This window comes from Streptomyces sp. NPDC046859 (assembly GCF_040645135.1).
GTDB lineage: Bacteria > Actinomycetota > Actinomycetes > Streptomycetales > Streptomycetaceae > Streptomyces.
Map to the genome: position 1 here is coordinate 1 of NZ_JBEYXR010000014.1, position 54,522 is coordinate 54,522.

General features: G+C 68.2%; 64 protein-coding genes, 3 tRNA genes and 2 pseudogenes (1 of these 69 only partly in view). 10 read left to right on the forward strand and 59 right to left on the reverse strand.

The window, feature by feature from the left end; all coding sequences use genetic code 11:
• From ABZ899_RS21145 to ABZ899_RS21295, 31 genes and pseudogenes are all read right to left on the reverse strand, one after another.
• Positions 1–224 (reverse strand): annotated as a pseudogene (locus ABZ899_RS21145) (DNA-directed RNA polymerase subunit alpha); the annotation flags it as partial.
• Between the two features lie 146 nt (positions 225–370).
• Positions 371–775 (reverse strand): 30S ribosomal protein S11, encoded by a 405-nt coding sequence (rpsK, locus tag ABZ899_RS21150; protein ID WP_003956432.1) that lies wholly within the window; start codon positions 773–775, stop codon positions 371–373.
• Positions 776–840: 65 nt separating this feature from the next.
• Positions 841–1,221, reverse strand: a complete 381-nt coding sequence (rpsM, locus tag ABZ899_RS21155) for a 30S ribosomal protein S13 (RefSeq protein WP_361157573.1) — start codon at positions 1,219–1,221, stop codon at positions 841–843.
• A gap of 193 nt (positions 1,222–1,414) precedes the next feature.
• The gene (rpmJ, locus tag ABZ899_RS21160; RefSeq protein ID WP_003974245.1) at positions 1,415–1,528 is read right to left on the reverse strand and encodes a 50S ribosomal protein L36; all 114 of its coding nucleotides are present in this window, start codon (positions 1,526–1,528) and stop codon (positions 1,415–1,417) included.
• Between the two features lie 59 nt (positions 1,529–1,587).
• Complete coding sequence (gene infA / locus ABZ899_RS21165) at positions 1,588–1,809, reverse strand: translation initiation factor IF-1 (protein WP_003948620.1); 222 nt, start codon at positions 1,807–1,809, stop codon at positions 1,588–1,590.
• 222 nt (positions 1,810–2,031) lie between these two features.
• Positions 2,032–2,868 carry a type I methionyl aminopeptidase gene (gene map, locus ABZ899_RS21170; RefSeq protein WP_361348254.1) on the reverse strand — a complete coding sequence of 279 codons (837 nt, stop codon included), beginning with the start codon at positions 2,866–2,868 and terminating at the stop codon, positions 2,032–2,034.
• Positions 2,869–3,000: 132 nt separating this feature from the next.
• The gene (locus tag ABZ899_RS21175; RefSeq protein WP_361348257.1) at positions 3,001–3,663 is read right to left on the reverse strand and encodes an adenylate kinase; all 663 of its coding nucleotides are present in this window, start codon (positions 3,661–3,663) and stop codon (positions 3,001–3,003) included.
• Entirely contained in the window at positions 3,663–4,976 is a 1,314-nt protein-coding gene (gene secY / locus ABZ899_RS21180; protein ID WP_361348260.1) for a preprotein translocase subunit SecY, read from the reverse strand. Before secY ends, ABZ899_RS21175 begins: the two co-directional genes overlap by 1 nt.
• 244 nt (positions 4,977–5,220) lie before the next feature.
• A complete protein-coding gene (rplO, locus tag ABZ899_RS21185; RefSeq protein ID WP_062664033.1) occupies positions 5,221–5,676 on the reverse strand; it encodes a 50S ribosomal protein L15 in 456 nt (151 codons plus the stop codon).
• A 2-nt stretch (positions 5,677–5,678) separates the two neighbouring features.
• Complete coding sequence (rpmD, locus tag ABZ899_RS21190; protein ID WP_005481207.1) at positions 5,679–5,861, reverse strand: 50S ribosomal protein L30; 183 nt, start codon at positions 5,859–5,861, stop codon at positions 5,679–5,681.
• The gene (gene rpsE / locus ABZ899_RS21195) at positions 5,861–6,469 is read right to left on the reverse strand and encodes a 30S ribosomal protein S5 (RefSeq protein ID WP_030671799.1); all 609 of its coding nucleotides are present in this window, start codon (positions 6,467–6,469) and stop codon (positions 5,861–5,863) included. Before rpsE ends, rpmD begins: the two co-directional genes overlap by 1 nt.
• 39 nt (positions 6,470–6,508) lie before the next feature.
• Positions 6,509–6,892 carry a 50S ribosomal protein L18 gene (gene rplR, locus ABZ899_RS21200; protein WP_007494754.1) on the reverse strand — a complete coding sequence of 128 codons (384 nt, stop codon included), beginning with the start codon at positions 6,890–6,892 and terminating at the stop codon, positions 6,509–6,511.
• A gap of 3 nt (positions 6,893–6,895) precedes the next feature.
• Positions 6,896–7,435 carry a 50S ribosomal protein L6 gene (gene rplF / locus ABZ899_RS21205; RefSeq protein WP_062664035.1) on the reverse strand — a complete coding sequence of 180 codons (540 nt, stop codon included), beginning with the start codon at positions 7,433–7,435 and terminating at the stop codon, positions 6,896–6,898.
• Between the two features lie 24 nt (positions 7,436–7,459).
• Positions 7,460–7,858, reverse strand: a complete 399-nt coding sequence (rpsH, locus tag ABZ899_RS21210; protein ID WP_053759511.1) for a 30S ribosomal protein S8 — start codon at positions 7,856–7,858, stop codon at positions 7,460–7,462.
• A 213-nt stretch (positions 7,859–8,071) separates the two neighbouring features.
• Positions 8,072–8,257, reverse strand: coding sequence for a type Z 30S ribosomal protein S14 (locus tag ABZ899_RS21215; protein ID WP_003948630.1), 186 nt, complete (start codon positions 8,255–8,257; stop codon positions 8,072–8,074).
• A gap of 5 nt (positions 8,258–8,262) precedes the next feature.
• Positions 8,263–8,820 carry a 50S ribosomal protein L5 gene (rplE, locus tag ABZ899_RS21220; RefSeq protein ID WP_007494758.1) on the reverse strand — a complete coding sequence of 186 codons (558 nt, stop codon included), beginning with the start codon at positions 8,818–8,820 and terminating at the stop codon, positions 8,263–8,265.
• Positions 8,820–9,143 carry a 50S ribosomal protein L24 gene (rplX, locus tag ABZ899_RS21225; protein ID WP_003992365.1) on the reverse strand — a complete coding sequence of 108 codons (324 nt, stop codon included), beginning with the start codon at positions 9,141–9,143 and terminating at the stop codon, positions 8,820–8,822. Before rplX ends, rplE begins: the two co-directional genes overlap by 1 nt.
• 2 nt (positions 9,144–9,145) lie before the next feature.
• On the reverse strand, positions 9,146–9,514 hold the full coding sequence (gene rplN / locus ABZ899_RS21230) for a 50S ribosomal protein L14 (protein ID WP_003998823.1): 369 nt from the start codon (positions 9,512–9,514) through the stop codon (positions 9,146–9,148).
• 97 nt (positions 9,515–9,611) lie between these two features.
• Positions 9,612–9,896 (reverse strand): 30S ribosomal protein S17, encoded by a 285-nt coding sequence (gene rpsQ / locus ABZ899_RS21235; protein ID WP_361348267.1) that lies wholly within the window; start codon positions 9,894–9,896, stop codon positions 9,612–9,614.
• On the reverse strand, positions 9,893–10,117 hold the full coding sequence (rpmC, locus tag ABZ899_RS21240) for a 50S ribosomal protein L29 (protein WP_007494763.1): 225 nt from the start codon (positions 10,115–10,117) through the stop codon (positions 9,893–9,895). The genes rpsQ and rpmC overlap by 4 nt, the downstream gene beginning before the upstream one ends.
• On the reverse strand, positions 10,117–10,536 hold the full coding sequence (gene rplP / locus ABZ899_RS21245; protein WP_030745246.1) for a 50S ribosomal protein L16: 420 nt from the start codon (positions 10,534–10,536) through the stop codon (positions 10,117–10,119). The genes rpmC and rplP overlap by 1 nt, the downstream gene beginning before the upstream one ends.
• A gap of 5 nt (positions 10,537–10,541) precedes the next feature.
• On the reverse strand, positions 10,542–11,369 hold the full coding sequence (gene rpsC, locus ABZ899_RS21250; RefSeq protein ID WP_030839666.1) for a 30S ribosomal protein S3: 828 nt from the start codon (positions 11,367–11,369) through the stop codon (positions 10,542–10,544).
• Positions 11,369–11,716 carry a 50S ribosomal protein L22 gene (gene rplV, locus ABZ899_RS21255; RefSeq protein WP_003998827.1) on the reverse strand — a complete coding sequence of 116 codons (348 nt, stop codon included), beginning with the start codon at positions 11,714–11,716 and terminating at the stop codon, positions 11,369–11,371. Before rplV ends, rpsC begins: the two co-directional genes overlap by 1 nt.
• A 43-nt stretch (positions 11,717–11,759) precedes the next feature.
• A complete protein-coding gene (gene rpsS, locus ABZ899_RS21260; RefSeq protein ID WP_361348271.1) occupies positions 11,760–12,041 on the reverse strand; it encodes a 30S ribosomal protein S19 in 282 nt (93 codons plus the stop codon).
• Between the two features lie 12 nt (positions 12,042–12,053).
• Positions 12,054–12,890, reverse strand: coding sequence for a 50S ribosomal protein L2 (gene rplB, locus ABZ899_RS21265; RefSeq protein WP_059192905.1), 837 nt, complete (start codon positions 12,888–12,890; stop codon positions 12,054–12,056).
• A 38-nt stretch (positions 12,891–12,928) separates the two neighbouring features.
• Positions 12,929–13,348: a 50S ribosomal protein L23 gene (gene rplW, locus ABZ899_RS21270; protein ID WP_361348274.1), complete on the reverse strand. Its 420-nt coding sequence runs from the start codon at positions 13,346–13,348 to the stop codon at positions 12,929–12,931.
• Positions 13,348–14,004 carry a 50S ribosomal protein L4 gene (gene rplD / locus ABZ899_RS21275; protein ID WP_361348276.1) on the reverse strand — a complete coding sequence of 219 codons (657 nt, stop codon included), beginning with the start codon at positions 14,002–14,004 and terminating at the stop codon, positions 13,348–13,350. The genes rplW and rplD overlap by 1 nt, the downstream gene beginning before the upstream one ends.
• Positions 14,005–14,012: 8 nt before the next feature.
• Positions 14,013–14,657: a 50S ribosomal protein L3 gene (gene rplC / locus ABZ899_RS21280; protein ID WP_361348279.1), complete on the reverse strand. Its 645-nt coding sequence runs from the start codon at positions 14,655–14,657 to the stop codon at positions 14,013–14,015.
• 17 nt (positions 14,658–14,674) lie between these two features.
• Complete coding sequence (gene rpsJ, locus ABZ899_RS21285; protein WP_003948644.1) at positions 14,675–14,983, reverse strand: 30S ribosomal protein S10; 309 nt, start codon at positions 14,981–14,983, stop codon at positions 14,675–14,677.
• Positions 14,984–15,426: 443 nt separating this feature from the next.
• The gene (gdhA, locus tag ABZ899_RS21290; RefSeq protein WP_361348282.1) at positions 15,427–16,785 is read right to left on the reverse strand and encodes an NADP-specific glutamate dehydrogenase; all 1,359 of its coding nucleotides are present in this window, start codon (positions 16,783–16,785) and stop codon (positions 15,427–15,429) included.
• Positions 16,786–17,254: 469 nt separating this feature from the next.
• Entirely contained in the window at positions 17,255–18,274 is a 1,020-nt protein-coding gene (locus tag ABZ899_RS21295) for an aldo/keto reductase (protein ID WP_361348285.1), read from the reverse strand.
• Positions 18,275–18,425: 151 nt separating this feature from the next.
• Between ABZ899_RS21295 and ABZ899_RS21300 the strand changes: the two genes are divergently transcribed.
• Complete coding sequence (locus ABZ899_RS21300) at positions 18,426–19,016, forward strand: TetR/AcrR family transcriptional regulator (protein WP_361348287.1); 591 nt, start codon at positions 18,426–18,428, stop codon at positions 19,014–19,016.
• Between the two features lie 109 nt (positions 19,017–19,125).
• Here the strand turns inward: ABZ899_RS21300 and tuf are convergent, their stop codons facing one another.
• The 14 genes from tuf to ABZ899_RS21370 all read right to left on the reverse strand — a co-directional run bounded on the left by tuf (position 19,126) and on the right by ABZ899_RS21370 (position 38,139).
• Positions 19,126–20,319, reverse strand: a complete 1,194-nt coding sequence (tuf, locus tag ABZ899_RS21305) for an elongation factor Tu (protein ID WP_361348290.1) — start codon at positions 20,317–20,319, stop codon at positions 19,126–19,128.
• A 155-nt stretch (positions 20,320–20,474) separates the two neighbouring features.
• Positions 20,475–22,601, reverse strand: coding sequence for an elongation factor G (gene fusA / locus ABZ899_RS21310; protein WP_361348293.1), 2,127 nt, complete (start codon positions 22,599–22,601; stop codon positions 20,475–20,477).
• A gap of 39 nt (positions 22,602–22,640) precedes the next feature.
• A complete protein-coding gene (gene rpsG / locus ABZ899_RS21315; RefSeq protein WP_003992340.1) occupies positions 22,641–23,111 on the reverse strand; it encodes a 30S ribosomal protein S7 in 471 nt (156 codons plus the stop codon).
• Positions 23,112–23,113: 2 nt separating this feature from the next.
• A complete protein-coding gene (gene rpsL, locus ABZ899_RS21320; RefSeq protein WP_003948652.1) occupies positions 23,114–23,485 on the reverse strand; it encodes a 30S ribosomal protein S12 in 372 nt (123 codons plus the stop codon).
• Between the two features lie 341 nt (positions 23,486–23,826).
• Positions 23,827–24,405 carry a DUF1707 and DUF4190 domain-containing protein gene (locus tag ABZ899_RS21325; RefSeq protein ID WP_361348296.1) on the reverse strand — a complete coding sequence of 193 codons (579 nt, stop codon included), beginning with the start codon at positions 24,403–24,405 and terminating at the stop codon, positions 23,827–23,829.
• A gap of 156 nt (positions 24,406–24,561) precedes the next feature.
• Complete coding sequence (locus ABZ899_RS21330; protein WP_361348299.1) at positions 24,562–28,461, reverse strand: DNA-directed RNA polymerase subunit beta'; 3,900 nt, start codon at positions 28,459–28,461, stop codon at positions 24,562–24,564.
• Positions 28,462–28,555: 94 nt separating this feature from the next.
• A complete protein-coding gene (gene rpoB / locus ABZ899_RS21335) occupies positions 28,556–32,041 on the reverse strand; it encodes a DNA-directed RNA polymerase subunit beta (RefSeq protein WP_361348302.1) in 3,486 nt (1,161 codons plus the stop codon).
• Between the two features lie 552 nt (positions 32,042–32,593).
• Positions 32,594–32,977, reverse strand: coding sequence for a 50S ribosomal protein L7/L12 (gene rplL, locus ABZ899_RS21340; protein WP_361348730.1), 384 nt, complete (start codon positions 32,975–32,977; stop codon positions 32,594–32,596).
• Between the two features lie 110 nt (positions 32,978–33,087).
• Positions 33,088–33,618 (reverse strand): 50S ribosomal protein L10, encoded by a 531-nt coding sequence (gene rplJ / locus ABZ899_RS21345; RefSeq protein WP_055622549.1) that lies wholly within the window; start codon positions 33,616–33,618, stop codon positions 33,088–33,090.
• A 288-nt stretch (positions 33,619–33,906) separates the two neighbouring features.
• Positions 33,907–34,713 (reverse strand): hypothetical protein, encoded by an 807-nt coding sequence (locus tag ABZ899_RS21350; RefSeq protein WP_361348305.1) that lies wholly within the window; start codon positions 34,711–34,713, stop codon positions 33,907–33,909.
• A gap of 130 nt (positions 34,714–34,843) precedes the next feature.
• Entirely contained in the window at positions 34,844–35,569 is a 726-nt protein-coding gene (gene rplA / locus ABZ899_RS21355) for a 50S ribosomal protein L1 (protein ID WP_361348308.1), read from the reverse strand.
• 83 nt (positions 35,570–35,652) lie between these two features.
• Entirely contained in the window at positions 35,653–36,087 is a 435-nt protein-coding gene (gene rplK, locus ABZ899_RS21360) for a 50S ribosomal protein L11 (RefSeq protein ID WP_055622551.1), read from the reverse strand.
• Between the two features lie 360 nt (positions 36,088–36,447).
• Positions 36,448–36,912 (reverse strand): hypothetical protein, encoded by a 465-nt coding sequence (locus tag ABZ899_RS21365; protein ID WP_361348311.1) that lies wholly within the window; start codon positions 36,910–36,912, stop codon positions 36,448–36,450.
• A 492-nt stretch (positions 36,913–37,404) separates the two neighbouring features.
• The gene (locus ABZ899_RS21370) at positions 37,405–38,139 is read right to left on the reverse strand and encodes a GntR family transcriptional regulator (RefSeq protein WP_361348314.1); all 735 of its coding nucleotides are present in this window, start codon (positions 38,137–38,139) and stop codon (positions 37,405–37,407) included.
• A 338-nt stretch (positions 38,140–38,477) separates the two neighbouring features.
• On the opposite strand from ABZ899_RS21370, the gene ABZ899_RS21375 reads away from it, so the two are divergent.
• The 5 genes from ABZ899_RS21375 to ABZ899_RS21395 are packed head-to-tail and all read left to right on the forward strand — an operon-like array spanning position 38,478 to position 42,235.
• The gene (locus ABZ899_RS21375; RefSeq protein ID WP_361348317.1) at positions 38,478–38,651 is read left to right on the forward strand and encodes a hypothetical protein; all 174 of its coding nucleotides are present in this window, start codon (positions 38,478–38,480) and stop codon (positions 38,649–38,651) included.
• Positions 38,648–39,382, forward strand: a complete 735-nt coding sequence (locus ABZ899_RS21380) for a helix-turn-helix transcriptional regulator (protein ID WP_361348319.1) — start codon at positions 38,648–38,650, stop codon at positions 39,380–39,382. Before ABZ899_RS21375 ends, ABZ899_RS21380 begins: the two co-directional genes overlap by 4 nt.
• Entirely contained in the window at positions 39,379–40,797 is a 1,419-nt protein-coding gene (repSA, locus tag ABZ899_RS21385; RefSeq protein ID WP_361348322.1) for a replication initiator protein RepSA, read from the forward strand. The genes ABZ899_RS21380 and repSA overlap by 4 nt, the downstream gene beginning before the upstream one ends.
• Entirely contained in the window at positions 40,794–40,988 is a 195-nt protein-coding gene (locus ABZ899_RS21390; RefSeq protein ID WP_070390434.1) for a helix-turn-helix domain-containing protein, read from the forward strand. The genes repSA and ABZ899_RS21390 overlap by 4 nt, the downstream gene beginning before the upstream one ends.
• Positions 40,988–42,235: a site-specific integrase gene (locus tag ABZ899_RS21395; protein ID WP_361348325.1), complete on the forward strand. Its 1,248-nt coding sequence runs from the start codon at positions 40,988–40,990 to the stop codon at positions 42,233–42,235. Before ABZ899_RS21390 ends, ABZ899_RS21395 begins: the two co-directional genes overlap by 1 nt.
• 76 nt (positions 42,236–42,311) lie before the next feature.
• On the opposite strand, the gene nusG is transcribed toward ABZ899_RS21395, so the two are convergent.
• The 3 genes from nusG to ABZ899_RS21410 all read right to left on the reverse strand — a co-directional run bounded on the left by nusG (position 42,312) and on the right by ABZ899_RS21410 (position 43,716).
• The gene (gene nusG, locus ABZ899_RS21400) at positions 42,312–43,172 is read right to left on the reverse strand and encodes a transcription termination/antitermination protein NusG (RefSeq protein ID WP_361348328.1); all 861 of its coding nucleotides are present in this window, start codon (positions 43,170–43,172) and stop codon (positions 42,312–42,314) included.
• A gap of 81 nt (positions 43,173–43,253) precedes the next feature.
• Positions 43,254–43,535, reverse strand: coding sequence for a preprotein translocase subunit SecE (secE, locus tag ABZ899_RS21405; RefSeq protein ID WP_361348331.1), 282 nt, complete (start codon positions 43,533–43,535; stop codon positions 43,254–43,256).
• Positions 43,536–43,643: 108 nt separating this feature from the next.
• Positions 43,644–43,716: transfer RNA gene (locus ABZ899_RS21410), tRNA-Trp, on the reverse strand.
• Positions 43,717–43,997: 281 nt separating this feature from the next.
• Here ABZ899_RS21410 and ABZ899_RS21415 point away from each other — a divergent pair.
• Positions 43,998–45,224, forward strand: coding sequence for a pyridoxal phosphate-dependent aminotransferase (locus tag ABZ899_RS21415; protein ID WP_361348334.1), 1,227 nt, complete (start codon positions 43,998–44,000; stop codon positions 45,222–45,224).
• A 122-nt stretch (positions 45,225–45,346) separates the two neighbouring features.
• Positions 45,347–46,414: an adenosine deaminase gene (locus ABZ899_RS21420; RefSeq protein ID WP_361348337.1), complete on the forward strand. Its 1,068-nt coding sequence runs from the start codon at positions 45,347–45,349 to the stop codon at positions 46,412–46,414.
• Here ABZ899_RS21420 and ABZ899_RS21425 read toward each other — a convergent pair.
• Together ABZ899_RS21425 and ABZ899_RS21430 are read right to left on the reverse strand one after the other, a co-directional pair.
• Positions 46,374–47,024 (reverse strand): annotated as a pseudogene (locus ABZ899_RS21425) (hypothetical protein); the annotation flags it as partial. The gene ABZ899_RS21420 and the pseudogene ABZ899_RS21425 sit on opposite strands and share 41 nt — an antisense overlap.
• Positions 47,025–47,048: 24 nt before the next feature.
• Complete coding sequence (locus tag ABZ899_RS21430) at positions 47,049–47,672, reverse strand: helix-turn-helix domain-containing protein (protein WP_361348340.1); 624 nt, start codon at positions 47,670–47,672, stop codon at positions 47,049–47,051.
• A 105-nt stretch (positions 47,673–47,777) separates the two neighbouring features.
• On the opposite strand from ABZ899_RS21430, the gene ABZ899_RS21435 reads away from it, so the two are divergent.
• On the forward strand, positions 47,778–48,410 hold the full coding sequence (locus tag ABZ899_RS21435; RefSeq protein WP_361348343.1) for an NAD(P)H-binding protein: 633 nt from the start codon (positions 47,778–47,780) through the stop codon (positions 48,408–48,410).
• 106 nt (positions 48,411–48,516) lie between these two features.
• Here ABZ899_RS21435 and ABZ899_RS21440 read toward each other — a convergent pair whose 3' ends face one another.
• The 9 genes from ABZ899_RS21440 to ABZ899_RS21480 form a co-directional block, all read right to left on the reverse strand.
• Complete coding sequence (locus tag ABZ899_RS21440; RefSeq protein WP_361348346.1) at positions 48,517–49,572, reverse strand: UDP-N-acetylmuramate dehydrogenase; 1,056 nt, start codon at positions 49,570–49,572, stop codon at positions 48,517–48,519.
• Positions 49,573–49,657: 85 nt separating this feature from the next.
• Positions 49,658–50,038, reverse strand: coding sequence for a DUF3291 domain-containing protein (locus ABZ899_RS21445; protein ID WP_361348348.1), 381 nt, complete (start codon positions 50,036–50,038; stop codon positions 49,658–49,660).
• Between the two features lie 43 nt (positions 50,039–50,081).
• Positions 50,082–51,545, reverse strand: a complete 1,464-nt coding sequence (locus tag ABZ899_RS21450; RefSeq protein WP_361348351.1) for an MFS transporter — start codon at positions 51,543–51,545, stop codon at positions 50,082–50,084.
• A gap of 92 nt (positions 51,546–51,637) precedes the next feature.
• Positions 51,638–52,207 (reverse strand): helix-turn-helix domain-containing protein, encoded by a 570-nt coding sequence (locus tag ABZ899_RS21455; RefSeq protein ID WP_361348354.1) that lies wholly within the window; start codon positions 52,205–52,207, stop codon positions 51,638–51,640.
• 194 nt (positions 52,208–52,401) lie between these two features.
• Positions 52,402–52,830, reverse strand: coding sequence for a MaoC family dehydratase (locus ABZ899_RS21460; protein ID WP_361348357.1), 429 nt, complete (start codon positions 52,828–52,830; stop codon positions 52,402–52,404).
• A 5-nt stretch (positions 52,831–52,835) separates the two neighbouring features.
• Complete coding sequence (locus ABZ899_RS21465; protein WP_361348360.1) at positions 52,836–53,294, reverse strand: MaoC family dehydratase N-terminal domain-containing protein; 459 nt, start codon at positions 53,292–53,294, stop codon at positions 52,836–52,838.
• Positions 53,295–53,448: 154 nt separating this feature from the next.
• Positions 53,449–53,613: a 50S ribosomal protein L33 gene (gene rpmG, locus ABZ899_RS21470; RefSeq protein ID WP_003948671.1), complete on the reverse strand. Its 165-nt coding sequence runs from the start codon at positions 53,611–53,613 to the stop codon at positions 53,449–53,451.
• A gap of 90 nt (positions 53,614–53,703) precedes the next feature.
• Positions 53,704–53,776: transfer RNA gene (locus ABZ899_RS21475), tRNA-Met, on the reverse strand.
• Between the two features lie 46 nt (positions 53,777–53,822).
• Positions 53,823–53,895, reverse strand: a tRNA-Thr gene (locus tag ABZ899_RS21480).
• Between the two features lie 283 nt (positions 53,896–54,178).
• On the opposite strand from ABZ899_RS21480, the gene ABZ899_RS21485 reads away from it, so the two are divergent.
• On the forward strand, positions 54,179–54,522 hold the beginning of the coding sequence (locus ABZ899_RS21485; RefSeq protein WP_361348362.1) for an amidohydrolase family protein. Its footprint extends 916 nt past the window's final position; only the first 344 of its 1,260 coding nucleotides appear in the window; it begins with the start codon at positions 54,179–54,181; its stop codon lies beyond the right edge, outside the window.

The window sequence follows — 54,522 nt, forward strand, 5'->3', positions numbered from 1 at the left end:
TCGGTGACGTCCTCCTTGACGCCCGGCACGGTGGTGAACTCGTGCAGGACACCGTCGATGCGGATGCTGGTGACAGCAGCGCCGGGGATCGACGAGAGGAGGGTGCGGCGCAGGGAGTTGCCGAGGGTGTAGCCGAAGCCCGGCTCCAGCGGCTCGATCACGAACCGGGAGCGGAACTCGTCGACGACCTCTTCGGTCAACGAGGGACGCTGAGCGATCAGCATGTGTGGATCAGATCCTTCATTCGTGGACGCCCGCTATTTGACGCCCGACGGAAACCGCCCCCGGCAAGAGGGACGGGTACTGCAAGGGTACGGGCGATACGGCCCCGAGGAGCCGTACCGCCCGAAAAGCCCGGTGAAGCGCGCGATCAGACGCGACGGCGCTTCGGCGGACGGCAGCCGTTGTGCGGGGTCGGGGTGACGTCCTGGATGGAGCCGACCTCGAGGCCCGTGGCCTGCAGGGAGCGGATCGCGGTCTCACGACCGGAACCCGGGCCCTTGACGAACACGTCGACCTTGCGCATGCCGTGCTCCTGGGCGCGGCGGGCAGCCGACTCGGCGGCCATCTGCGCGGCGAACGGCGTGGACTTCCGGGAGCCCTTGAAGCCGACGTGGCCGGCGGAGGCCCAGGAGATCACGTTGCCGGACGGGTCCGTGATGGAGACGATCGTGTTGTTGAACGTGCTCTTGATGTGCGCGTGGCCGTGAGCGACGTTCTTCTTTTCCTTGCGGCGTACCTTCTTGGCAGCGCCCTGACGACCCTTGGGGGGCATCTGTACTCCTACGGGAGGTGGTCGGTCCTACAGCGAAGACCGCTGGACGGTAAGTCCGCTGTGGACTACTTCTTGCCCGGCTTCTTCTTACCGGCGATGGCGCGACGCGGGCCCTTGCGGGTACGCGCGTTGGTGCTGGTGCGCTGACCGCGGACGGGCAGACCGCGACGGTGACGCAGACCCTGGTAGGTACCGATCTCGACCTTGCGGCGGATGTCGGCCTGGATCTCGCGACGGAGGTCACCCTCGGTCTTGATGTTGTTGTCGACGTACTCGCGGATCGCGACGAGCTGCTCCTCGGAGAGGTCGCGGACGCGGGTGTTCGGGTCGACGCCGACAGCGGCCAGCGTCTGCTGCGAAAGAGTCCGGCCGATACCGAACACGTAGGTGAGGGCGATCTCCACGCGCTTTTCGCGCGGGATGTCAACACCGGAAACGCGTGCCATTCAATGGCTCCTGGTGGTTGTCGGAGGTCTTCCGCAGAACCGGTTCCCAGCCGCCGTACCAGGTACGAACTGGGTCCCCGGCCTCCGAACCGGGGGTGTCAGGCGATCGCTCGCCCGGGCTCTGCGTATGAACAAATTCAGCTCGCGTCGCGCGAATCTCTGCGATAGCGGTGCAGAGGGGTGGGGTCGTGCGTCAGCCCTGGCGCTGCTTGTGGCGCGGGTTGTCGCAGATCACCATGACCCGGCCGTGACGGCGGATCACCCTGCACTTGTCGCAGATCTTCTTGACGCTCGGCTTGACCTTCATGGGGTGAGGTTCTCCGGGTCAGTGCCAACGCCCCGGCGGAACCGGGGCCCGGGCAAGATCTACTTGTAGCGGTAGACGATCCGGCCACGCGTGAGGTCGTACGGAGACAGCTCCACCACGACCCGGTCGTCAGGGAGGATGCGGATGTAGTGCATACGCATCTTGCCGCTGATGTGTGCCAGGACCTGGTGGCCGTTCTGGAGCTCGACCTTGAACATGGCGTTCGGAAGAGACTCGACGACAGTGCCCTCGATCTCGATGGCACCTTGCTTCTTGGCCACGCTTCGCCCTTCGAATCGACTACCTTGATCGACTCTCAGCGAGCGCATGCAGACATGCGGGTACACAAGAGCCGACGAGTCAGTCTACGTCAGGGCACCCGGAAACACGAATCGGGGAAGTCTGCCCCACAGAGGAGATCCTTACGCAGGCGGATCCGGATCCGCCTTGAGGCCCGGGGCGCCTCAAGGCTTCGTGCGGCTGCGCCGGCCTCCGGCCGTCGGTCATCCCAGCGGATCGGGCGCCGCCGTCACCCCGAGCTCCGCCAGCTTCGCCTTGCCGCCGTCCGGTGCCGTCAGGACCAGCGGGCCCTGCTCCGTCAGCGCCACGGAGTGCTCCCAGTGGGAGGACCAGGTGCCGTCGGTCGTGATCACGGTCCAGTCGTCCTCGAGCACCTCGGTCTTCGGGGTGCCGAGGGAGACCATGGGCTCGATGGCCAGGCAGAAGCCGGGGACGAGCTTGGGGCCCTTGCCGCGCCGGCGTTCCACGTAGTTCAGCAGGTGCGGGTCCATGTGCATCTCGGTGCCGATGCCGTGGCCGCCGTAGTCCTCGATGATTCCGTAGCGGCCGCCGCCCGGCTTGGGCTGGCGACGGATGTACGTCTCGATGGCGCGGGAGATGTCCACGAGGCGGTTGCCCTGCTTCATGGCCGCGATGCCGGCCCACATCGACTCCTCGGTCACCCGGGAGAGCTCCACCAGCTCGGGGGCGTGCCCGGAACCGACGAAGGCCGTGTAGGCGGCGTCCCCGTGCCAGCCGTCGACGATGGCGCCGCAGTCGATGGAGATGATGTCGCCGTCCTTGAGGACGACGTCCTCCGAGGGGATGCCGTGGACGACGACGTCGTTCACGGACGTGCAGATCGTCGCCGGAAAGCCGCCGTAGCCCAGGAAGTTCGACTTGGCCCCGTGCTCGGCGAGCACCTTGCGCGCGACCTCGTCCAGGTCCTTGGTGCTGGCCCCGGGCACCGCGGCCTCCCGGGTGGCCGTGTGGATGGCGGCGACGACCAGCCCCGCCTCGCGCATCTTGGCGATCTGCTCGGGGTTCTTGATCTGCACCATGGCGGCGGGGCCTTTCTCGGACCGGACTGCGGGACTTTTCTCAACCATAAGGGCGGCGGCACACCCCGCCCCATGCAGCAGCCGCGGCCCCCTGACCGGGAACCGCGGCTGCGCCGTACGAGCTGGTGACTCCTACGTGGCGTCCTCGTCACGCTTCAGCGCCTGCATGGCGCGAGCCGTGACCTCCTCGACCTTGCCGAGGGCGGAGATGGTCACGACCAGCCCCTGCGCCTTGTAGTAGTCGATGATCGGCTCGGTCTGCGTGTGGTAGACCTCGAGCCGCTTGCGGACGGTCTCCTCCGAGTCGTCGTCCCGCTGGTACAGCTCGCCGCCGCAGACGTCGCAGACGCCTTCCTGCTTCGGCCGGCTGTACGTCACGTGGAAGACGTGGCTGGAGTCCTTGCGGCAGATCCGCCGCCCGGCGATCCGCTTGACGACCTCGTCCTCGGGGACCTCGAGATCCAGCACCGCGTCGAGCTTCATGCTCTCGGAGCGGAGCATCTCGTCGAGCGCCTCGGCCTGCGACACGTTGCGCGGAAAGCCGTCGAGCAGGAAGCCGTTCTCGGCGTCCGGCTGCTCCATGCGGTCCTTGGCCATCCCGATGGTGACCTCGTCCGGCACCAGGTTGCCCGCGTCCATGTAGGACTTCGCGAGCTTGCCGAGGTCCGTCTGCTGGCTGATGTTGGCGCGGAACAGGTCGCCCGTGGAGATGTGCGGGATCGACAGGTTCTTGGCCAGGAACGCGGCCTGCGTTCCCTTCCCGGCACCCGGCGGCCCGACGAGGACGATTCGCATCAGCGGAGGAACCCTTCGTAATTGCGCTGCTGGAGCTGGCTCTCGATCTGCTTCACCGTCTCAAGACCCACACCCACGATGATGAGGATGCTGGTCCCACCGAACGGGAAGTTCTGGTCTGCCCCGAAACCAGCCAACGCCATCGTCGGCACGAGAGCGATCAGACCCAAGTACAGCGAGCCCGGCCACGTGATCCGGTTGAGCACGTACGACAGGTACTCAGCGGTCGGTCGGCCAGCCCGGATGCCCGGGATGAAGCCACCATACTTCTTCATGTTGTCCGCGACTTCCTCGGGGTTGAACGAGATGGCCACGTAGAAGAACGCGAAGAAGACGATCAGAAGGAAGTACAGAGCGATGTGAACCGGGGCCGACGTACTGGCCAGATTCTGCTGGATCCAGGAGGCCCAACCGGCGTTCGATCCGGAGAACTGGACGATCAGTGCCGGGATGTAGAGCAGCGACGAAGCGAAGATGACGGGGATCACACCCGCCTGGTTCACCTTGAGCGGGATGTAGGTCGACGTGCCGCCGTAGGAACGGCGGCCGATCATGCGCTTGGCGTACTGCACGGGTACACGGCGCTGGGCCTGCTCGACGAAGACCACCAGGCCGACCATGACCAGGCCGACGAGGATCACCGTGCCGAACTCGATCCAGCCGTCCGCCAGGTCGCCCTGCTGCTTGATGGCCCACAGCGCGGCCGGGAAGGTCGCGGCGATCGAGATGAACATCAGGATCGACATGCCGTTGCCGATGCCGCGGTCGGTGATGAGCTCACCGAGCCACATGACGACGGCCGTACCGGCGGTCATGGTGATGACCATCGTGATGGTCGTGAAGATGGAGCGGTCCGGGACGATCTGGCCGGCGACAGCACACTGCGGGAACAGCGAGCCGCTGCGGGCCGTGGCGACCAGGCCGGTGCCCTGGAGGATGGCGAGCGCGACCGTGAGATAACGGGTGTACTGCGTGATCTTCGCGGTACCCGACTGGCCCTCCTTCTTCAGGGCCTCCAGACGCGGGATCACGACGGTCAGCAGCTGCAGGATGATGCTCGCCGTGATGTACGGCATGATGCCGAGCGCGAAGATCGTGATCTGCAGCAGCGCACCGCCGCTGAACATGTTGACCAGGCCGAAGATGCCCTGGTTCGTGCTCGCCTGGTCGATACAGACCTGAACGGCCCGGTAGTCGACGCCGGGGATCGGGATGTGCGTCCCGACCCGGTAGATCACGATGATGCCGAGCGTGAAGAGCAGCTTCTTGCGCAGGTCGGGCGTCTTGAACGCCCGGGCGAACGCGGTGAGCACGGTGCCTCCTGCGACCCCCGCGCAACTGCGTCAAGGGTGACGGTCTGAGGTTCGACTGATAGGGAACGACTTAGCTAACGGTCAACTGCCGCTCAGAGTGCCTCATTGAAGCACCCGGTGAAAGTGGGCAGTGCAGGCCACCTTACCGGCGAGACCGCCCCCCTTGGAACGACCAACCGGGGATACCCCATTTGTGGGGTATCCCCGGTCGGGATCGCTCAAGTCATCGAGACGCCTGATGCACTCAGACGAGCTCGGTGACGCTGCCGCCGGCGGCGGTGATCTTCTCCTTGGCGGAGCCGGAGACGGCGTCGACCGTCACCTGCAGCGCCACGGAGATCTCGCCCTGGCCGAGCACCTTGACGAGGCTGTTCTTGCGAACGGCACCCTTCTCGACCAGGTCCGCGACCGTGACCTCGCCGCCCTCGGGGTAGAGGGAGGCGAGCTTGTCCAGGTTGACGACCTGGTACTCGGTCTTGAACGGGTTCTTGAAGCCCTTCAGCTTCGGGAGGCGCATGTGCAGCGGCATCTGGCCGCCCTCGAAGCGCTCCGGAACCTGGTAACGGGCCTTGGTGCCCTTGGTACCACGACCGGCCGTCTTACCCTTCGACGCCTCACCACGACCGACACGGGTCTTCGCGGTCTTGGCGCCGGGGGCCGGACGGAGGTTGTGGATCTTGAGCGGGTTCTGCTCCGCCATGATCAGTCGACCTCCTCGACCGTCACGAGGTGGCGGACGGTGTGCACCATGCCGCGGAACTCGGGGCGGTCCTCCTTGACGACCTGCGTGTTGATGCCCTTGAGACCAAGGGAGCGCAGGGTGTCGCGGTGGTTCTGCTTGCTGCCGATGTACGACTTCGTCTGCGTGATCTTGAGCTGAGCCATTACGCAGCACCAGCCCCGGCACGCGCACGCAGCAGAGCCGCGGGAGCGACGTCCTCGAGGGGCAGACCACGGCGGGCCGCGATCTCCTCGGGGCGCTGCAGGCCCTTCAGGGCCTCCACGGTCGCGTGCACGATGTTGATCGCGTTCGACGAGCCGAGCGACTTCGACAGGACGTCGTGGATACCGGCGCACTCGAGCACCGCACGCACCGGGCCACCGGCGATAACGCCGGTACCGGGGGACGCGGGCTTGAGCAGCACGACGCCGGCAGCCTTCTCACCCGTGATCGGGTGCGGGATGGTGCCCTGGATACGGGGGACCTTGAAGAAGTGCTTCTTGGCCTCCTCAACACCCTTGGCGATGGCGGCCGGCACCTCCTTGGCCTTGCCGTAACCGACACCCACGGTGCCGTCACCGTCGCCCACCACGACCAGCGCGGTGAAGCTGAAGCGACGACCACCCTTCACAACCTTGGCGACGCGGTTGATCGCGACAACGCGCTCAACGTACGCGGTCTTCTCGGCGGCAGCTGCGCCGCCGTCACGGCCCTTCCGGTCCCGCCGCTCGCCGCCACCGGCACCGCCACCGCGGCGCTGGGGTCCAGCCATTGGATTTACCTCTCTCTGTTTCCGCTAGCTACGGCAGGCTCAGAACTTGAGCCCGGCTTCGCGGGCGGCGTCCGCCAGGGCAGCGATGCGCCCGGCGTACTGGTTGCCACCACGGTCGAACACGACAGCCTCGACACCGGCGGCCTTGGCACGCTCGGCGACCAGGGCGCCGACCTGCTTGGCCTGCGCGGACTTGTCGCCCTCGCCACCGCGGATCGAGGTGTCCAGGGTGGACGCGGACGCCAGGGTGTGACCCTTGATGTCGTCGATCACCTGGGCCACGATGTGGCGGTTCGAACGGGTAACGACCAGACGCGGACGCTCCGCCGTACCGTTGATGTGCTTACGGATCCGGATGTGGCGGCGCTTGATCGCGGCGCGCTTGTAGGCGTCGCCCTTGAGGATCTTCTGTCCGTATGCCATGGCTTACTTACCCGCCTTTCCGACCTTGCGGCGGATGACTTCGCCCTCGTACTTGACGCCCTTGGCCTTGTACGGGTCGGGCTTGCGCAGCTTGCGGATGTTGGCCGCGACCTCACCGACCTTCTGCTTGTCGATGCCCTCGACCGAGAAGCGCGTGGGCGCCTCGACCTTGAAGGTGATGCCTTCGGGGGCCTCGACCGTGATCGGGTGGCTGTAACCGAGGGCGAACTCGAGGTTCGAACCCTTGGCGGTCACGCGGTAACCGACACCGCTGATCTCGAGCTTCTTCACGTAACCCTGGGTCACGCCGGTGATCATGTTCGCCACCAGCGTGCGGGACAGGCCGTGCAGGGCCTTGTTCTGACGCTCGTCGTTCGGGCGGGTCACCGACAGGGTGCCGTCTTCGCCCTTGGCGACCTCGATCGGCGCCGAGACGGTGTGGGTCAGCTCGCCCTTGGGGCCCTTGACCTTGACCGTACGGCCGTCGATGGTGACGTCCACGCCGGCGGGAACCGCGATGGGGAGCTTGCCGATGCGCGACATAGCTGTTTCCTCCGTTCCCTTCTGCTACCAGACGTAGGCGAGGACTTCCCCACCCACGCCCTTCTTGCCGGCCTGCTTGTCGGTGAGGAGACCGTGCGACGTGGAGATGATGGCCACGCCCAGGCCGCCGAGCACCTTCGGCAGGTTGGTGGACTTCGCGTACACCCGGAGACCGGGCTTGGAGATCCGCTTGATGCCCGCGATGGAGCGCTCACGGTTCGGGCCGAACTTCAGCTCGAGAACGAGGCTCTTGCCGACCTCGGCGTCCTCGACCTTCCAGCCCGTGATGAAGCCCTCCTGCTGGAGGATCTCCGCGATGTGCGACTTGATCTTCGAGTGCGGCATCGCCACGGTGTCGTGGTACGCCGAGTTCGCGTTCCGCAGACGCGTAAGCATGTCTGCGATCGGATCAGTCATGGTCATGAATTGGCCTTCGGCCTCTCTCGCCGGGGTTTCCTGGTGCGCCATCCCTCTCCCCGATCCGAGACGGGACGGGTGCGGCGCGGTGGACCTACGGCGTAGTAAGTCGTACGGGCGGCGACAGACGCCCAACCCCACAAGCCTAAGGCATGCGGGCTGGGCGTCCTGCCGCCCAGTCTGCTTACCGAGAGCCTTGGTTATCCCTGAAAGGGGGGATTACCAGGAGCTCTTGGTCACGCCCGGCAGCTCGCCACGGTGAGCCATCTCACGAAGGCACACGCGGCACAGGCCGAACTTGCGGTACACGGAGTGCGGGCGGCCGCAGCGCTGGCAGCGGGTGTAGCCACGCACACCGAACTTGGGCTTGCGAGCAGCCTTAGCGATCAGAGCCTTCTTCGCCATCTCGCTCACGCCTCCTTGAAGGGGAAGCCGAGGTGACGAAGGAGCGCGCGGCCCTCAGCGTCGTTGGTCGCCGTGGTGACCACGGTGATGTCCATACCCCGGACGCGGTCGATCTTGTCCTGGTCGATCTCGTGGAACATGACCTGCTCCGTGAGACCGAAGGTGTAGTTGCCACGGCCGTCGAACTGCTTGGGGGACAGACCGCGGAAGTCGCGGATGCGCGGGAGCGCGAGCGACAGGGTGCGGTCCAGGAACTCCCACATGCGGTCGCCACGGAGCGTGACGTGGGCACCGATCGGCTGACCCTCACGCAGCTTGAACTGCGCGATGGACTTGCGGGCCTTGGTGACGGCCGGCTTCTGACCGGTGATCGTGGTGAGGTCGCGGATGGCGCCCTCGATCAGCTTCGAGTCGCGGGCGGCGTCGCCCACACCCATGTTGACCACGATCTTGACGAGGCCGGGGATCTGCATGACGTTCTCGTACTTGAACTCGTCACGCAGCTTGCCCGCGATCTCCTCGCGGTACTTCGTCTTCAGACGCGGAGTGGTGGTGGTAGCCATCAGATGTCCTCACCCGTCCGCTTGGCAACGCGGATCTTGTTGCCTTCGTCGTCGAAGCGGTAGCCGACACGCGTGACGACCTTGTTGCCATCCTTCTCAACGACCAGCTGGACGTTGGAGACGTGGATCGGCGCCTCGGTGGTCACGATGCCGCCGGCCTGGGAACCGCGAGCGGTCGGGCCGGCCTTGGTGTGCTTCTTGACCCGGTTGACACCCTCGACCAGGACACGGTCCTCGCGGGGGAAGGCCGCGATGACCTTGCCCTGCTTGCCCTTGTCCTTACCGGTGATGACCTGGACCAGGTCGCCCTTCTTGATCTTCATGCTTACAGCACCTCCGGCGCGAGCGAGATGATCTTCATGAACTTCTTCTCGCGCAGCTCACGGCCGACGGGGCCGAAGATACGGGTGCCGCGAGGGTCGCCGTCGTTCTTCAGAATGACGGCGGCGTTCTCGTCGAAGCGGATGTACGAGCCGTCCGGACGGCGGCGCTCCTTGACGGTGCGAACGATGACCGCCTTGACGACGTCACCCTTCTTCACGTTGCCACCGGGGATCGCGTCCTTGACGGTGGCGACGATGACGTCACCGATGCCCGCGTAGCGGCGACCGGAGCCACCGAGCACACGGATGCAAAGGATCTCCTTCGCACCAGTGTTGTCGGCGACACGCAGTCGCGACTCCTGCTGGATCACGTCTATCTCCTGTTTGTCTGCCGGTTCCCCGGGAGCCGCTCAGCGAGCGGCTCCCGGAGCCTGGCGGAACTGACCTGCCGGGTTTGCCCCGCAGGAATTACTTGGCCTTCTCGAGGATCTCGACGATGCGCCAACGCTTCGTCGCGGACAGCGGCCGGGTCTCCATGAGGAGGACGCGGTCGCCGACACCCGCGGCGTTCTGCTCGTCGTGTGCCTTGAGCTTGCTGGTACGGCGGATGACCTTGCCGTACAGCGCGTGCTTGACGCGGTCCTCGACGGCGACGACGACGGTCTTGTCCATCTTGTCGCTGACGACCAGACCCTCACGGGTCTTGCGGAAACCGCGGGCTTCCTTGTTCTCAGTCACGTTGCTCTCGCTCATGCGTTCTCCACCGTTTCGATGCCCAGCTCACGCTCGCGCATCAGGGTGTAGATCCGCGCGATGTCCTTCCGGACGGCCTTCAGCCGACCGTGGTTCTCGAGCTGACCCGTGGCCGCCTGGAAGCGGAGGTTGAACAGCTCTTCCTTGGCCTCGCGGAGCTTCGCCAGAAGCTCCTCGTTGCCCAGCTCGCGCAGCTCGGACGCCTTGGTACCGGCCGACATCACGCTTCACCTGCCTCGCGCTTGACGATCCGGCACTTCATCGGCAGCTTGTGGGCTGCGCGAGTCAGGGCCTCACGGGCGATCTTCTCGTTGGGGTACGACAGCTCGAACATGACGCGTCCGGGCTTGACGTTGGCGATCCACCACTCCGGCGAACCCTTACCGGAACCCATGCGGGTCTCGGCCGGCTTCTTGGTGAGGGGACGGTCCGGGTAGATGTTGATCCAGACCTTGCCGCCACGCTTGATGTGGCGGGTCATCGCGATACGAGCCGCCTCGATCTGGCGGTTCGTCACGTAGGCCGGGGTCAGCGCCTGGATGCCGTACTCGCCGAACGCAACCTGCGTTCCACCCTTGGACATACCGCTGCGCTTCGGGTGGTGCTGCTTGCGGTGCTTGACCCTACGGGGGATCAGCATGACGGTCAGGCCTCCGTTCCGGTGCTCTCAGCCGGAGCGGCGGCGGGAGCCTCGGCCTTGGGGGCCTCGGCGCCGGCAGCCTGCTGCGGCTTACGACCGCGCCCGCCACGCTCGCCACCACGGCCACCACGGGCCGGGCGGTCGGCGCCACCACGGGCCGGGCGGTTACCCGCACGGGCCGCGGCGTTCTCGGCGCGGACCTCGGCGATGTTCTTGACGTCGCCCTTGTAGATCCAGACCTTCACACCGATGCGGCCGAAGGTCGTCTTGGCCTCGAAGAAGCCGTAGTCCACGTTCGCGCGGAGCGTGTGCAGGGGCACGCGGCCCTCGCGGTAGAACTCCGAGCGGGACATCTCGGCGCCACCGAGGCGGCCACCGCACTGGATCTTGATGCCCTTGGCGCCGGCCTTCATCGCCGACTGCATGCTCTTGCGCATGGCACGGCGGAAGGAGACGCGGGAGGAGAGCTGCTCGGCGACGGCCTGGGCCACCAGCTGAGCGTCCGTCTCCGGGTTCTTGACCTCGAGGATGTTCAGCTGGACCTGCTTGCCGGTCAGCTTCTCCAGGTCACCGCGGATGCGGTCGGCCTCGGCGCCGCGGCGGCCGATGACGATGCCCGGGCGAGCGGTGTGGATGTCCACACGCACGCGGTCACGGGTGCGCTCGATCTCCACCTTCGAGATACCGGCGCGCTCCATGCCGGACGTCATCATCCGACGGATGGCGACGTCTTCCTTGACGTAGTCCTTGTACAGCTTGTCGGCGTACCACCGGGACTTGAAGTCCGTGGTGACACCGAGCCGGAACCCATGCGGGTTAACCTTCTGGCCCATTACCGGGTTCCTTCCTTGCTGGCGACGACCACGGTGATGTGGCTGGTCCGCTTGCGGATCCGGTAGGCACGGCCCTGGGCGCGCGGCCGGAACCGCTTCAGGGTCGGGCCCTCGTCGACGTACGCCTCGCTGATGAACAGCGAGGAGGCGTCCGTGTGGTCGTAGTTGTGCGCGGCGTTGGCGATGGCGCTGTCGAGCACCTTGCCGACCGGCACGGAGGCTGCCTGCGGAGCGAATCGCAGAACAGCCTGGGCCTCCGTGGCGTCCATGCCACGGATGAGGTCCACCACGCGGCGGGCCTTCATGGGCGTGACGCGGATGTACCGCGCCTGGGCCCTGGCTTCCATGGTTGTCCCTTCAGTTTCTTACGTGTCTGAATGCGATCCGCTACTAGCGGCGCTTCGACTTCCGGTCGTCCTTGACGTGGCCCCGGAAGGTGCGCGTCGGCGAGAACTCGCCGAGCTTGTGGCCGACCATCGCCTCGGTGACGAACACCGGGATGTGGGTCTTGCCGTTGTGCACCGCGAGCGTGTGGCCGAGCATGGCCGGCACGATCATGGAGCGACGGGACCAGGTCTTGATGACGTTCTTGGTGCCGGCTTCGTTCTGGGCGTCCACCTTCTTGATCAGGTGGTCGTCGACGAAGGGCCCCTTCTTGAGACTGCGCGGCATCTAAACCCGCTCCTAGCGCTTCTTGTTCGTCTTGCGGCGGCGGACGATGTACTTGTTCGAAGCCTTCTTCGGCGAACGAGTACGACCCTCCTTCTGACCCCACGGGGAGACCGGGTGGCGACCACCGGAGGTCTTGCCCTCACCACCACCGTGCGGGTGGTCAACCGGGTTCATCGCCACACCACGAACGGTCGGGCGGACGCCCAGCCAGCGCTTGCGGCCGGCCTTGCCCCAGTTGATGTTGCTCTGCTCGGCGTTGCCGACCTCGCCGACGGTGGCGCGGCAGCGCACGTCGACCAGGCGGATCTCACCGGACGGCATGCGGAGGTGGGCCATCTGGCCCTCCTTCGCGAGCAGCTGCACCGAGGCACCGGCGGAGCGGGCGAACTTGGCGCCGCCACCGGGACGGAGCTCGATCGCGTGGATCGTGGTACCGACCGGGATGTTGCGGAGCGCCAGGTTGTTGCCCGGCTTGATGTCGGCCCCGGGACCGTTCTCGACGCGGTCACCCTGCTGCAGGTTGCGCGGGGCGAGGATGTAGCGCTTCTCGCCGTCGGCGTAGTGCAGCAGCGCGATGCGCGCGGTGCGGTTGGGGTCGTACTCGATGTGCGCGACCTTCGCCGGCACGCCGTCCTTGTCGTGACGACGGAAGTCGATCACGCGGTAGGCGCGCTTGTGTCCGCCACCCTGGTGGCGAACGGTCACACGACCGGCGTTGTTACGGCCGCCCTTGCTGTGCAGCGGGCGGACCAGCGACTTCTCCGGCGTGGACCGCGTGACCTCGACGAAGTCGGCGACGCTGGAGCCACGGCGGCCCGGCGTAGTCGGCTTGTACTTGCGGATTCCCATTTCTCAGTCCTCGTCCGATATCGGACGATCCGACCCGCTTACGCGGTCGGACCGCCGAAGATGTCGATACGGTCGCCCTCGGCGAGGGTCACGATCGCGCGCTTGGTGGCGGCACGCTGGCCGAACCCGGTGCGGGTCCGCTTGCGCTTGCCGGCGCGGTTGATCGTGTTGACCCCAGTGACCTTGACGTCGAAGACCGCCTGGACGGCCTGCTTGATCTGGGTCTTGTTGGCGTTCGGGTCGACGATGAACGTGTACTTGTTCTCGTCGAGGAGCGCGTAGCTCTTCTCCGACACGACCGGCTTCAGCAGGACGTCACGGTGGTCCGTGTACGACTTGCTCACCGGAGTGACGACGGTGTTCTTGCCCTCGGCGGCGTGGCGGCGCGCCTTGGCGACGCGAGCGGCCTTGGCCTTCTTCGCGGCCTTGGAGGCAATAGCGGGGTGACGGATAGCCATCAGGCCTCGCTCCCTTCGGTGTCATCGGCCTTCGGGCCCGACACGAAGGACTCGAACGCGGCCTGGGTGAAGACCACGTCGTCCGAGACGAGAACGTCGTACGTGTTCAGCTGGCCCGGCTCCAGGATGTGGACCTGGGGCAGGTTGCGGGCGGACAGCCACGCGGCTTCGTCGGCGCGCTCGACGACCAGGAGCAGGTTCTTGCGCTCCGAGATCTTGCCGAGCAGGCTCTTCGCGGCCTTCGTGGACGGGTTGTCGCCCTCGATCACGCCGGAGACGACGTGGATGCGGTTGTTGCGGGCCCGGTCGGTGAGGGCGTGGCGCAGGGCCGCGGCCTTCATCTTCTTCGGGGTCCGCTGCGAGTAGTCACGCGGCACGGGACCGTGCACGACGCCACCACCGGCGAACTGCGGCGCGCGGGTCGAACCCTGACGGGCGCGACCGGTGCCCTTCTGGCGGTACGGCTTCCTGCCGCCACCACGGACCTCGCCACGGGTCTTGGTCTTGTGCGTGCCCTGACGGGCAGCGGCCAGCTGGGCGACGACGACCTGGTGGAGCAGCGGAACGCTGATCTTCTCTACGCCGAAGATCTCCGCGGGGAGCTCGACGGAACCGGCCTTGTCGCCAGCCGGCGAAAGGATGTCAACAGTGCTCATCGGTTACCTCAGGCCCCCTTGGCCGCGGTGCGGACCAGGACGAGGCCGCCGTTCGGACCAGGAACCGCGCCCTTGATGAGCAGCAGACCCTTCTCCGCGTCAACGGCGTGGACGGTCAGGTTCTGGGTGGTGACCCGCTCGTTGCCCATGCGACCCGCCATACGGAGGCCCTTGAACACACGGCCCGGGGTGGCGCAGCCACCGATGGAACCGGGAGAGCGGTGCTTGCGCTGGGTACCGTGTCCGGCGCCGAGGCCACGGAAGTTGTGGCGCTTCATGACACCGGCGAAGCCCTTGCCCTTGCTCTTGCCGGTCACGTCGACCTTCACGCCGGCCTCGAACACCTCGGCGGTGACTTCCTGGCCCAGCGTGTACTCGGAGGCGTCCGCGGTGCGGATCTCGACGAGGTGACGACGGGGGGTGACGTCGGCCTTCGCGAAGTGGCCCTTGAGGGGCTTGTTCACCTTGCGCGGGTCGATCTCGCCGAAGGCGAGCTGGACGGACTCGTAGCCGTCGGCGTCGTTGGTACGGACCTGGGTGACGACGTTGGGGCCCGCCTTGACGACGGTGACCGGGACGACGCGGTTGTTCGCGTCCCACACCTGCGTCATGCCGAGCTTCTCGCCCAGGATGCCCTTGATCTGCTTAGCCATCGTTCAGATCACCGGCCTCAGAGCTTGATCTCGATGTCGACACCGGCCGGGAGGTCGAGTCGCATCAGAGAGTCAACGGTCTTGGGGGTCGGGTCGAGGATGTCGATCAGGCGCTTGTGCGTGCGCATCTCGAAGTGCTCGCGCGAGTCCTTGTACTTGTGCGGCGACTTGATGACGCAGTACACGTTCTTCTCAGTGGGCAGCGGCACCGGGCCCGCGACCGACGCACCAGTGCGAGTCACCGTCTCGACGATCTTCTTCGCCGAAGAGTCGATGACCTCGTGGTCGTAGGCCTTGAGCCGGATGCGGATCTTCTGTCCCGCCATGGCTACTCAGTAGTCCTGTCTCTCATACGCTCTGGAACCCGGTGTTCCCTTGACCTCCTCCGACCCACGCGGTCGGGCGTGTCGCGCTCCCGCTGACACAGATGTCCCTTGTTCGAACATCCCTGCGTGGGAACACGGCCCTTCCGGAACCGCAAGCCGGGAGCTAGGAGGCCCACCGGGTGCCTGGTCGGTGCCGCGCTGACACTTCCCGGAAGATTCCCGTACGTCCGCCCCAGCGCTGCCTTTCGGCAGTTAGGGCGACGAGTACTGTGGGACTCGCTTCCGGTCCTCCCGGCGGGAGGCGCGCAGCATCAACACTCGACCGAGCAACCCCGCTAGTCTGCCATACGGGGCAGGGGCCTGGCCAATCGAGCCGGAGACAATACCCCGAGCGTGACGCAGGTCAAACCCTGGGCCGCCGTGCGCGTGCCTCCCGCGGCGGGTCAGATGACGCCCTGGGCCAGCATCGCGTCCGCCACCCGCTCGAAGCCGGCGATGTTCGCACCGGTCACGTAGTCGCCCGGGGCGCCGTAGCGCTCGGCCGTCTCGGCGCAGGTGGTGTGGATGTCGGTCATGATGCGGGCCAGCTCGCTCTCGACCTGGTCGGCCTTCCACGACATGCGCGAGGCGTTCTGCGTCATCTCCAGCGCGCTGACCGCGACCCCGCCGGCGTTGGCCGCCTTGCCGGGTCCGAAGGCCACCCCGGCCCGCTGGAACAGCTGCACGGCCTCGGGCGTGGTGGGCATGTTCGCGCCCTCGGAGACCGCCTTCACGCCGTTGCGGACGAGGGCGTCGGCGTCGGCGGCGTTCAGCTCGTTCTGGGTGGCCGACGGCAGGGCGATGTCCGCCGGCACCTCCCAGACGCGCCCGTCCGGCACGAACCGCGCGGAGGCGCCCCGGCGTTCGGCGTACGTGCTCACCCGGCCCCGCTCGACCTCCTTGATCTGGCGCAGCAGTTCCAGGTCGATGCCCTTCTCGTCGACGACGTAGCCGCCGGAGTCCGAGCAGGTGACCGGGTTGGCGCCGAGGGCGGCCAGCTTCTGGATGGTGTGGATCGCCACGTTGCCGGAGCCGGAGACGACCGCCGTCTGCCCCTCCAGGTCCTCACCGCGGGCGCGCAGCATGGCCTCGGCGAAGAGCACGTTGCCGTACCCGGTGGCCTCCGGGCGGATCAGCGAGCCGCCCCAGCCCGCGCTCTTGCCGGTGAGGACGCCGCCCTCCCAGCGGTTGGTGATGCGCCGGTACTGGCCGAACAGGTAGCCGATCTCGCGGGCGCCGACGCCGATGTCCCCGGCGGGGATGTCGGTGTACTCGCCGATGTGCCGGTACAGCTCGCTCATGAAGGACTGGCAGAAGCGCATGACCTCGGCGTCGCTGCGGCCCTGCGGGTCGAAGTCGCTGCCGCCCTTGCCGCCGCCGATGCCGAGCCCGGTGAGCGCGTTCTTGAAGATCTGCTCGAAGCCCAGGAACTTGATGATGCCCAGGTTCACCGAGGGGTGGAAGCGCAGACCGCCCTTGTACGGGCCGAGGGCGCTGTTGAACTCGACGCGGAAGCCGCGGTTGACGTGGATCCGCCCCCGGTCGTCCTGCCACGGGACCCGGAACATGATCTGCCGCTCCGGCTCGACCAACCGCTCCACGAGCCCCGGATCCGCGTACTCGGGCCGCGCGGCGAGCACGGGCGCGAGCGTCTCCAGGACCTCGCGGGCGGCCTGGTGGAACTCGGGCTCCGCGGGGTTGCGGCGCTCCACCTCGACCCGCAGACGGTCGAGGGAAGCCTTGGGGTCGGGTCGCGTGGTCACGGGGCAGGTCCCTTTCTGACACGGCTTCACCGGTACGGCACCGGTAGCTGCGCTCGGCGCCGTTGCCGCGCGCGGGACGTCGGCCGGACCCGTTTCGTATACGAGCGATCGGCCGATCGCCCCAGTGTTACTCCTCCGTCAACGCGATTCCAAGAAGCGGGCCCGATACTCCGATGTCCGGAATCCACGCACCGTCATACGGACGGCCGCACGCCCTCCTCCACGACGCACCGGGCGAGGCCCGCCGGGTAGGTCACCGGCAGGCCGAGCAGGATGTGCCGGAAGCGATGTCCCCGCCCCCGGGGGATGTTCCCCAGGTCCGCATGTCCGGCGGCCACCCGCAGGGCCGAGGCCGCGCGGCCGCCGACGAGGATCGGGGGGTGCGTCGTCGTAGCCGGCCTGTGAGGGCGCGGTCATGGTCGCGAAGCTCGGCCGGGGTGTTGGGGACATCAGGGGCCGCCTGGCCCGGTCAGCGGCGGCGCAGGGACGCGTCGAGCAGGGCGGGCGGCGTGTCGAACTTCTCGTGCGGGGCCAGGTCCGTGCCGGGGGCGACGACCTCGTCGATCGCGTCGAGGACGTCGGCGGGGAGCACGGTGTCGGCGGCGGCGAGCTGGGAGCGCAGATGGTCGAGCGTGCGGGGACCGATGAGCGCGGCCGTCACACCGGGGTGCGCGTTCACGAATCCCAGCGCCAGCTGAATCAGGGTCAGGCCGGCCTGGTCGGCGATCTTGGCCAGCCGCTCCACGGCCTCGCTACGGGCCTGGTTGGCGGGGACCGAGAGGTCGAACCGTTCGGGCAGCAACCGCGCCCGGTTCGTGGTCACTTCGCGGCCCTTGCGGACCGCGCCGGACAGCCAGCCCGAGGCGAGCGGGCTCCACGCCAGCACCCCGAGGCCGTACTCCTGGGTCACCGGAAGGACGTGCGACTCGATGCCGCGCTGGAGGATCGAGTAGCTGGGCTGCTCGGTGACGTACCGGCCCAGACGCAGCTCGCGGGCGGCCCACTGGGCCTGCACGATGCGGTGGGCGGGGAAGGTGGAGGAGCCGAAGTAGCGGATTTTTCCCGCGCGTTGGAGGTCGGTGAGGGCCGACAGGGTCTCCTCGTCACTGGTGGCCGGGTCCCAGCGGTGGATCTGGTACAGGTCGACGTGGTCCACCCCGAGGCGGCGCAGGCTGTCGTCCAGGGCGGTGTACAGCCAGCGGCGGGAGCTGCCCCGGTGGTTGCGCTCCTCCCCGATCGGCATGGTGGCCTTGGTGGCCAGCACGATGTCGTCCCGGCGGCCCGCGATGGCCTTGCCGACCATCTCCTCGGACTCGCCCTCGCCGTAGAAGTCGGCGGTGTCGACGAGGTTGACGCCGGCCTCCAGGGCCGCGTCGACGATGGCGGTGGCCTCGTCCTGGGTGGTGCGCCCGATGGCGCCGAAATTCATGGCGCCGAGCGCGAGCGTGCTGACCTGGACGCCGGTCCGGCCGAGCGTGCGGTACTGCATGGGAACCTCCTGCACTGAAAAACGGAACAACGCTCCGGTACGCCTCAGACGATACGGAACACCGTTCCGTTTTCGCAAGGGCAGGCGTACGACGGCTCCATGCCTGCGTGAGACCATGCGGGGAACCGGCGAGAGAGCGAGGAGCGACGCGGTGAGCGAGAGCGACCAGCGCGGCGGAAGCGCGGCCCCGTCCCGGCGGAAGGACGCCCGGCGCAACAAGGAGACGCTGCTCGAAGCGGCCGCCGCGGTCTTCGTCACCTCGGGCGTGGACGCTCCGGTGCGGGACATCGCCTCCCGGGCCGGCGTCGGCATGGGCACGCTCTACCGGCACTTCCCGACCCGCGCGGACCTGATCATCGCCGTCTACCGGCACCAGGTGGACGCCTGCGCCGAGGCCGGCCCTGCCCTGCTCGCCGAGGCCGCGACCCCGCACGCGGCCCTGCGCCGCTGGATCGACCTGTTCGTGGACTTCCTGGTCACCAAGCACGGCCTGGCCGCCGTGCTGCGCTCCGACCAGTCCGGCTTCGCCGCCCTGCACGCCTACTTCCTGGACCGCCTGGTCCCCGTCTGCGCCGACCTGCTGTCCGCGGCGGTGGCCGCCGGCGAGATCCGCGACGACATCGACGCCCTCACTCTGCTGCGCGGCGTCGGCAACCTGTGCATCGGTGCGGAGAGCGACCCCGACTACGACGCCCGCAGGCTGGCCGCCGTCCTGGTCGACGGGCTGCGCCGCACCCCCTGACGGACGGCGTCCGGACCGGCCTGCGGGCATGCGAAAGGGCCCGCACGACCGAAGTCGTGCGGGCCCCTTCAGGTGCTCGCGCTGGAGCTACCAGGTCAGATCAGCAAGCTCACTTGTTGATCTTGGTGACCTGGCCGGCGCCGACCGTCCGGCCACCCTCACGGATGGCGAACTTCAGGCCCTCTTCCATGGCGACGGGCTGGATGAGCTCCACCTTCATCTCGGTGTTGTCACCCGGCATGACCATCTCGGTGCCCTCGGGGAGGGTCACCACGCCGGTCACGTCCGTCGTACGGAAGTAGAACTGCGGACGGTAGTTGTTGAAGAACGGCGTGTGGCGGCCACCCTCGTCCTTGGACAGGATGTAGGCCTGGGCCTCGAACTCGGTGTGCGGCGTGACCGAACCGGGCTTGATGATGACCTGGCCGCGCTCGACGTCCTCGCGCTTGATGCCACGGAGCAGCAGACCGACGTTCTCACCGGCCTGGCCCTCGTCGAGCAGCTTGCGGAACATCTCGATGCCGGTGACCGTGGTGGTGGTCTTCTCCGGCTTGATGCCCACGATGTCGACGGTCTCGTTGACCTTGAGGACACCACGCTCGATACGGCCGGTGACGACCGTACCGCGACCGGTGATCGTGAAGACGTCCTCGATCGGCATCAGGAACGGCTTGTCGACGTCACGCTCGGGCTGCGGGATGTTCTCGTCGACGGCCTTCATCAGGTCGAGGACGGTCTGGCCCCACTCCTTGTCGCCCTCAAGGGCCTTGAGCGCCGAGACCTTGACGACCGGAAGGTCGTCGCCCGGGAACTCGTACTCGGAGAGCAGCTCGCGAACCTCGAGCTCGACGAGCTCCAGGATCTCCTCGTCGTCCACCATGTCGGCCTTGTTCAGGGCGACGACGATGTACGGGACGCCGACCTGGCGGGCCAGGAGCACGTGCTCCTTGGTCTGCGGCATCGGGCCGTCGGTGGCCGCGACCACGAGGATGGCGCCGTCCATCTGCGCCGCACCCGTGATCATGTTCTTGATGTAGTCCGCGTGACCGGGGCAGTCGACGTGGGCGTAGTGACGCGTCTCGGTCTGGTACTCGACGTGCGCGATGGAGATGGTGATACCGCGCTGGCGCTCCTCGGGAGCCTTGTCGATCTGGTCGAAGGCCGAGGCCTCGTTCAGGTCCGGGTACGCGTCGTGCAGCACCTTGGTAATGGCGGCCGTGAGGGTCGTCTTACCGTGGTCGATGTGACCGATGGTGCCGATGTTGACGTGGGGCTTAGTCCGCTCGAACTTCGCCTTCGCCACGGGGTCCTCCTGTGGAGTGGTTCTGAACGCCTTGCTTCATCGGCGCCAGGTGATCTTTGCTGGAAAGCCCGGGCCCCGGGGCATTCCGCCCGCTGTTGCGGTGGAATGCCCCCTGAGGCTCCGGAGTCAAGCCTAAAGCGTGTGAACGCGGTGCGTTACTCGCCCTTGGCCTTCGCGATGATCTCCTCGGCGACGTTCCGCGGAACCTCGGCGTAGGAGTCGAACTGCATGGAGTAGCTGGCCCGGCCGGACGTCTTGCTGCGCAGGTCGCCGACGTAACCGAACATCTCCGAGAGGGGCACGAGGCCCTTCACGACGCGAGCACCCGCCCGCTCCTCCATGGCCTGGATCTGGCCACGGCGGGAGTTGATGTCACCGATGACCTCGCCCATGTAGTCCTCGGGCGTGGTGACCTCGACGGCCATCATCGGCTCGAGCAGCACGGGGCTGGCCTTGCGCGCGGCCTCCTTGAAGGCCTGCGAGCCGGCGATCTTGAACGCGAGCTCGGAGGAGTCGACCTCGTGGTAGCCACCGTCGATCAGCGTGACGCGCACGCCGGTCATCTCGTAGCCCGCGAGGATGCCGAACTGCATGGCCTCCTGCGCACCGGCGTCGACCGAAGGGATGTACTCCTTCGGGATACGGCCACCGGTGACCTTGTTCACGAACTCGTACGAGGCGTCGCCGCCCTCGATCGGCTCGATCGCGATCTGCACCTTGGCGAACTGGCCGGTACCACCAGTCTGCTTCTTGTGCGTGTAGTCGACGCGCTCGACGGCCTTGCGGATCGTCTCGCGGTAGGCGACCTGCGGCTTGCCGACGTTGGCCTCGACCTTGAACTCACGGCGCATACGGTCGACCAGCACCTCGAGGTGCAGCTCGCCCATACCACCGATGATGGTCTGGCCCGTCTCCTCGTTCGTGTGAACCTGGAAGGACGGGTCCTCCTCGGCCAGACGCTGGATCGCGACGCCGAGCTTCTCCTGGTCGCCCTTCGACTTGGGCTCGATGGCGACCTGGATGACCGGCGCCGGGAAGTCCATGGACTCCAGGATCACCGGGTTCTTGTCGTCGGACAGCGTCTCACCGGTGGTGGTCTGCTTCAGACCCATGACGGCGACGATGTCGCCGGCGCCCACCGCGTCGATCTCCTCACGCTTGTTCGCGTGCATGCGGTAGATCTTGCCGATGCGCTCCTTCTTGCCCTTGACGGAGTTCAGCACCTGGGTGCCGGACTCCAGGCGACCGGAGTACACGCGGACGAAGGTGAGCTTGCCGAGGTGCGGGTCGCTCATGATCTTGAACGCCAGCGCCGACAGCGGCTCGTCCTCCGACGGCTTGCGCTTGATGATCTCCTCCGGGTCGTTGACGGCGTGGCCCTCGATGGCCTCGACGTCAAGCGGGGTGGGGAGATAGCGCACGACCGCGTCGAGCAGGGGCTGGACGCCCTTGTTCTTGAACGCGGTGCCGCAGAACACCGGGGTGACCGTGGTGTCGCTGGACTTGCCGGACGCGATGGTGATGCGACGGATCGCGGCGTACAGCTGCTCCTCGGTGGGCTCCTCGCCCTCGAGGTACAGCTCCATGATCTCTTCGTCGTTCTCCGCGACGGCCTCGATCAGCTTGCCGCGCCACTCCTCGGCGGCCTCGGTGTGCGTGGCCGGGATGTCGACGACGTCGTACATCTCGCCCTTGGCGGCCTCGGCGGACCACACGAGCGCCTTCATGCGGACCAGGTCCACGACGCCCTTGAAGTCGGCCTCGGCACCGATCGGAAGCTGCATGACCAGCGGCTGCGCACCAAGGCGGTCCGAGATCATGTCGACGCAGCGGTGGAACTCCGCGCCGGTCCGGTCGAGCTTGTTGACGAAGCAGATGCGCGGAACGCCGTAGCGGTCCGCCTGACGCCACACCGTCTCGGACTGGGGCTCCACGCCGGCGACGCCGTCGAACACCGTCACGGCACCGTCGAGCACGCGCAGCGAGCGCTCCACCTCGACGGTGAAGTCGACGTGGCCCGGGGTGTCGATGATGTTGATGGTGTGGTCGACGTCGTCCAGCGGCCAGTGACAGGTGGTGGCAGCCGAGGTGATCGTGATGCCACGCTCCTGCTCCTGCTCCATCCAGTCCATGGTGGCAGCGCCGTCGTGGACCTCACCGATCTTGTAGGACACACCGGTGTAGAACAGGATCCGCTCGGTGGTGGTCGTCTTGCCCGCGTCGATGTGGGCCATGATCCCGATGTTGCGGACCCTGGCCAGGTCAAGTGAAGTGGTAGCCATAAGGCTTCAGTCTTCTCTCGGTCTCGATGTGGGTAGCGACTACCAGCGGTAGTGCGCGAAGGCCTTGTTGGACTCGGCCATCTTGTGGGTGTCCTCGCGCTTCTTCACAGCGGCACCGAGGCCGTTGGACGCGTCGAGAAGCTCGTTGAGCAGACGCTCGGTCATCGTCTTCTCGCGACGGGCGCGGGAGTAACCGACCAGCCAGCGCAGCGCGAGCGTGTTGGCACGACCGGGCTTGACCTCGATCGGAACCTGGTACGTCGCACCACCGACACGGCGGGACTTGACCTCGAGGGTCGGCTTGATGTTCTCCAGTGCGCGCTTCAGCGTGATGATCGGGTCGTTGCCCGTCTTCTCACGCAGACCCTCCATGGCACCGTAGACGATGCGCTCGGCGGTGGAGCGCTTGCCGTTCAGCAGCACCTTGTTGATGAGCGACGTCACCAGAGGAGAACCGTAGACCGGGTCGATGATGACCGGGCGCTTCGGGGCGGGGCCCTTACGAGGCATTCTTACTTCTCCTTCTTGGCGCCGTAGCGGGAACGGGCCTGCTTGCGGTTCTTGACACCCTGGGTGTCGAGGGAGCCACGGATGATCTTGTAGCGAACACCCGGCAGGTCCTTCACACGGCCGCCGCGCACGAGCACGATGGAGTGCTCCTGCAGGTTGTGTCCCTCACCCGGAATGTAAGCGGTGACCTCGATCCCGCTGGTCAGACGCACACGCGCGACCTTACGCAGGGCCGAGTTCGGCTTCTTCGGGGTGGTCGTGAACACACGCGTGCAGACGCCACGGCGCTGAGGGGAACCCTCGAGTGCGGGCGTCTTGTTCTTCTCGACCTTGTCCTGCCGGCCCTTGCGGACCAGCTGCTGGATCGTAGGCACTACTTCTCCGGTTTCTGTGTGCCGAATGGTGAAGCTAACCTGGAACGCCACCGACCCACGCGGTCGGGTGTGTCGAATCCGGCGGACTCCCGCCGCGAGGCGAAAAGAGCACAGATTACGGTGGCCGCTCACAGCTCGCTGTGCGGTCTGAAGGCACGCACGAGAGCCAGGGCACACCCCAGGCACAAGGTCTGAGCGTACCTATCGCATTCGCTGCGGTCAAAACAAATGGGTCCTGCCCGCATCGCCATACAGCCGATGTCAAGGCCACGCGGCGGAAACGATCTTCGTTCGGTCGGTCCGGCCACGTCACAGCCCGCTGACCGCGGCGCCCGCCACCGTCACGCGGACAGGGCCGCGGCCACGATCATCAGCGTGAGCAGCGCCGCCCACGCCGCGTTCGACAGCCAGCCGAGCACGAGCCCCGTCAGGGCGAGCCCGTCACCGCTCTCCCCCGTGCGCCGTATCTCGGCGCGGGCCGAGTGCCCCAGCACGACGGCCGGTATGCCGGCCAGGCCGAAACTCATCAGGCAGAGCACCCCGCACACGGCCGAACCGACCGCCTTGCCGTTGGTCCGCGGCCGGTCGTACGGCAGGAAGGTCCGCGGCACCGGTGTGACGGGCGCCGGCAGCGGCAGGGGCCCCTGGGGCAGGTCGGCCACCAGCAGGGCCAGCTCCCCCACCGTACGGGCCGCGTAGGCCCGTGCGACCCGCTGCTCGAACTCGGGCTTCTCCAGGCGTCCCTCCCCGAACCCGGCTCTGAGCACGTCCACGGCGCGCTCACGGTCGGCGTGCGAGGCGAGCATCGCGGGGGCGGCGGCCTGGGCCCAGGGCTGCGGCGCACCGCCCGCCCCTTTCTGCCACGGCTGCGGCCCGGGCCCTTGCCAGGGCTGCCACGGCGGCCACGACGGCTGAGTCATGGAGCACCCTCCCCGTAACGGTCGGAGTCCCTCCATCATGCGCCGAACCGGCCTCGCGGGCATCGGGGTCGGTCCCTGAGACATCCCCGAGCCGGCCCCGGACACGCCGAAGGGCGGCCACCCCGAGGGGTGACCGCCCTTCACACGATCGCTCGCTTACTGGTTGTACGGACCGTAGTCGTAGTCCTCCAGCGGAACGGCCTGGCCGGAGCCGGTGCCGAACGGCGAGTAGTCGATGTCGTCGTAGCCGACGGCCGAGTACATCGCGGCCTTGGCCTCCTCGGTCGGCTCGACCCGGATGTTGCGGTAGCGGGACAGACCCGTACCGGCCGGGATGAGCTTACCGATGATGACGTTCTCCTTGAGGCCGATGAGCGAGTCGGACTTGGCGTTGATCGCCGCGTCCGTGAGGACTCGCGTCGTCTCCTGGAAGGACGCCGCCGACAGCCAGGACTCCGTGGCCAGCGAGGCCTTGGTGATACCCATGAGCTGCGGACGACCGGAGGCCGGGTGACCGCCCTCCTGGACCACACGACGGTTCTCCTGCTCGAACTTCGAGCGCTCGACCAGCTCGCCGGGCAGCAGCTCGGCGTCGCCGGACTCGATGATCGTCACACGGCGCAGCATCTGCCGGATGATGATCTCGATGTGCTTGTCGTGGATCGACACACCCTGCGAGTTGTAGACCTTCTGGACCTCGCCGACCAGGTGGACCTGGACGGCGCGCTGACCCAGGATGCGCAGCACGTCGTGCGGGTTGATGGCACCCACGGTGAGCTTCTGGCCCACCTCGACGTGCTCGCCCTCGCTGACCAGGAGACGGGCACGCTTCGAGATCGGGTACGCCGTCTCGTCGCTGCCGTCGTCCGGGGTGACGATGATCTTCTTGGTCTTCTCGGTCTCCTCGATCCGCACGCGGCCGGTGGCCTCGGAGATCGGGGCGACACCCTTCGGGGTACGGGCCTCGAAGAGCTCGACGACACGCGGCAGACCCTGGGTGATGTCGTCACCGGCCACACCACCGGTGTGGAAGGTACGCATCGTCAGCTGGGTGCCGGGCTCACCGATGGACTGGGCGGCGATGATGCCGACCGCCTCACCGATGTCGACCAGCTTGCCGGTGGCCAGCGAACGGCCGTAGCACATCGCGCAGGTGCCGACCTGGGACTCGCAGGTCAGGATCGAACGGGTCTTGACCTCCTCGACACCGTGGTGCACCAGCTGGTCGATGAGCACGTCGCCCAGGTCCACGTTGGCCGGCGCGATCACCTTGCCGTCGATGACGACGTCCTCGGCGAGCATGCGGGCGTAGACGCTGGTCTCGACGTCGTCCGCCTTGCGCAGCACACCGTCGGCGCCGCGGTTGGCGATCCGCAGCTTCAGACCGCGCTCGGTGCCGCAGTCCTCCTCGCGGATGATGACGTCCTGGGAGACGTCGACCAGACGACGGGTGAGGTAACCCGAGTCGGCGGTACGCAGGGCGGTGTCCGCCAGACCCTTACGGGCACCGTGCGTGGAGATGAAGTACTCCAGCACGGACAGACCCTCACGGAACGACGCCTTGATCGGACGCGGGATCGTCTCGTTCTTCGCGTTCGACACCAGACCACGCATACCGGCGATCTGACGCATCTGCATCATGTTGCCTCGTGCACCCGAGTTCACCATCATGAAGATCGGGTTGGTCTTCGGGAAGTTCTCGTTCATGGCCTCGGCGACCTCGTTGGTCGCCTTGGTCCAGATCGCGATGAGCTCCTGCGTGCGCTCGTCCTTGGTGATCAGACCGCGCTCGTACTGCTTCTGGACCTTCTCGTCCTGCGCCTCGTAGCCCTTGACGATCTCCTTCTTCGCCTCGGGAACGACGACGTCGGAGATGGCCACGGTGACACCGGAACGGGTCGCCCAGTAGAAGCCGGACGCCTTCAGGTTGTCGAGCGTCGCCGCCACGATGACCTTCGGGTAGCGCTCGGCGAGGTCGTTGACGATCTCGGAGAGCTGCTTCTTGCCGACCTCGTAGTCGACGAACGGGTAGTCCTCGGGCAGCAGCTCGTTGAAGAGCGCGCGGCCCAGGGTCGTCCGCAGACGGAACGAGTCACCCTGCTGCCACTCCGGCTCGCCCTCCTCCTGCGCCGGCGGGGTCCAGCCGCGCGGCGGGATGGTGCCGACCGGGAAGCGGATGTCGATCCTCGACTGGAGCGAGAGCTCGCCGGCGTCGAAGGCCATGATCGCCTCGGCCACGGAGGAGAAGGAGCGGTCCTCGCCCTTCACGTCCCGCATCTCGCCGTCCGTGGTGAGGAAGAACAGACCGAGGACCATGTCCTGGGTCGGCATCGTCACCGGACGGCCGTCGGCGGGCTTGAGGATGTTGTTCGAGGACAGCATCAGGATGCGGGCCTCGGCCTGCGCCTCCGCGGACAGCGGCAGGTGCACGGCCATCTGGTCACCGTCGAAGTCCGCGTTGAACGCGGTGCAGACGAGCGGGTGGATCTGGATGGCCTTGCCCTCGACCAGCTGCGGCTCGAAGGCCTGGATGCCGAGGCGGTGCAGGGTGGGAGCACGGTTCAGCAGAACCGGGTGCTCGGCGATGACCTCTTCGAGGACGTCGTACACGACCGTACGGCCGCGCTCCACCATGCGCTTGGCGCTCTTGATGTTCTGCGCGTGGTTCAGGTCGACCAGGCGCTTCATCACGAACGGCTTGAACAGCTCCAGCGCCATCGCCTTCGGCAGACCGCACTGGTGCAGCTTCAGCTGCGGACCGACGACGATCACGGAACGCGCGGAGTAGTCCACACGCTTGCCGAGCAGGTTCTGGCGGAAGCGGCCCTGCTTGCCCTTCAGCATGTCGCTGAGGGACTTCAGCGGACGGTTGCCCGGACCGGTGACCGGCCGGCCACGACGGCCGTTGTCGAACAGCGCGTCGACGGCCTCCTGGAGCATGCGCTTCTCGTTGTTCACGATGATCTCGGGCGCGCCGAGGTCGAGAAGCCGCTTCAGGCGGTTGTTGCGGTTGATCACACGGCGGTACAGGTCGTTCAGGTCGGAGGTCGCGAAGCGGCCACCGTCCAGCTGCACCATCGGACGCAGGTCCGGCGGGATGACCGGCACGCAGTCGAGCACCATGCCCTTGGGGCTGTTGCTGGTCTGCAGGAACGCGGAGACGACCTTCAGGCGCTTGAGCGCACGGGTCTTCTTCTGGCCCTTGCCGGTGCGGATGATCTCGCGGAGCCTCTCGGCCTCCTCCTCGAGGTCGAAGGACTCCAGGCGCTTCTGCAGCGCCGCGGCACCCATCGAGCCGTCGAAGTACGTGCCGAAGCGGTCACGCAGCTCGCGGTAGAGCAGCTCGTCGCCCTCGAGGTCCTGGACCTTGAGGTTCTTGAACCGGGTCCACACCTCGTCCAGGCGGTCGATCTCGCGCTGCGCACGGTCGCGCAGCTGCTTCATCTCGCGCTCGGCACCCTCGCGCACCTTGCGGCGCACGTCGGCCTTGGCACCCTCGGCCTCGAGCTCGGCCAGGTCGGTCTCGAGCTTCTTGGCGCGGGCCTCCAGGTCGGCGTCCCGGCGGTTCTCGATCTGCTGACGCTCGACCGAGACGTGCGCCTCCAGGGAGGGCAGGTCGCGGGTACGGCGCTCCTCGTCGACGTACGTGATCATGTACGCCGCGAAGTAGATGACCTTCTCGAGGTCCTTGGGCGCCAGGTCCAGCAGGTAGCCGAGGCGCGACGGGACACCCTTGAAGTACCAGATGTGCGTGACAGGAGCGGCCAGTTCGATGTGGCCCATCCGCTCACGGCGCACCTTGGCGCGCGTCACCTCGACGCCGCAGCGCTCACAGATGATTCCCTTGAAGCGGACACGCTTGTACTTGCCGCAGTAGCACTCCCAGTCCCGGGTGGGGCCGAAGATCTTCTCGCAGAAGAGGCCGTCCTTTTCGGGCTTGAGCGTGCGGTAGTTGATGGTCTCGGGCTTCTTGACCTCGCCGTGGCTCCACTGACGGATGTCGTCAGCGGTGGCCAGACCGATCCGGAGCTCGTCGAAGAAGTTGACGTCGAGCACTATGCGTCAATCCCTCTCAGGGTTGTAAGTCATGGGGTCTGATACGGGGGTCCTGGGGCCGGAGGCCTTCATCGCGAAGGCCTCCGGACTCCCGTCAGACCTCTTCGACGCTGCTCGGCTCGCGCCGGGACAGGTCGATGCCAAGCTCCTCCGCAGCGCGGAAGACGTCCTCGTCGGTGTCGCGCATCTCGATGGACATGCCGTCCGAGGACAGCACCTCCACGTTGAGGCACAGGGACTGCATCTCCTTGATGAGCACCTTGAAGGACTCGGGGATGCCGGGCTCGGGAATGTTCTCGCCCTTGACGATGGCCTCGTAGACCTTCACGCGGCCGGTCACGTCGTCGGACTTGATGGTCAGCAGCTCCTGGAGGGCGTAGGCGGCGCCGTAAGCCTCCAGCGCCCACACCTCCATCTCACCGAAGCGCTGGCCACCGAACTGGGCCTTACCACCCAGGGGCTGCTGGGTGATCATCGAGTACGGACCGGTCGACCGGGCGTGCAGCTTGTCGTCGACCAGGTGGTGCAGCTTCAGGATGTACATGTACCCGATGGAGATCGGGTCCGGGAACGGCTCACCGGAGCGGCCGTCGAACAGCCGGGCCTTGCCGGTCGGCTGCACCATCCGCTCGCCGTCGCGGTTCGGGATGGTGTGCTGCAGCAGACCCGCCAGCTCGTCCTCACGCGCACCGTCGAAGACCGGGGTCGCGACGTTGGTGCCGGGGGCGACCTGGTCGGCGCCGATGACCTGGAGGCGCTGCGCCCACTCCTCCCCGAGGCCGGAGACGTCCCAGCCGCGGCTGGCGAGCCAGCCGAGGTGGATCTCCAGGACCTGTCCCGGGTTCATTCGGGACGGGACACCCAGCGGGTTGAGGATGATGTCGACCGGGGTGCCGTCCTCCAGGAACGGCATGTCCTCGATCGGCAGGATCTTGGAGATGACGCCCTTGTTGCCGTGACGGCCGGCGAGCTTGTCACCGTCGGTGATCTTGCGCTTCTGCGCGACGTAGACGCGCACCAGCTGGTTCACACCGGGGGGAAGCTCGTCGCCCTCCTCGCGGTCGAAGACGCGGACGCCGATGACCTTGCCGGTCTCGCCGTGCGGCACCTTCAGCGAGGTGTCACGGACCTCACGGGCCTTCTCACCGAAGATCGCGCGCAGCAGGCGCTCCTCCGGCGTCAGCTCGGTCTCACCCTTGGGCGTGACCTTGCCGACGAGGATGTCGCCGGCGATGACCTCGGCGCCGATACGGATGATGCCGCGCTCGTCGAGGTCGGCCAGGACCTCCTCGGAGACGTTCGGGATGTCCCGGGTGATCTCCTCGGGGCCGAGCTTGGTGTCACGGGCGTCGACCTCGTGCTCCTCGATGTGGATCGAGGAGAGGACGTCGTCCTGCACGAGGCGCTGCGACAGGATGATCGCGTCCTCGTAGTTGTGACCCTCCCACGGCATGAACGCCACGAGCAGGTTCTTGCCGAGGGCCATCTCACCGTTCTCGGTGGCCGGTCCGTCGGCCAGGACCTGGCCCTCGACGATCCGGTCGCCCTCGTGGACGATGACCTTCTGGTTGACCGAGGTGCCCTGGTTGGAGCGGGCGAACTTGGCGAGGCGGTACGTGATGTACGTGCCGTCGTCGTTGGCGGTGGTGATGTAGTCCGCGGAGACCTCCTGGACCACACCCGCCTTCTCGGCCTTGACGACGTCGCCGGCGTCGACGGCGGAGCGGTACTCCATGCCGGTGCCGACGAGCGGGGCCTCCGCCTTGATCAGCGGGACGGCCTGGCGCATCATGTTCGCGCCCATGAGGGCACGGTTGGCGTCGTCGTGCTCGAGGAACGGGATCATGGCGGTCGCGACCGACACCATCTGGCGCGGGGAGACGTCCATGTAGTCGACGTCCTCGCCGCCGACGTAGTCGACCTCGCCGCCACGGCGGCGCACGAGGACGCGGGCCTCCTCGAAGCGGAGGTCGTCCGTCAGCGGCGCGTTGGCCTGCGCGATGACGAAGCGGTCCTCCTCGTCGGCGGTCAGGTAGTCCACCTCGTCGGTGACCTGGCCGTCGATGACCTTGCGGTACGGGGTCTCGACGAAGCCGAACGCGTTGACGCGGCCGTACGAGGCGAGCGAACCGATCAGACCGATGTTCGGGCCTTCGGGCGTCTCGATCGGGCACATGCGGCCGTAGTGCGAGGGGTGCACGTCACGGACCTCGAAGCCGGCCCGCTCACGGGACAGACCACCCGGGCCGAGCGCGGACAGACGACGCTTGTGCGTCAGCCCGGACAGCGGGTTGTTCTGGTCCATGAACTGCGACAGCTGACTGGTGCCGAAGAACTCCTTGATGGAGGCGACGACCGGCCGGATGTTGATCAGGGTCTGCGGCGTGATCGCCTCGACGTCCTGAGTGGTCATGCGCTCGCGCACGACGCGCTCCATACGCGCCAGACCCGTACGGACCTGGTTCTGGATGAGCTCGCCGACACTGCGCAGACGACGGTTGCCGAAGTGGTCGATGTCGTCGGTCTCGACGACGATGCTCTGACCGCTGTCGCCGACCGTCTCGGTCTCGCCCGCGTGCAGCTTCACCAGGTACTTGATCGTCGAGATGATGTCCTCGACGGTCAGGATGCCCGCGTCCAGCGGAGCGTCCGCACCCAGCTTCTTGTTGACCTTGTAGCGGCCGACCTTGGCCAGGTCGTAGCGCTTGGGGTTGAAGTAGAGGTTCTCGAGCAGCGTCTGCGCGGCCTCACGCGTGGGGGGCTCGCCCGGACGCAGCTTGCGGTAGATGTCGAGCAGTGCGTCGTCCTGGCCCTGGGTGTGGTCCTTCTCCAGGGTGGCGCGCATCGACTCGTACTCGCCGAACTCCTCGAGGATCTGCTCGGTGGTCCAGCCGAGCGCCTTCAGAAGGACGGTGACGGACTGCTTGCGCTTGCGGTCGATGCGCACACCGACCATGTCGCGCTTGTCGATCTCCATCTCCAGCCAGGCACCCCGGGACGGGATGATCTTGGCGGAGAAGATGTCCTTGTCGGACGTCTTGTCGATGGAGGAGTCGAAGTAGACGCCGGGCGAGCGGACCAGCTGCGACACCACGACACGCTCGGTGCCGTTGATGACGAAGGTGCCCTTGTTGGTCATGAGCGGGAAGTCGCCCATGAAGACCGTCTGGGACTTGATCTCGCCGGTCTCGTTGTTGGTGAACTCGGCGGTGACGAAGAGCGGGGCCGCGTACGTGAAGTCGCGCTCCTTGCACTCGTCGATGCTGTTCTTCGGGGGCTCGAAACGGTGGTCGCGGAACGTCAGCGACATCGACCCGGAGAAGTCCTCGATCGGGGAGATCTCCTCGAAGATCTCCTCGAGGCCGGACTTGGTGGGGACGTCCTGACCCGACTCCAGAGCCGCCTCGACCCGACTCTGCCAGGCGGTGTTGCCGAGCAGCCAGTCAAAGCTCTCGGTCTGCAGCGCGAGCAGGTTCGGAACCTCGAGGGGCTCCTTGATCTTTGCAAAAGAGATGCGCAGCGGGGCGGTGCTGGCGCCGTTGTTCGTATTCGCGGTCGAGGCGTTGCGCGAGGCGGCCAAGAGGGGGTCCTTCCGAGGGCTCGGACTCACTACGCGCGTACCGGCCCCTCACTCTCATACCGGGACAGACGTCGTCCGATCCGGCTGTTCGGCCAGGTCAGAGATATCCGGTCGGCGATGGTGAGGCGAGGGCAGACCCCTGGTGACGGGCAGGGGACAGCTAACAGGCAGCGCAAAGGGTCAGTGTAGCCACTCGGCACACTGATGTCCAGTCCCGGTTTTCAGAGACCCTCATTGTTCTCAACGCCTGCGCCATGCCTGCCTTCAACGCACGTTGATACTGCCCTCTTCGTCGCCGATCCATGCCTCGGATTCGGATCCTTGTGACGACGCGTCCTGAGAATTGCGCGCTGCGTGCGGTTCGTCAAGGCCCTCATACCCGAACCCCGGGCCGACCAGGGACACGACGAAGATCACCATACCCCCCGACGAACGCGGCGCAAGGCAACCGCGGCCGCGCCCCGGGAACACCGAAGAGCGACCACCCGAATGGATGATCGCTCCTCGGTACGTCCGCGTTACAGCCCTGACGGGCCTGCGTTCGTGAAGGTCTTACTTGACCTCGACGGAGGCGCCGGCGCCCTCGAGGGACTCCTTGGCCTTGTCCGCGGCCTCCTTGTTGACCTTCTCCAGAACCGGCTTCGGCGCACCGTCGACCAGGTCCTTGGCCTCCTTCAGGCCGAGGGAGGTCAGCTCACGCACGACCTTGATGACCTGGATCTTCTTGTCGCCGGCACCGGTGAGGATGACGTCGAACTCGTCCTTCTCCTCGGGAGCCTCGGCCGGGGCGGCCGGGCCGGCCGGGCCGGCAACGGCGACGGCGGCGGCGGCGGTGACGTCGAACTTCTCCTCGAACGCCTTCACGAACTCGGAGAGCTGGATCAGGGTCATGTTCTCGAACTCGGCGAGCAGTTCGTCCTGGGTGAGAGCCACGATGGCTTTCCTTCCACTAATTCGGCAGGTGCCGGATGTACATGTGCTGGCGGGCGTACGTTGGCCCGCTACGACCTCCGCCTCAGGCGGCGGCGGTCATCGTGCGAGCCGAATTACTCGGCACCGCCCTGCTCGTCCTGCTTGGCACGAAGCGCGTCCACGGTACGGACGAGCTTCGACGGGAGCGCCTGGAAGACCTGAGCAGCTTGCGTCTGCTTGCCCTTCAGAGCGCCCGCCAGCTTGGCGAGCAGAACCTCGCGGGACTCGAGGTCCGCAAGCTTCTTGATCTCGTCGGCGGACAGCGCCTTGCCGTCAAGGACACCGCCCTTGATGACGAGATTCGGGTTGTCCTTGGCGAAGTCGCGCAGACCCTTAGCCGACTCCACCGGGTCACCGGTGACGAAGGCGACAGCCGTCGGACCGTTGAACAGGTCGTCCAGCGTCGAGATCCCGGCCTCGTTGGCCGCAATCTTGGTCAGCGTGTTCTTCACCACGGCGTACTGGGCGTTCTCACCGAGCGAACGACGCAGCGTCTTGAGCTGCGCCACGGTGAGACCGCGGTACTCGGTCAGCACGGCAGCGCTGGAGTTGCGGAACTGCTCCGTCAACTCCGCCACTGCGGCAGCCTTGTCGGGCCTCGCCATAGAGTCTCGGCCTCCTTCCGGGTGATTCTGACCGCGCGGACCCGAAGGAGGACTGGGGAAAACGAAACGCCCCGGCGCAGGCGCACGGGGCGGACTCGACCGGCCTTGCGCACAGGCTGTGCGCACTCCGGGAGCTCTTCCACTGACACCTGCGCGGGTCGTCCGCTATTCAGCGGATCCTTCGGCCACCGCACCCTCATTCGAGCGCACGGCAACGACCAGCGGTCTTTGGCTTCTGTAGGAGAGTACGGGACGCCGTCGCCGTCAGGCAAATCGCCCCTTACGGCATCAGCTCCGGGGCTTGCCCTCCAGCAGTTCCCCGAGGTCCGCGGTGTCTCCGGCCGGTGGCTTCCCGACCGTGACCCGTACGCCGTAGTCACGGTAGTAGGCGGTCTGGGTCAGCGCCTCCGTGGCCGTACCGCCCTTCTCGACCTTCTTGACCAGCAGGTCCCGGTCGTCGACCCAGATGTCCACGGTCTGCCCGTCCGCGCCCTCCCCCGGCACGGTGCCGGAGTAGTGCGTGGTCCGGATGCCACGCACGGTCTCCTCGCCGACCCTGCGGACGTCCGAGGACGCGAGGAGCCGCTTCACCGAGGTGTGCGGCGTGGTGTCGCGCATCCGGTCGGCCAGGTCGGCCCCGGAGCTGCCCGCGAGGCGCTCCAGGTCGTCGTAGGCGTACCTGATCCAGTGCCTGCCGTCGGTCTTGCCGGCGAAGACCTCGCCCATGCGGGCGTAGTACGCGTCGGGGAGGTAGCGGGCCTCCATCGACGTGGTGCCCAGGCGGCGCATCGTCTCGGCCGTGCTGCCGCCCGTGTACCGGATGCGCAGGGTGCCGGTGAGGCCGCCGCGCCAGGCGAGGGTGCCGTGGGCCGTCATGGAGAGCGAGGAGCCCATGGTGGTCGTCGACTCCACGTACGAGGACGCGGCGCGGTCGGTGGACCGCTCGGCCTGACGCAGGGCGGCCGTCACGGCCGGGGCGGGCGCGGTGCGCTCAGGACCCGCGGACCCTTCGGGGGCGGTACAGGCGGCCAGAGCCGTCAGCGCTGTCGGCAGCGCGGTCCACAGCGCCGGCCGGTGCGCCCTCGTGCTGCCCATGCGACCCCCCGTGCGGTTCCCGTGAAGGCACGTTAACCCAGGGCACCGGCACGGCGGGCGGGGACGAGGAACGGGCCCCGCACCCGGGAAAAGGTGCGGGGCCCGTCGTCGAGCCTGGTGAGCCGTGGGCTCAGACCGCGGCCGGGTCCTCCTCGACGAGGAGGTTGCGGGTGCGGTTGGAGTCCAGCGGAATGCCGGGGCCCATCGTGGTGCTGATGGCGGCCTTCTTGATGTACCGGCCCTTGGCGGCCGACGGCTTCAGACGGAGGACTTCCTCCAGCGCCGCGGCGTAGTTCTCCACCAGCTTGGTGTCGTCGAACGACGTCTTGCCGATGATGAAGTGCAGGTTCGAGTGCTTGTCGACGCGGAACTCGATCTTGCCGCCCTTGATGTCGTTGACGGCCTTGGTGACGTCGGGCGTGACGGTGCCGGTCTTCGGGTTCGGCATCAGACCACGGGGGCCGAGGACGCGGCCGAGGCGGCCGACCTTGCCCATGAGGTCCGGGGTGGCGACGACGGCGTCGAAGTCCAGGCGGCCCTTCGAGACCTCGTCGATCAGCTCGTCGGCGCCGACGATGTCGGCGCCCGCGGCACGCGCGGCCTCGGCACGGTCACCGGTCGCGAAGACCAGGACCCGGGCGGTCTTACCGGTGCCGTGCGGGAGGTTCACGGTGCCACGGACCATCTGGTCGGCCTTGCGCGGGTCGACACCCAGGCGGAAGGCGACCTCGACGGTGCCGTCGAACTTGGTCGTGGACGTCTCCTTGGCGAGACGGACGGCCTCGAGCGGGGCGTAGAGCTTCTCCCGGTCGATCTTGGCGTCCGCAGCGCGGAGAGACTTGCTGCGCTTGCTCACTACTGCTCCTGTGTGTTCTTAGGAGTCGTGGTCCGGGCCGAGCAGGCCCTCCCACGTTCTGCTTGTCGTACGGGGGGTGGAGGTCAGCCCTCGACCGTGACGCCCATGGAACGCGCGGTGCCGGCGATGATCTTCGACGCGGCGTCCAGGTCGTTGGCGTTGAGGTCGGGCAGCTTCGTCTGGGCGATCTCGCGGACCTGCGCCTCGGTGATCTTGGCGACCTTGGTCTTGTGCGGCTCGCCGGAGCCCTTCTCGATGCCCGCGGCCTTGAGGATCATCTTGGCGGCCGGGGGCGTCTTGGTGATGAAGGTGAAGGAGCGGTCCTCGTAGACCGTGATCTCCACCGGGATGACCCAGCCACGCTGCGACTCGGTCGCGGCGTTGTAGGCCTTGCAGAACTCCATGATGTTGACGCCGTGCTGACCCAGCGCGGGGCCGACCGGCGGGGCCGGGTTCGCGGCACCGGCCTGGATCTGGAGCTTGATGAGCCCCGTGACCTTCTTCTTCTTGGGAGGCATTGCTCTCCGGTTCCTCTCTTCGGGTCCTACCCGCCCCCAGATGGCGTTCCTGGACGCAGGCATACCGCACAACGATAACGGGTATAGATGCGCGGCCTGAAACCGAGCAGGTCAGACAGGCTGCGGGACAGCCGATCTGACCTGTTCGGAAACTCTCGGGAAGACGCCGACTAGTTCTTCTGGAAGTGGTGACCCAAGCCTGCCATGTGGGGCGGTCTACTGTGCGCCCTTTTTGACCTGGGCGGATGCCGGGACTAGTTGTCATCATCTGTCAACGCCGGTTCGCCTCGTACGGCCCCCAGACGGCCCGGGCGTGGGTGTCGCGGTGTCTTCCTCGAATGCGGATCTACTCTCGCCGCTTCAGACCCCGTCCGCTTCCTGATTTGGGCGAACGCTGCCGAGGTCAACCGTCTCGGCGGTGATCACGGCAAGGGCGTCCTGGAGTCGGCGGACGGCATCCTCCGCCTCCTTGTATTCCTCAGGGCTGGGGAGGACGGTGCCGAAGCTGCCGCCACGGTCGGCTGGCATGGCGCGCCAGCGCAGGACCGGCTCCAGCGCATTGAGAGCTCCAGAGAGAAACCAGGCCAGACGGCCGTGAGTACGCGCGAGGGAGATGGCCATGACGGCGAGGGTTTCCCGCAAGTGTTCGAGCCGCTTGATCTGCGGCAAGTCTTCCTGGGCATTCGGCGGGCCGACAGCCTCGCGCAGGCCGGCCTCGGTTTCACGGGCGAGTGCGCGGTCGCTCGGCTCCACTTCCCACACCTGGTCTTGGATCTGCTGTTCAGCTTCCTCGGCCAGCACTGCGACGATCCTGCGCATGTCCATGCTGATCATTCTAAAAGAACGGGCTTGGCCTGGTGCATCCGGTTCATGCCCGCTGCCTGCAGAGGGGTGGCTACCTAGACCCCTCACCACCTCCCCAGCTCCCATCCCGTACGCCGTCGACCCACACACCGTGGAGCGGGCGTGGTTCATGGCGTCCAGGTGGAGCGCGCCACTGTACGAACGACCTGGACGCCATGGGCCGCGTCTGCTCGGCTCTGCCTGGGTCGACGGCGGACGGGATGGGAGCTCCCCGCGCACGCCACTATGGACCCGCGGTCGGCAACGGCGCCCCCTCCATCCCGGTGCCGGCCGATCCCCCGCCGGAGGCATCATCTTGTGGCCGCAGATGACTTCTCGGCCCTTGCCCGCATGCACGCAGCGCGCCGCCGGGCGGGGCCGCCGCTGGCGAAGACAGGGCGGCGGCCCCGCCGTAAAGGCGGCGCGCACCCGCGCCGTGCGCGGGCTTGATGAGGTAGTGTAACGCCCCGCTGACTAGCTGCTCAGGCGGTACTCAAGGACATAGGAACCAGCGTCCAACAGCATCTGGTTCACTTCGACCGGTCGATCCTCGGCCGTGTAGGCGATGCGGCAGATCTCAACCACGGGTGTTCCTGCAACCAGCCCCAGAGCAGCCCGCTCGTCCTCGCTGGGCATGCGGGCACGCAGCTCTTCGCTGAACCGCACCGGTTCGGCCCCGAGCTCGGCAAGCCGGGCGTAGCTTCCGCCTGGACCGGTGTCCTCTTGAGCGATGGCAGTCCCGCGTACGAGTTCAGCAGGAAGGTATGACGTAGCCATCTGGACCGGGCGGCCCTCTACAACGAACTTGCGGCTACGAATGACAACCGGAGCGCCAGGATCCATGTTGAGGCACCGACTCACCTGGTGGGGGGCCTCCGCCTCGTAGACCTGCACGTCAGTCACGAGCGGCCGTTGGGCTACGTCTGCAGACCAGATGGACTGCCCGGCAGACCACCGGGCCTTAGCCAAACGATCATTCGCCACACGCCGGATCGGACGGAACTGCCGAACATAGGTTCCGGAACCCGGGCGCGCCACGGCTAGACCCTCGTTCACCAGGAGCTTGAGGGCCTGATTGGCAGTCATCTTCGCTACGCCGTACTTGCGTACCAGCGATGGTTCGCCGGGCAGTCGATCACCCGGCGTCAACTCACCGGACTCGATCAGCGCCCGGAGATCGTCGGCGATCTGCCGCGCAGTCTCGGGCATCGTCTCATCACTCCTCGGTAGCTCCCTAGGGTGGTCAGCCTAGCGGCGGGGTGCCCACATTGCGAATCACGCGTGCCCGCAGATTCGAATTCAAATGCTCTCCAAATTGCCTAGACGCGATTCGGCGCCGACGTTGACTGTGTTGACATCCCTAGGGAGGTTGCTGTTCAATCTCCCTAGGGAGGTTGCCCTCCCGCATGAAGAAGGGGCGACGCCCTACCGCCAAGCAGATGCGTCGCCCCTCACGTCCCTCGAAGGGAAGTTCCATCATGCCCGTGACGCTTGCTGATGCGCACCCGGCGCCGTTATCTGCTCCGCTGTCTCGCCGGGATGACGCCGTGGTCCTGCCCTCGCCGTGCTGGGCCTGCGGTGCGTTCGGAGGACTCGACTGGATCAACGTGGACGGCATCGGCGTCCTGGTCCACGGTCAGGAACGCTGCCCGGTGGCCGTGCCCTTCATCTGGGAGACGGGCCAGCCGGTGACCTCGCTCGCCGGGGCGGTGGCCGCATGAGCGCCGCAACGATCAACGGGAACGAGCGGCTGCGTGCCGCCATGGTCGCCGCGAACGTCACCATCGAGGGCCTGGCCGACCACCTGGGCATCGACCCGAAGTCGGTGGATCGCTGGCTGAACACCGACCGGACCCCGCACGCCCGTAACGCCGAGGCCGCCGCCAAGTACCTGCGCGCGGACGCCTATCACCTGTGGCCCAGGCTCGGCGAGCGTCACCGCTCCATGCCGACCGCACAGGATGAGGTCGTCGCCTGCTACCCGATGCGCTCCACCGTCCCCTACGGCCTGTGGCGCTCGACGCTGGCCGGTGCTGCGACGGTGATCGACCTGGCGGTGTCCAACCTGCTGTTCCTGGCCGACGCGGTCTGGGACCTGCCGACCCTGCTGGCCGACAAGGCATCGGCCGGCGTCCGCGTCCGCCTCGTCACCCCGGAAGAACCGGCCGGACCGGTCACCGGGCTGGGCGACGTCTTCCCCTCGCTGCTGACGGTCTCCGGCCTGCGCCTGGCCACGCACCCCGGCTTGCGGGCCGACGTCCTGCGCGCGGACGATGACCTGCTGGTCACCACGCCGATCGACGGCCTCACCCCGGCTCTGGCTCCGGTGCTGCACCTGCGTCGGTTAGGCCCGGCTCCGATGACCGGCGGCTACCTGGCAACCCTGGATCACCTCTTCGCCACGGCCACACCCGCCCGGCCGGTCTCGCACCTGCGGGCGGTGGCCGCGTGACCCACCTGCCTGTTCCCCCGGCTGCCGTTGCTGACGTGGCGGCAGCCGTGGGCACCGATCCGCTCACCCTCGCCGACCTGCTCCGGGTCGCCAACGCTCCTGGCTTCGACCGCTGGCGCGAGCAGATCCGCCGCACGGGCGGCTGCTCCAACCCGATCCACCTGCAAGGCTCGACGGTCACCCGCGACGCGAAGACCGGCGACGTCCTGTACTCCTACAGCACCGATCAGGAGCCGGGCGGGCGGCTTCGGGTGGCCTGCGGCAACCGGCGTGCCTCGCGGTGCCCGGCCTGCGCCTGGACCTACGCCGGGGACACCTACCACCTGATCCGCGCCGGGATCACCGGCGATGAGCGCAAGGACGTGCCCACCACCGTGCGGGATCACCCGCGCGTCTTCGCCACCCTCACCGCCCCCTCCTTCGGCCCGGTCCACAACCGCCCCGCCGCAGGCCGCTGCCGCTGCGGAGCCCAGCACGCCGAGAGCGACCCCGCCCTCGGAACGGCCCTGGACGCGGAGCGCTACGACTACGCCGGAGCGGTGTTGTGGAACAACCACGCCGGGGACCTGTGGCGCCGCTTCACCATCTACCTCCGCCGGGAGATCGCGGCCCGCGCCGGCATCACCCAAACCGCCCTGCGGGAGACCTGCCGGGTCTCCTTCGGCAAGGTCGCCGAATTTCAGAAACGCGGCTCCGTCCACTTCCACGCCGTGGTGCGCCTCGACGGCCCGGAAGGCCCCGACACCCCGCCCCCGGCCTGGGCCACCGTCGCCCTCCTGGACGCGGCGATACGGGCCGCCGCCGCCCGCGTCGCCGTACCCGTCCCGGCTGCCGGTGACTTCCCCGCCCGCACCCTGCGCTGGGGAACGCAGGTCGACGTACAGCCCATCGGCGCCCTGGGCCACGAGGACCTGACCGAACAGGCCGTCGCCTCCTACGTCGCCAAGTACGCCACCAAAGCCGCCGAGACCACCGGCACCGTCGACCGCCGCATCGGCGAACTGGCCGAACTCGACAAGCTCGACCTGCCCGCGCACACCCGGCGGCTGATCGAAGCGTGCTACCAGCTCAACGGCGCCTACCCGGACCGCCTCTTGACCCGGTGGGCTCACATGCTCGGCTTCCGCGGGCACTTCTCCACCAAATCCCGCCGCTACTCCACCACCCTCGGCGCCCTGCGCCAGACCCGCGCCGACTACCGCGCCCGGCAGGAACGCCGCGAACGCGGACTCCCCGAGGACCTGGACGACGCCGACGGCTCCACCCTCGTCCTCGCCCACTGGACCTACGCCGGACAGGGCCACTCCCCCGGCGAATCCTGGCTCGCCGCATCCATCGCGAAGGAGATCCGACTGAACCGAGAGACAGCACGCGAAGCGATGACCGACCGCGACGACTGGGAGGTGTGGGCATGAAGCGCTCGCTGCCCGACCGCTATCTGACCCCGGTCGACCTGGCCGACCTCCTGGGTGTCCCGGTCGAGACCGTCTACCAGTGGCGCCGCAAGCAGACCGGACCGCGCGGCTTCCGCGTCGGCCGGCACCTTCGCTTCGACCCCGAAGACGTCCGCGTCTGGGTCGAGTCCCAGATGGAAAGGGCCGCCTGATGGCTGGACACGTCCAAGACCGCTGGTACAAGGTCGAGACCGACTCCAACGGCAAGACCGTCAAGGTCAAGACCGACCGCTTCGGCGTCGGCCTGCGTTATCGGGCCCGGTACGTCGGCCCCGACGGCTCCGAGAAGTCCAAGAGCTTCCCGGACCGCAAGAAGCGGGAGGCTGAGCGGTGGCTCGCCAACATCGAAGCGGACATGTCGCGGGGCCAGTACATTGACCCGGCTGCCGGGAAGATCACATTCAGGAGGTACGCCGAGGACTGGTTGGCCTCGCAGACGACCGACCCAGCTACCCGCGTCGCGGTCGAGAGTCGGTTACGGCTCCACGCCTTCCCGTACCTGGGTAGTCGGCCGCTGGCCTCCTTCCAGCCGTCGCACATCCGTTCTTGGGCTCGGCTCCTGGAGGACAACGGTGCGGCCAGTTCGTACCGGCGTGTGATCTTCGGGAACGTCTCGGCCGTACTGTCGGCTGCCGTGGATGACGGCTACCTCGCGCGCAATCCGTGCCGTGCTGGATCTGTCCGGCCGCCGAAGCCGTCCCCCGGACGGGTCACGCCCTGGTCACCTGATCGCGTCTTCGCGGTGCGAGACGGGATGCCTGATCGGCTCCGGGCCCTGGTCGATGTCGGCGCGGGCTGCGGCCTCCGTCAGGGTGAGATTTTCGGGCTCGCCGTGGACGACGTGGACCCCCTGGCCGGTGTGCTGCATGTCACGCAACAGGTGAAGCTGGTGAATGGCCGTCTGATCTTCGCGCCACCTAAGAACAACAAGCTGCGTGACGTGCCTCTCCCCGACTCGGTGGCGGCCGTGCTCGCGGCGCACATGACGGCCTTCCCGCCGGTTGAGGTCACGTTGCCGTGGCTGCGCCCGGATGGATCGCCGGTGACCAAGCTCCTGTACTTCACCACTCAGGAGGGTGGAGCGCTTCGTCGGAACGACTTCAATGCCCACGTTTGGAAGCCTGCGCTGGCTTCGGCCGGCATCATCCCGGTGCCTGGCGTCGGCGAGCGGTACAAGGAATCGCGCGAGGACGGGATGCACGCGCTGCGGCACTTCTACGCTTCGGTGCTCCTGGACTCGGGCGAGAGCGTCAAGGCGGTGAGCGCCTACCTGGGGCACAGTGATGCCGGTTTCACTCTCCGGACGTACACCCACCTGATGCCGACCAGTGAGACCCGGACTCGCAAGGCCGTGGATGCGGTCTACCGCAAGGCCCGGAGGCGACCCACGGCCCAGTGACGGCCCCCTGCAAACGAGAGAGCCCCTGCCCAACGGGAAACCGCTGGTCAGGGGGCTCTTTCAGATGATCGCCAAGCTAGTTCTTCTGGATCTGGTCGAAGCTCAGCTCGACCGGCGTCTCGCGGCCGAAGATCTCGACGAGACCCTTGACCTTCTTGGAGTCGGCGTTGATCTCGTTGATCGTGGCCTGCAGCGTGGCGAACGGGCCGTCGGTGACGGTGACCGAGTCGCCGACCTCGAAGTCCAGGACCTGGACCTCGACCTTGCGCTGCGGCGCCGGCTTGCCCTCGGCCTCGGCGGCCTCGCGGGCGGCCTTCTCCTCGGCCTCCGGGGCGAGCATCTTCACGATCTCGTCCAGGGTCAGCGGGTACGGGTCGTAGGCGTTGCCCACGAAGCCGGTGACGCCCGGGGTGTTGCGGACGACGCCCCAGGACTCGTTCGTCAGGTCCATACGGACCAGGACGTAGCCCGGCAGCTTGTTCTGCTTGATCGTCTTGCGGTCGCCGTTCTTGATCTGGACGACCTCTTCCTGCGGCACCTCGGCCTGGAAGATGTAGTCCTCGACGTTCAGCGAGACGGCGCGCTGCTCCAGGTTGGTCTTCACGCGGTTCTCGTAGCCGGCGTAGGTGTGGATCACGTACCACTCGCCGGGCAGGGTGCGGAGCTCCTCGCGGAGGGCGGCGACGGGGTCGACGGGCTCGGCCGGCTCGGCCTCCTCCTCGGTCGCCTCGTCCGCGTCCTCGGCGTCCTCCGAGGCGTCCTCGGAGTCATCCGAAGCGTCCTCGGCGTTCACCGCGGCTTCCTCGGCGGGCTCGCCCGCCTCGGCATCGGCAGCCTCGACCTCGTCCAGGTCCTCGTCCGCGCCCTCGACGATGTCGAGCTCGTCGTCCACGGACTGGTCCGGCTCGACGGCGTCGTTCAGGTTCTGGTCAGACACGGTGGCTGCTTCTTCCTGGATACATAGGGGTGGAACATGCGAAAGGGGCGCCGGTAACCCGCGGCGCCCTTCGCTCTTTGCTCAGCCGAAGACGTACTTGGCGGCGTGGTCGAGCCCATAGTCAATCACGGTCACGAGACCGATCATGATGACGACGAAGATGATCACCACAGTGGTGTACGTCGTCAGCTGATTGCGCGTCGGCCAGACGACCTTGCGGAGTTCCGCGACGATCTGGCGGTAGAACAGCGCGAGCCTCTTCAGCGGGCCCTTCTTGCCGCGCTTGCCGCCCTTGCGCGTCCTCTTCTCCGCCGCCTCGTCCTGGGCATCAGGCATGTCGATGGAGCCCACGGCGTCCGTCACTCGTCCTCACCTGATTCCGGGTCGTGGCCGTGCCGCGCCCGGTTTGAGCCGCACGGCGGTGCATTGCTGTACGTACATGCGCACACATCCTGGCGATGGTGTGTGTAGCAGGGCCGGAGGGACTTGAACCCCCAACCGCTGGTTTTGGAGACCAGTGCTCTACCAATTGAGCTACGACCCTTTGTGTGCCCCCCAACGTACCGCATCCGCGCGGATGCTCGGTGTGCACCGTGCGGCGGCGGCTGCTGAAGGCCAACGAGGTGAGAGTGTACGTGGTCCCGAGCGCCCCGTCGAACAGAAAGTGGCCGATGGGACCCGGCCGGCGGAGGTCCGCCGCCCGGGCGGTCCTCCGCGGACGCAAGATCGCGCTGGCCGAGGGCGGGAACCGGACGGATGTTCAGGGGATGTTCAGTCCGTGAAACCCGTGTGCCGGGCGCGTTTCCTGTCTGAAACGATGGGGTCATGAGCGCTGCAACCCCTCCGACCGAGCGCCGGGTCTCCGCCCGAGTCGGCGCGATCTCCGAGTCCGCCACCCTCGCCGTGGACGCCAAGGCCAAGGCCCTCAAGGCCGCCGGGCGTCCGGTGATCGGCTTCGGCGCCGGTGAGCCCGACTTCCCGACCCCGGACTACATCGTCGAGGCCGCCATCGAGGCCTGCAAGAACCCGAAGTACCACCGCTACACCCCGGCCGGCGGTCTTCCCGAGCTGAAGGCCGCGATCGCCGCGAAGACGCTGCGCGACTCCGGCTACGAGCCGGACGTCTCGCAGATCCTCGTCACCAACGGCGGCAAGCAGGCCATCTACGAGGCCTTCGCCGCGATCCTCGACCCGGGTGACGAGGTCATCGTCCCGGCGCCGTACTGGACGACGTACCCGGAGTCGATCCGGCTCGCGGGCGGTGTCCCGGTGGAGGTCGTCGCCGACGAGACGACCGGCTACCGCGTCTCCGTGGAGCAGCTGGAGGCGGCCCGCACCGAGAGGACGAAGGTCGTCCTCTTCGTGTCGCCGTCCAACCCGACCGGCGCCGTCTACACCGAGGCCGAGACCGAGGCGATCGGCCGCTGGGCCCTCGAGCACGGCCTGTGGGTCCTCACGGACGAGATCTACGAGCACCTGGTGTACGGCGAGGCCGCCGCGGTCTCCCTGCCGGGCCTGTTCCCCGAGCTGCGCGACAAGTGCATCGTGGTCAACGGTGTCGCCAAGACCTACGCCATGACGGGCTGGCGCGTCGGCTGGGTCATCGGCCCGAAGGACGTCGTCAAGGCCGCGACCAACCTCCAGTCGCACGCCACGTCCAATGTCTCGAACGTGGCGCAGGCCGCCGCCGTCGCCGCCGTCTCCGGCGACCTGGAGGCCGTCGCGAAGATGCGCGAGGCGTTCGACCGCCGGCGCCGGACGATCGTGCGGATGCTCAACGAGATCGACGGCGTGGTCTGCCCCGAGCCCGAGGGCGCCTTCTACGCCTACCCGTCGGTGAAGGCCCTGCTCGGCAAGGAGATCCGCGGCAAGCGCCCGCAGAGCAGCGTCGAGCTGGCGGAGCTGATCCTGGAGGAGGCCGAGGTCGCGGTCGTCCCGGGTGAGGCGTTCGGCACGCCGGGCTATCTGCGCCTGTCGTACGCGCTCGGCGACGAGGACCTCGTCGAGGGCGTGAGCCGTATCCAGAAGCTGCTGGCGGAGGCCCAGGACTGACGTCCCCCGTCCGCCCGAGGGCACCTCCGGATCCCGGAGGTGCCCTCATTTGTTTGTGCGAGCAAGACCACTAACGGGGAAACCGCTACCGGGACCCCTCGGGCGTGCGGCAGGATCTGGGAATGGAGCGTGTACGTGATGTCTCTGAGCTGCCGAAAGCCCATCTGCACCTGCACTTCACCGGCTCGATGCGGCCGACGACCCTGCTGGAGCTGGCCGACAAGTACGGGGTCCGCCTGCCCGAGGCCCTGACCGACGCGCTGACCAGAGGCGAGTCCCCCAAGCTGCGGGCGACGGACGAGCGGGGCTGGTTCCGCTTCCAGCGCCTGTACGACGCCGCCCGCTCGTGCCTGCGGCAGCCGGAGGACATCCAGCGCCTGGTCAGGGAGGCCGCCGAGGAGGACCTGCGGGACGGCTCCGGCTGGCTGGAGATCCAGGTCGATCCGACGTCGTACGCGCCCCGGCTGGGCGGGCTGATCCCGGCGCTGGAGGTCATCCTGGACGCGGTCGGGACGGCGGCGCGGGACACGGGGCTCGGGATGCGCGTCCTGGTCGCCGCGAACCGCATGAAGCACCCGCTGGACGCGCGCACCCTGGCCCGGCTCGCCGTGCGCTATGCCGACCAGGGTGTCGTCGGCTTCGGCCTGTCCAACGACGAGCGCCGGGGCATGGCCAGGGACTTCGACCGCGCCTTCCACATCGCGCGCGAGGGCGGCCTGCTGTCGGCGCCGCACGGCGGCGAGCTGACCGGGCCGGCCTCGGTCCGGGACTGCCTGGACGACCTGGACGCACACCGGATCGGCCACGGGGTGCGCGCGGCGGAGGACCCGCGGCTGCTGAAGCGCCTCGCCGACCGGGGCGTGACCTGCGAGGTGTGCCCGGCGTCGAACGTCGCCCTCGGTGTGTACGAGAAGCCCGAGGACGTCCCGCTGCGCACCCTGTTCGAGGCGGGGGTGCCGATGGCGCTGGGCGCGGACGATCCCTTGCTCTTCGGCTCGCGGCTCGCGGCCCAGTACGAGATCGCGCGGCAGTACCACGGTTTCAGCGACGCGGAGCTGGCGGAGCTGGCCCGTCAGTCCGTGCGCGCCTCGGCCGCGCCCGAGGAGACGAAGAAGAAGCTGCTGGCGGACGTGGACGACTGGCTGGTCCGCCCGGCCGCCCGAAGTGGGAGTACGGCGGATACGGCTTGAAGCAGACCAGGACCTCGAAGGGGTGCCCGCCGCCGGGCGGCTGGGCCAGCGGCAGCCCGGTCATCATCGCGAGGTGCCCTTCGGGCACGCGTTTCTGACGCGGCCCGAAGCCGGCCGCGTAGCCGAATGCGGCGGCGGACTCGGCGAAGGCCTCCCGGCCGCCGAACAGGAAGAGCGTGCGCGCGTGGGTGGTGTGCCGTAGGTCGTCGCGGTCCCGCCTCTCCTGCCAGGCGCGCGCGTCCCGCGCGGTGCGCGCCTCATCGGTGCGGACGGTCAGCGGCGTGCCCTGGCGCAGCACGCGGCGCAGTCCGGGCCACCGGCTGGGGCGCAGGCCGAGGGTGCGGTGGGCCAGGACGAGATCGATCCGCTCGCCCCGGCCCTCGTCGGGCGGGACCCCGTCGCGCAGGGGCACGTGGACGATCGTGTGCGGGGAGCGGGAGGCGAAGGAGAACAGGGCGGCCAGCCGGTTCAGGCCGTCGTGGTCGCCGAGCAGCAGGCCGATGGGGTCGGGGGCGGTCAGCGAGGTGTGGCGCAGGGGTGTCCTCGGCCGGACGACCCGGTGGACGACGGGTCCCGTCCGGGGCCGGAACTCGGTGAGCCTCAGCCGCATGTGCGATGCCTCATGACCTCAGGGTCATGGGCGGGTGGCGTCCCGCGCAACGGAGATCGCGTCCAGCAGGGTCCGGGCGAGCCGGGCGGCGAAGGCGGCCGCGGGCGGGCGGGCGTCCTCCGGGCCGGCGTCGTAGGCGAACGCGCGCTGGGCGCAGGCGCCGAGGAGCAGGGAGGCGGCCGCGAAGGTGTCGGCTCCGGCGCGGACGCGGCCCACGGCCTGCTCGGCGCGCAGATAGGCGTCGAGGGCCTCGATGGGGACGTGCGGGCCGGCGCCGATCTTGCGCAGCGCCTCGTCGTGCCGTCGCTTGAGCTGGGGCTCGGCGTAGAGGGAGGCGGCGATCGGGAAGCTCTGCTCGTAGAAGAGGGCGGCCTGCTCGGCGATGCGGGTCAGGTTGTCCTCCAGGGTGCCGGTGCCGGGCTCCGCCGTGAGGGCGCCGAGCAACGGGGTCAGCCGGGGCAGCCGCTCGCCGAGGACCCGGACGAACAGCTCCTCCTTGCTCGCGAAGTACTTGTAGAGCGCGGCCTCGGAGCACCCGGCCGCCTTGGCGATCTCCTTGGTGGTGGCCCGGGCGAGACCGACGGTGAGCAGCAGGTCGTGGGCGGCGTCGAGGATGCGGACGCGGGCGGGCTTCTGCACGGATTCCACGACGCGGACCTTACTGGGGTTGACGCGTGGGTGAGTACTTACCCACTCTAGGGAGCAAGGGTGAGTGAACACTTACCCACCAGCTGTTCGAGATCGGGGAGAGCCATGAAGCTCACGGTGTTCGGTGCCACCGGCGGCATCGGTCAGGAGATCCTCCGCCAGGCGCTCGCCGCCGGGCACGAGGTGACGGCGGTCGTACGGGATCCCGCGCGGCTGCCGGTGACGGGGGCGGGGCTGGAGGTGTTCCGCGCGGAGCTGACCGACCCGGAGGCCGTACGTGCCGCGGTGGCCGGCCGGGACGCCGTCCTGTCCGGCCTCGGCGCGCGCACCCGCAAGGACGCCGGGATCACCGCGCGTCTGACCCGTACGGTGCTGCGGGCCATGGAGGCCGAGGGCACGCGCCGGCTGCTGGTGGTGAGCGCGGCGCCGCTCGGGCCGGCCGCGCCGGGGGACGGCCCGCTGGACCGGACGATGCGCGCCGTGGTCTCCCGCGTCCTCAAGAGCGTCTACGACGACCTGCGGGAGATGGAGGCGGAACTCGCCCGCAGCTCCGTGGAGTGGACGTCGGTCCGCCCGCCCCGACTCCAGGACAAGCCGCTCAGCGGCGCGTACCGCACGGTGATCGGCGGCACCCCGACCCGGGGCCGCTTCATCGGCCGCGCCGACGTGGCGCACGCGATGCTGGCGATGACCCCGGACGCGAGGACGGTGAAGCAGGGCGTGGGGGTGGCGTACTGACGCCCTTCCCCTTGGCGTACCGACGCGCTATCCCGTGGCGCACCGACGCGCTTTCCCGGCGCCGGTGGGAGGAGGTGGACCCCCGTCCCGGCGGGAGACCCCGGCCCTACAGGCTGACGCCGACCGTCACCGGCTCGTTGACCAGCGTGATCCCGAACGCCTCGCGGACCCCGGCGACGACCTCGCGGGCCAGCGCCAGCAGGTCCTCGGTGGTCGCCTCGCCCCGGTTGGTGAGGGCGAGGGTGTGCTTGGTGGAGATACGGGCGGGGCCGCTGCCGTAGCCCTTGGTGAAGCCGGCCCTGTCGATGAGCCAGGCCGCGGAGGTCTTGGTGTGCCCCTCCCCCGCCGGGTACGCGGGTGGCTCCACACCCTCGCCGAGACGCTCGCCCACGCGCGCCCGGAACGCCGCGAACTGCTCGTCGGTCAGGATCGGGTTGGTGAAGAACGACCCGGCCGACCAGGTGTCGTGGTCGGCGGCGTCGAGCACCATGCCCTTCCCGGCGCGCAGCTTCAGGACGGTCTCCCGCGCGGCGGCCAGCGGCACCCGGTCGCCGACCTCCACGCCGAGGGCGCGGGCCGTCTCGGCGTACCGGACCGGCGCGGAGAGCCCGTCCGCGTCCTCCAGCTCGAACCGGACGCGCAGGACGACATAGCGCTCGGGGTCGGACTTGAAGCGGCTGTGGCGGTACGAGAAGGCGCACTCCTCGTTCGTCAGCGTGATGGTCTCGCCGGCCCGGCGGTCGTAGGCGATCACCTCGGTGATGGTCGCGGAGACCTCCTGGCCGTACGCCCCGACGTTCTGGATCGGGGTGGCGCCCGCGCTGCCGGGGATGCCTGCGAGGCACTCGATGCCGGCGAGTCCGGCCTCGACGGTGCGGGCGACGGCGTCGGTCCACACCTCGCCCGCGGCCAGCTCCAGGGTGGTGCCGTCGAGCTCGATGCCCTTCGTGGCGATGACGAGTGCGGTGCCCTCGAAGCCCTTGTCACCGATGACCAGGTTCGACCCGCCGCCGATGACCAGCAGCGGGGTCCCCGCGGTGTCCGCCTCGCGCACGGCGTCGATCACCTCGGCGTCGGTGGTGGCGGTGACCAGGCGGGTGGCCGGGCCGCCCAGCCGGAAGGTGGTGAGGGGGGCGAGGGGGGCGTCGTGGAGTACCTGCACGCGCCCAAGACTACGAGACGGCGCCGACGGCCCCGGCACCCCTGTGGATGCCGGGGCCGTGACGGGCTCCACGCGCGCGTGCCGGTCAGGTGAGCCGGCGACGCGTCTCCGCCCAGTCCAGCGGGAGCTCGTCGCCCGGCACCTCCCAGCGGGCGAACTTCGCGTCCCGCATCTGCCGGGACAGGCCCCGGGCGGTCGGAGCGTGCGGGCCGGAGCGGGCGAAGTCCTTCAGCGCGGCCGGTGACTCCCAGGCGGACAGGGTCCAGAAGGTCTTCTTGAACACCTCGGCCCTCAGGGTGGCGCCGTACGCGCCGGGCGCCCGGCTCACCTGCCGCCACACGCCCGGCGTGCGGAGGAGGAAGCTGAACGCTCCCCACAGGGTGCGGGTCTCGAAGCGGGAGGCGAAGACGTGCACGTCGGTGCCGGGCGGAACGGGGTTCGGCGCGGTCCAGGGCAGGGTGGGCACAGCTGGTCCTCTCTTCTCGGCAGGCGACGCGGGTGGGGCGAGGTCACCGGGAGGCCGGCTGGAGCGCGCGCTCCGGCAGGCTCCCGGTCTCGTCGGCGGCGGCCTCGACGGTGTGCCGCCGGCCCGGGACGAGCAGGGCCGCGGCACCGGCGAGGGCCACCACGGCGGCACCGGTGACCAGGGCGGGCCGCAGCCCGTCCACGAAGGTCTGGCCGGTCTCGTAGCCGCCCTGGGCCGCGAAGATCGAGCCCATGATCGCGATGCCGAGCGCGCCGCCGACCTCGCGCAGGGCGTTGTTGGCGCCGGACGCGACGCCTTGCTCGGCGGGGCGGACGCTGGACATGACGAGGTGGGAGGCGGGTGCGAAGAACAGCGCCATGCCGACACCACTGATGATCAGGCCGGGCAGCTGGGCGGCGTAGGAGATGTCGACGGTGACCACGGACGCCATGTAGGCGAGACCGGCGGCCTGGAGGAACAGTCCCGTGGCGACCACGGGCCGGCCCCCGACGCGGTCGGCGAGGATGCCGGCGACCGGCGCGACCAGCATCGGCATGCCGGTCCAGGGGAGCATCCGCAGGCCCGCCTCGGTCGGCGAGTAGCCGAGCACGCCCTGCATGTACTGGCTGAGCAGGAAGATCGACCCGAACATCCCGAGGAACATCAGCAGGCTCGCGGCGTTGATCCCGGCGAAGGCGCGGGAGCGGAACAGCCGCATGGGCAGCATGGGGTTGCGGGCCCGGGTGCTGTAGAGGACGAACCCGATGAGCAGCGCGCCGCCCGCGAACAGGCCGGTCAGGACCAGGCGCCCGGTCCAGCCGTCGGACGGGCCGCGCACCAGCCCGTACACGATGCCGAAGAGTCCGCCGCTGGCCAGCAGGGTGCCGGGGAGGTCGAGCGGGGCGCCGGTGCCGTGCGACTCGGCAAGGCGCAGCCGGGCGAGCGGCAGCAGGGCGATCCCCAGCGGGACGTTCAGCCAGAAGATCCACTGCCAGGAGATGTGCTCGGTGAGGCTGCCGCCGATCAGCGGCCCGGACGCGACCGCGAGCCCGTTGACCGCGCCCCAGATGCCGAAGGCCATCCCGCGCCGGGCCGCGGGCACCGCCGCCGTCAGCAGGGTGAGGGTGAGCGGCATCATGATCGCGGCGCCGACGCCCTGCACCGCGCGGGCGGCGATCAGGGAGTCGATGCCGGGTGCGAGTGCCGCGCCGGCGGACGCGCCGGTGAAGATCGTGATGCCGACGAGGAAGAGCCGGCGGCGGCCGAAGCGGTCACCGAGCGCCGCACCGAACATCAGCAGGACGGCGAAGGTGAGCGTGTAGGCGCTGACCGTCCATTCCAGGTCGTGCAGTCCGCCGCCCAGGTCCGCCCGGATGGAGGGCAGTGCGGTGGTGACGACGAGGTTGTCGAGCGCCGCCATGAATCCGGCGACGCTCGTGATGACCAGGGCCCAGACGGTCCCGCGCCGGTTCGTCGCCCCCGCACTGTGATCGGTCCGGTGTGACATGACTCCCCCAGGAGTGTGCGATTTCGCTTGATAGTTATTGATCACTAACTTCTACGGTCACAAAAGAGGGCGGCGACGCCCGCCGTCCTCTCCTACGACCCGCTCTCGTTCCCGTTCCCCTCGGCGGGCGCCATGCCCGCCCAGACCCGGTGCTCGGGCGGGAAGCCCATGGCCACCAGGCAGTTGATGAGCATCCCGTACGCCATGAAGGTGGTCGTCTCCTGGACGTCCGCCCCCAGCGACAGGTGCACGGTGTCCCACAGGCGCATCCAGCCGGCCCGCACGGCCTCGCCGAACTCGTGGTCGCCCTCCTGCTCGGCGGCGGCCACGGCGAGGAACATCTGCATCTGCATCATCAGCCGCTCGGGCTGCTCGGAGACCATCCGGCGATAGGCCTCACCCATGGCATGCAGGGCCTCCTCGCCCTCCACCCCTTCGGCGGCCTCGGCGAAGACCCGGTGGATGTCCTCCACGCACTGCTCGGCGGCGGCCAGGAAGATGGCCCGCTTGCCCGGGAAGAGGCGGAAGAGATACGGCTGCGAGACACCGACCCGTTTGGCGATCGTCTCGGTGGACGTGCCGTGGTAGCCACCCCGCGCGAACTCGGCCATGGCCGCCCGCACGACGCTCTCGCGCCTCTCCTCCGCACTCATCCTGACCATGCCTACAAGTTAGTGCTCAATCACTAACCGAGTCAAGCGCAGTTCAGGGTGATCCGCAGGCGCATGAGAAAGGGGCGCCCCACCGGGCAGGACGCCCCTCACGCGTGCACGTGCGTACGCCTTGCGTGCGTCACGCCTTGCGTGCGTCACGCCATGCGTGCGTCACGCCATGCGTGCGTCACGCCATGCGTGCGTCACGCCAGCTGGACGACCGCCCGGGACATGCCGAGGACCTTCAGCCCGGCGCTCATCACGGTCAGGTCCACGCGAACCTTGTTGTCGTCCAGCTTGGCCGCGACCTTGCCGCTGACCTCGATCGTGGCGCCCTTGTCGTCGTTCGGGACGACTACGGGCTTGGTGAAGCGGACGCCGTACTCGACGACCGCCGCCGGGTCGCTGGTCCAGTCGGTGACCACACGGATCGCCTCGGCCATGGTGAACATGCCGTGCGCGATGACGTCCGGGAGCCCGACCTCCTTGGCGAACTTCTCGTTCCAGTGGATCGGGTTGAAGTCGCCGGAGGCGCCCGCGTACTGCACCAGCGTGGCGCGGGTCACGGGAAAACTCTGGGCGGGCAGCTCGGTGCCGACCTCGACATCGTCGTACGCGATCTTCGCCGTCATCGGTCTCAGCCCTGCCCTTCCTCGGCCCCGCGCGCCACGAGCTTCGTCCAAGCGGTCACGACGTGCTCGCCGGCCTCGTCGTGGACCTCGCCGCGAACATCCAGGATGTCGTTGCCCGCCATGGTCTTGATGGCCTCGATCGTCGAGGTCACGGACAGCCGGTCACCGGCGCGCACCGGGCGCGTGTAGGCGAACTTCTGATCCCCGTGCACCACCCGGCTGTAGTCCAGGCCCAGCTGCGGGTCGGCGACGACCTGCCCGGCGGCCGCGAAGGTGATGGCGAAGACGAAGGTAGGCGGGGCGATCACATCGGGGTGACCGAGCGCCTTGGCGGCCTCCGGGTCCGTGTAGACCGGGTTGGCGTCCCCCACCGCCACCGCGAACTCACGGATCTTCTCCCGCCCCACCTCGTAGGGCTCGGTGGGCGGGTAGCTCCGCCCCACGAAGGACTGGTCGAGCGCCATGGCCCGGCACCTCCTGGTGTCTGCTGCGAATGTGCTGATGCGGCTTCGATTGCCCTGATACGGCGCCCGGTCGGCCGGAACCGACCGGTAACCGGGCCGGAAACGACGCGAGGCCGCCCCCATGATCGGGGACGGCCTCGCGTACGAGCCTGATTTATCGCGTTTCGCGGTGCGCGGTGTGCGCGTTGCAACGCGGGCAGTGCTTCTTCATCTCAAGACGGTCCGGGTTGTTACGCCGGTTCTTCTTGGTGATGTAGTTCCGCTCCTTGCACTCCACGCAGGCCAGCGTGATCTTCGGGCGGACGTCGGTGGCAGCCACGTGAGTGCTCCTAAGACGAACAGATGGACTGATTCAACGCAAGAAAGAGTAGCCGATCGAAGGACCGACCCCGCAATCGGCTACTGTCAGTAGCGGTGACCGGACTTGAACCGGTGACACAGCGATTATGAGCCGCTTGCTCTACCGACTGAGCTACACCGCTGTGATGCGATCAGTCCCCGTCTTGCGACGGGAACCCTTCACACCAGAGCCCCAAAACGGAATCGAACCGTTGACCTTCTCCTTACCATGGAGACGCTCTGCCGACTGAGCTATTGGGGCGAGCGATGAAGACATTACACGGTCTGCCGCCGTTCGCCCAAATCCGTTTCCCGGCCCCCGCCCCCACCCGAACACCGGGCCGAACGCCCGCCTCCCGGACCGTGCGCCGACCCGCCGGCGGCCCCGACACGGCGGGGCCACACCGGTACGACTATTGCGCTCCTGCGCGCCAGGGCCGCACGGCCACCCTAGGCTCGACTCACTCTGCGTGATCTTGCATGCCCGGCGCAGTGCCCCGGCAGGGTCCCGCAGCGCCGATGCGCAGCCCGAGCCCTGGAGCGCGATGCCCGACAGCCACCCCCAGCCGCCCCCCTCGTCCTCCTCGCCGGGACCCGCCGACCCGGGCTCCCTCCTGCTGTGCGGCGCACACCTCACCGACGGCCGGACCGTCGACGTACGGCTGAGCGGCGGGCGCATCGAGGCGGTGGGGACGGCCGGGAGCCTGACCGGGGACGGCACACGCGCGTGCGGGTCCCGAGTGGACCTGACCGGGTACCTGCTCCTGCCGGCCCCGGCCGAACCGCACGCCCACGGCGACACCGCCCTCTCCGCCGACGACCGGGACGGGCCCGTGTCCTACGACGCCGAGGACGTCCAGCGCCGGGCCACCGAGGCGGCCCTGCTCCA

Bases quoted from the DNA above. Each gene is read 5' to 3' on its own strand.
- rpsJ (WP_003948644.1), bottom strand. From the start codon at position 14,983: ATGGCGGGACAGAAGATCCGCATCCGGCTCAAGGCCTACGACCACGAG.
- rpsK (WP_003956432.1), bottom strand. From the start codon at position 775: ATGCCCCCCAAGGGTCGTCAGGGCGCTGCCAAGAAGGTACGCCGCAAG.
- rplW (WP_361348274.1), bottom strand. From the start codon at position 13,348: ATGGCTATCCGTCACCCCGCTATTGCCTCCAAGGCCGCGAAGAAGGCC.
- rpsE (WP_030671799.1), bottom strand. From the start codon at position 6,469: ATGGCTGGACCCCAGCGCCGCGGTGGCGGTGCCGGTGGCGGCGAGCGG.
- fusA (WP_361348293.1), bottom strand. From the start codon at position 22,601: ATGGCTACCACTTCACTTGACCTGGCCAGGGTCCGCAACATCGGGATC.
- rpmC (WP_007494763.1), bottom strand. From the start codon at position 10,117: ATGTCGGCCGGTACCAAGGCGTCCGAGCTGCGCGAGCTGGGCAACGAG.
- rplX (WP_003992365.1), bottom strand. From the start codon at position 9,143: ATGAAGATCAAGAAGGGCGACCTGGTCCAGGTCATCACCGGTAAGGAC.
- rpsC (WP_030839666.1), bottom strand. From the start codon at position 11,369: ATGGGCCAGAAGGTTAACCCGCATGGGTTCCGGCTCGGTGTCACCACG.
- rpsQ (WP_361348267.1), bottom strand. From the start codon at position 9,896: ATGAGCGAGAGCAACGTGACTGAGAACAAGGAAGCCCGCGGTTTCCGC.
- rplF (WP_062664035.1), bottom strand. From the start codon at position 7,435: ATGTCGCGCATCGGCAAGCTCCCCATCGCGGTTCCCGCCGGCGTGGAC.
- ABZ899_RS21465 (WP_361348360.1), bottom strand. From the start codon at position 53,294: ATGGCGCTCGACCAGTCCTTCGTGGGGCGGAGCTACCCGCCCACCGAG.
- ABZ899_RS21460 (WP_361348357.1), bottom strand. From the start codon at position 52,830: ATGACGGCGAAGATCGCGTACGACGATGTCGAGGTCGGCACCGAGCTG.
- rpmJ (WP_003974245.1), bottom strand. From the start codon at position 1,528: ATGAAGGTCAAGCCGAGCGTCAAGAAGATCTGCGACAAGTGCAGGGTG.
- ABZ899_RS21350 (WP_361348305.1), bottom strand. From the start codon at position 34,713: ATGGGCAGCACGAGGGCGCACCGGCCGGCGCTGTGGACCGCGCTGCCG.
- rplR (WP_007494754.1), bottom strand. From the start codon at position 6,892: ATGGCATACGGACAGAAGATCCTCAAGGGCGACGCCTACAAGCGCGCC.
- rplD (WP_361348276.1), bottom strand. From the start codon at position 14,004: ATGAGCACTGTTGACATCCTTTCGCCGGCTGGCGACAAGGCCGGTTCC.
- rpsM (WP_361157573.1), bottom strand. From the start codon at position 1,221: ATGGCACGCGTTTCCGGTGTTGACATCCCGCGCGAAAAGCGCGTGGAG.
- ABZ899_RS21175 (WP_361348257.1), bottom strand. From the start codon at position 3,663: ATGCGAATCGTCCTCGTCGGGCCGCCGGGTGCCGGGAAGGGAACGCAG.
- ABZ899_RS21365 (WP_361348311.1), bottom strand. From the start codon at position 36,912: ATGGACATGCGCAGGATCGTCGCAGTGCTGGCCGAGGAAGCTGAACAG.
- rplK (WP_055622551.1), bottom strand. From the start codon at position 36,087: ATGCCTCCCAAGAAGAAGAAGGTCACGGGGCTCATCAAGCTCCAGATC.
- rpsH (WP_053759511.1), bottom strand. From the start codon at position 7,858: ATGACCATGACTGATCCGATCGCAGACATGCTTACGCGTCTGCGGAAC.
- rplC (WP_361348279.1), bottom strand. From the start codon at position 14,657: ATGGCTAAGCAGATCAAGGGCATCCTGGGCGAGAAGCTCGGCATGACG.
- rpsG (WP_003992340.1), bottom strand. From the start codon at position 23,111: ATGCCTCGTAAGGGCCCCGCCCCGAAGCGCCCGGTCATCATCGACCCG.
- ABZ899_RS21455 (WP_361348354.1), bottom strand. From the start codon at position 52,207: ATGGTCAGGATGAGTGCGGAGGAGAGGCGCGAGAGCGTCGTGCGGGCG.
- ABZ899_RS21390 (WP_070390434.1), top strand. From the start codon at position 40,794: ATGAAGCGCTCGCTGCCCGACCGCTATCTGACCCCGGTCGACCTGGCC.
- ABZ899_RS21295 (WP_361348285.1), bottom strand. From the start codon at position 18,274: ATGCAGTACCGCACGCTCGGCCGGACCGGCGTCCAGGTCAGCACGCTC.
- ABZ899_RS21395 (WP_361348325.1), top strand. From the start codon at position 40,988: ATGGCTGGACACGTCCAAGACCGCTGGTACAAGGTCGAGACCGACTCC.
- rplO (WP_062664033.1), bottom strand. From the start codon at position 5,676: ATGGCGGAGCAGAACCCGCTCAAGATCCACAACCTCCGTCCGGCCCCC.
- map (WP_361348254.1), bottom strand. From the start codon at position 2,868: ATGGTGCAGATCAAGAACCCCGAGCAGATCGCCAAGATGCGCGAGGCG.
- rplB (WP_059192905.1), bottom strand. From the start codon at position 12,890: ATGGGAATCCGCAAGTACAAGCCGACTACGCCGGGCCGCCGTGGCTCC.
- ABZ899_RS21380 (WP_361348319.1), top strand. From the start codon at position 38,648: ATGAGCGCCGCAACGATCAACGGGAACGAGCGGCTGCGTGCCGCCATG.
- ABZ899_RS21420 (WP_361348337.1), top strand. From the start codon at position 45,347: ATGGAGCGTGTACGTGATGTCTCTGAGCTGCCGAAAGCCCATCTGCAC.
- ABZ899_RS21415 (WP_361348334.1), top strand. From the start codon at position 43,998: ATGAGCGCTGCAACCCCTCCGACCGAGCGCCGGGTCTCCGCCCGAGTC.
- rpsS (WP_361348271.1), bottom strand. From the start codon at position 12,041: ATGCCGCGCAGTCTCAAGAAGGGGCCCTTCGTCGACGACCACCTGATC.
- rpmD (WP_005481207.1), bottom strand. From the start codon at position 5,861: ATGGCTCAGCTCAAGATCACGCAGACGAAGTCGTACATCGGCAGCAAG.
- rplE (WP_007494758.1), bottom strand. From the start codon at position 8,820: ATGGCTACCACCACCACTCCGCGTCTGAAGACGAAGTACCGCGAGGAG.
- rplJ (WP_055622549.1), bottom strand. From the start codon at position 33,618: ATGGCGAGGCCCGACAAGGCTGCCGCAGTGGCGGAGTTGACGGAGCAG.
- rplV (WP_003998827.1), bottom strand. From the start codon at position 11,716: ATGGAAGCCAGGGCCCAGGCGCGGTACATCCGCGTCACGCCCATGAAG.
- ABZ899_RS21370 (WP_361348314.1), bottom strand. From the start codon at position 38,139: ATGCCCGAGACTGCGCGGCAGATCGCCGACGATCTCCGGGCGCTGATC.
- ABZ899_RS21435 (WP_361348343.1), top strand. From the start codon at position 47,778: ATGAAGCTCACGGTGTTCGGTGCCACCGGCGGCATCGGTCAGGAGATC.
- ABZ899_RS21215 (WP_003948630.1), bottom strand. From the start codon at position 8,257: ATGGCGAAGAAGGCTCTGATCGCTAAGGCTGCTCGCAAGCCCAAGTTC.
- rplP (WP_030745246.1), bottom strand. From the start codon at position 10,536: ATGCTGATCCCCCGTAGGGTCAAGCACCGCAAGCAGCACCACCCGAAG.
- ABZ899_RS21450 (WP_361348351.1), bottom strand. From the start codon at position 51,545: ATGTCACACCGGACCGATCACAGTGCGGGGGCGACGAACCGGCGCGGG.
- ABZ899_RS21325 (WP_361348296.1), bottom strand. From the start codon at position 24,405: ATGACTCAGCCGTCGTGGCCGCCGTGGCAGCCCTGGCAAGGGCCCGGG.